A 57,671-nucleotide genomic window follows, 5' to 3' on the forward strand; every position below is an offset into this window, starting at 1 on the left:
AGAGTGATACTCGTGACTAAATAATAACCTGCAATTTGAAATTTTAACGTCTTTACAATAGGCACCTTATTTTTCATGCGCTTTTATCCTCTGCTTATACTGTTTTGGTGATAATCCAAATTTATTTTTAAACCGCACACCAAAATAGTTTACATCATCTATGCCGATGGCCTCAGCGATTTCATAATTCTTCATTTCTGTTGACAAAAGCAATATTTTCGCTCTTTCAAGCCTCATATTTAGAATATAATCTTGAAAGGGAATGCCAAAATTTGTTTTAAAGACACTGCTGAGATAATTGGTATTCAGGCCCACATGATCTGCAAGTTCAGATAGAGAAAATGAAGCTTTAAAAGCATTTTGGAATACGTAATCCTGTATGATCATTTTATAGGTGTCTTCTTTTTCTGTATTAGAAGTTGTTTTTAAAGCTTCACTTAAAATGGACGACAACGCATTTCGAAGTTCTCTCTGCTCCAACAGGGCTTCATAAGCTTTGATGAGCTTAAGGAGTACGTCCTGTACATCTTGCTTAGAAATGGGTTTTAGCATATAGTCTTCAACACCAATCTTTAAAGCCGTCACAGCATAATCAAAATAGTCATAGCCTGTAATAATGGCAATCTTCGTATCTGGTGCCTTTTGTTTTATGCGCTTTGCCACTTCAAGCCCGTTAAGTATCGGCATATTGATATCTAATAAAACAAGCTCTGGTATATGGGTTTCAAATAATTCGATTGCTTTTAAACCGCTGGAGGCTTCATAGACTTCGTCAATACCGAGTGATTTGAAATCCACTAGTTTTCGAATGCCTTCTCTAATCAACGATTCATCATCTGCAATTAATAATTTATACATAACACACCTCATAATGATTCTATTAGTATCAATATACCCTTTATTATTTATTTAAATCTTCAACTGTAAATTTTAGATAACCATAACCGGTTTTGTCCATTTGATCATAAGGTATAAATTTAATAGAGGCACTGTTGATACAGAATCTCAAGCCCCCAAGCGCTTCCGGCCCATCGTTGAATACATGCCCTAGATGTGTATCCCCACTTCTACTCCTCACTTCAATTCTCACCATATTGTATTTATGATCTTCCTTGTAGGTAACCACTTCCTCTGAAATCGGTTTAGAGAAGCTTGGCCATCCACATCCTGAATCAAATTTATCTCTAGAGGAGAATAACGGTTCACCCGTTACAACATCCACATAGATGCCTGAATCAAAAGTTTCCCAATACTCATTTGAGAACGCATATTCCGTTTCATTTTCTTGTGTCACTTTATATTGAATTTCCGTTAAAGTCTTTTTCAAAACAGCATCACTTGGTTTTGGATATTTATCAACATCTATAAAGGGTTTGTAGGCAAGATTCAAATCGATATGGCAATAACCATTGGGATTCTTTTTCAAATAATCTTGATGATAGGGTTCCGCTAAATAATATTGTTTCAATGGTTCCACCTCCACAACGATGGCTTTATCGTATTTTTTTTGTTGAATGGCCATCACTTCTTGTATTATTTTCAATTCTTTGTCGTTGGTATAATAGACCCCCGTTCTATATTGAGTGCCTTGATCATTACCTTGTTTATTTAGACTGGTGGGATCAATTACTCTGAAATAATAGTTGAGAAGGGTTTTTAAATCCACATATCTCGAATCGTAGAGTACATGAACCGTTTCTGCATGACCTGACTGATTATAGATTAGATCCTCATATTTTGGATTTTCAGTAAGACCATTGGCATAGCCAGAAGTCACATCATAGACACCATAAAGTCTGCCCATATAGGCCTCTAACCCCCAAAAGCATCCCCCTGCGAGGTAAATTTCATCAAGTTGGTCCACGTGCCACTTTATATCTTCGTTTGGATCGATCACCACACCACGATTATCTTCACTCATCATTTTAACAATGCTCTCTTTATTCATATGACCCGGAATCGTTTTAAAAACATTGCCATCAGTGTCGATAAAAACAGAAGTTGGATAGGCTCTAATGCCATATGCTTGAGCCACTGATCCCTCTAAATCGAGTAAAGTTATCATATTTTCAAGCTCAAGCCCCTCATACCAATTCACAAAATCGGATTCACTTTGTTCTCCATTGTAGTTTGGAGATACAACTGTCAAGACTACAAAATCGTTCATTTCACCTGAAAATCGATTCATTTCATCCATTCCCGCCAAGCAAATAGAACACCATGAAGCCCAAAATTTAAGATATACTTTTTTGCCCTTAAAATCATTTAGTGTAACTGAATTGCCTTTAACATCTGTCAATGTAAACTGTTTAGGATCACTTTCCATCATCGGCTCTACCTCCATTGTGGGTTCTACCTCCATCGTGGGTTCTGAATCTATCATTTCATCTGTTTTATTTATGATTGTAATGCCCCCGATAACGACGGCCATTACAATCCCTAATATTAATACAATCTTCATCTTCATATAAAACACGCCTTTCTCTTTCCTCTAATTGAGCTTTTCAATAAATGCTGTGATTTGGTTTAGATTCTGTGTCATCAACAGTACACCCATAGCGACAACTAGCAATCCACCGATTATTTTAATGGTGTTCAGATGTGCTTCGATCCTTTCAAACTTACTCAAAATGAAATTGGTAAATACAGCGAAAATCATAAAGGGAAACGCCAGCCCCAATGTGTAAAGCAACATTAAAAACGCACCGTAGAACGCTTGTCCACCACCTGCAGAAATCACGAGCACAGCACCGAGCACCGGACCTACACAAGGCGTCCAAGCAAAACTAAATGTCAGTCCCAGCAAATAAGTACTAAAATAGGCATTTTTTGACTGTTCTTTGAATCTCAGCACCTTATATTTTTCCAGAAATTTTATTCTAAATACACCCATTTGATGTAATCCTAACAAAATTACCAGTACCCCACTGATTTTATAAAAATAGCTCTGATGGATGATACTTCCCAGTGCACCAGCTCCAAATCCTAAAATCATAAAAGTAGTGGACAATCCTGCTATGAATAAAAGTGTCTTTAAAATAGGGGCTATTGCTATTTTTTTATTGAAAAACACCCTATATTTGCCGTCTTCTATTTGATCTGTTAAAACCCCTATATAAACTGGCAAAAGCGGAAAAGTACAGGGTGCAAAAAAAGATATGAAACCTGCTATAAATACTGTACTCATATAAACGACCATAAGCTCACCTCTCTTGTATAATCTTATTATAGAAGGTCTTGATTGTAATTGATATCTATTATCATTTGTATTTTCTTTGTTTTAATCAGCCCTTTTCATATTTTTCGATTAATTCTATAATGCGCTCAATCCCCTGTGTGATCATCTTTTCATCCGCATTTGCAACAGAGATCCGAATCGCATGACTTGGGGTATTTTGGAACCAGTAAAAATAATCCCCACACGTCACGTCGATATGCGCTTCTTTTAGACATTCAACGAACCTAATACTGTCCACATTTTGTGAAAATTCAAGCCATACAAATATGCCTGCATCGGGGATTATACATTGGATACCTTTATCCATAAACAGCTTTTGATATTGTTTCAACAATTTCATTTTTGCACGTACCGATCGTCTAACTTTCTGAATATGTTTGTCGTATATTTCTGCATCAAAATACTTTTGAAGGCCCATTTGAGAAAGCGTACATGTATTCAAATCGATCGATTTCTTATAAAATGTAAGCATTTCCATGTGTGTCGTTGGCGCTATCAATGCGCCGATGCGTATCCCTGGCAGAAATGTCTTAGAAAAACTTGTCACATAAAATACGCGATTTTCAACATCCAAATAATGAAGTGTCTCCACTTTCAAATCTAAATTGAGATCCCCTAAATAATCATCCTCAATCACATAAAAATCATACTGATATGCCAGCATCAAAAGCTTGTTTTTATCCTTGCTAGATAAACTTGTGCCCAATGGATTTTGAAAATTAGAGACGGTGTATAACCATCCCACTTTATTTTGCTTCAGTTTTGCTTCTAAAGTCTTAAAATCAACCCCATTGTCTCCCCGATTAAAAGTTAAAACAGGGGCATCTGTCTTTTCAATAATTCTCTGAAAATCACCATATGTGGGCTGTTCAATCATTAAAATTTGCTTACTTTCTAAAACTAACTGTAATACTAAATAAAGTGCCTGCTGTGCACCTGTTGTCACCAGAATACGGTCTGCGCTTGTGTAGAGATGCCTCTTTTCAAAATGTTTCACTAAGCATCGTCTTAAGGACTCAAGACCCTCTGGAGGCGCATAGTTATAATGTTCACTCTGAAGCGCTTGTATCATACAGTGTTCAAAGTGTTTATGAGGTCTAAGCTTAGCTTCTAATCCCGCTGAAACAAAGTCAACGCGCTTTTGAAATACTACTTTTGTTACAAGATTTTTCATTAAATAGGTACCGCTTTGTGGAATTGTGTACGCTAGATGTCTTTCTTCAAGGACCTCATACGCTTTTATAACAGTGCCTCTGCTACAGCTCATTTCATCCGCAAGGGTCCTAATAGGTGGCAATCGATCACCATCCACATACGTCGGATCACTTAACACTTTTTTTATAATCACTTCATATTTTAACAAGACGACCTCCTCAAAACATTAAACTATAAAACTGGACTAGTACAATTCTGATTTAACAGTATTGTACCACACCGTCTTTTGTTTTAATATAACCCTTGAGGAGATGTCCTCCACTTCGTGGGGGACATCTCCCTAATTCAGGGGGAGTTCATCTCCCACTGAATGCAATCCAATAGGATTGTAAGGGTTACGAAGGTAGCAAAGCGGACTGAGTATACGCTTTTATCCCTTGAGGAGATGTCCTCCACTTCGTGGGGGACATCTCCCTAATTCAGGGGGAGTTCATGCTCCCACTGAATGCTAATCCAATAGGATTGCAAGGGTTACGAAGGTAGCAACGCGGACTGAGTATACGCTTTGATCCTTAACCCAATCCCAACTAAATGGAGGTCATATGACAGTCTTTTATCCCCACCCAACCCTAGATATTACGCTTGTTTCAGCCAAAGAGAATACCTTTACAGATGATCAAAATAGAACCTATTTGGATTTTGAATCCGGTATATGGTGTGCGAATATTGGTCACAATCCAGAACCACTTGTTCAAATTTACACAAGCCAATCTCAAAAGTTAATACATCACCATAGCTATTTTAAAAACCATGCTGTACAAAGACTATCCGCACAATTACTTGCCATTTCTAGTTTTGATGAGGGTGCTGCCCTATTTTTAAGTTCTGGAAGTGAAGCCGTTTTATTCGCAATCACAGTTGCCAAGACCTTACTCCAAAATGCAAAATGTGTTTCACTTGAAAACTCCTATTTGGGTGCTTATCCCACAATGGTTTCTGATGAATCTGATCACATTCAGATGCCCTTTACCAAATGTGATCCAAAATGCGATGAAAATAATGACATTGTTTGCGAATGTTGCCCTCATGTGCCAGATGCCTTAAAATATCTCAAAGAACCTTTTATTTTTATTTTAGAACTTGGTTCTCAAGAAGGTAAATTGATCTTTCCAACACAAAAGTTAATCCATTATATCCATCAAAAAAATTGCATCCACAAAGGACTACTTGTATGTAATGAAATTACCAGTGGCTTTGGCAGGACATCGGAATGGTTTGCTTTTAATCATTACAACCTAAAGCCTCATTTAATCGCACTCGGAAAAGGACTTGGCAATGGCTTCCCAATCAGCGCAATACTCATGGATCAACAAATTTACAAAGATCCAAAGTTGATGCATTTAAAATACGCCCAGTCACATCAGAATGATCCTCTTGGTGCAGAAATTGCGTACTCGGCAACTCAAATGATCATTCAAAATAATTTGATTGCTAAAAGCAAAGATATCAGCTATTATTTTATTGATCGCTTAACTCAATTAATACATCAATACAGTTCGCTTGTTGAACTTAGAGGTAAAGGTTTAATGCTGGGATTAGTCTGTGATCATTCTGCAACTGCAATAGCACTTCAGCAACATTTACTAGAGCATCAGATCTTTGTTGGATGCGTCTCCGTGCATGCAATTGTCCGTTTCTTTCCACCGATGACTATGAGCAAACAAGAAATTGATATACTAATTGACAAAATTCACCTTTTTTTAGCAAATAACAAATCATCTCTCTAAGGCAGGTTTTTATGAATCGATTACAAGCTGTTACACTATTAGTCCTTACAAGTATCCTCTGGAGTTTTGGAGGCGTTTTCATCAAATTGATTCCTTGGTCCCCCCTAGTTATTGCGGGACTCAGAAGCATTATCTCAGCAGGTGTTTTTTTCATTTTTCTAAAAGGAAAGGTACGAAAACCCAACCAAAAGGTGATTCTAGGTGCTATTGCCTATACCGCTACGCTCATTCTATATGTCACTGCGACTAAAACCACCACTGCAGCTAATGCCATACTGCTTCAGTACACAGCACCCATATGGCTTCTGCTAATCTCTCATTTTTTTCTAAAAGAATCCATCCGCAAATATGATGTACTTTCAATTATTGCTGTGTTTATTGGCATTTCAATCTTTTTTACAGCCAATATTGGTATTGGCCAAATGTTTGGAAACCTTCTCGCCATTTTAAGCGGTATATGCATGGCCTTGATGATTCTCTGCCTTAAACATTCTGCTGATCAAGATGAGATGCAAATCATATTTTGGGGCAATATGCTCACCTTTTTTACCTGTCTGCCTTTTATGCAGCACATAGAGGTTACCAAGCTTTCCATTGGGGCAATTTTATTTCTTGGCATTTTCCAACTGGGCATTTCCTACATTTTATATGCAAAGGCAATAAAACACGTCTCTGCAATTGATGCCGTGTTAATTCCAATCATCGAACCCCTTTTTAATCCAGTTTGGGTGATGTTATTTGTTCATGAAATACCTTCATCGCAAGCGATTATGGGTGGTATTATAGTAGTCTTTGCCATAGTAAGCCGCAATATATACCTTACGAGAGCCGCAAAAAAACAATTGGCACTTTAGTTGAAAGAAAATAAACTGGATGTGATTGTTTTGGCAACTTTTCTTGTGTTATGCACTATGAATTGTTATAACTTGACTTTTGCAGCAAAACAACAAAAAAACACCCTTGATCCCATTGCAAACAGTGGGATTCAAGGGTTTCTTTTTTTGCGTTTTTTTGTAGCGTAAATCTATCTCGTTTTGGTTTCTGAAATATTTTTTTTAATCTGTTGAAGTGTTCTTATCTTCGTTGAAAAATCAACATTTGTCACGTCTCCGATATCCTTTAAAACTTCATCGTAATAATCAAACAAGTAATAGTTTTGATCTACATTTGTACATGTACATTTGCTTAAACTGTCGATGATGCGTGTGATGGTGTGTTTGCCATCCATTTTAAACTCTAAAATCCTAGCAAGCACCAAAGCTATGAAGCATGTTAAGAAATGTGCTTTGATGTGGTCTTGTGTTGAAACATATACAGGTCTCGTTTCAAGATCACTTTTGGTAACCTTAAAGGATTCTTCTATCTTCCAAAGGCCTCTGTAGATTTCAATCACTTCACTGGCACTCTTCTTGTATTCGCTTGTGATGAGCACGTAGTAGCCATCAAGAGCCTCTTGCGCTTTTATTTTCTCCTCATCAAGGCTTAAAGCAGTTATATCAGCAATTTCGCCAGTATCTTTTACAAAACTAAGGTTCTTCACATATCCAGCAGCCCCATAGGATGTAGAGCGATTATAGTTTGAAGGTGTTTTTATAAGCTTCTTAGCTTTTTCAATGGCTTTAGCGCGTTCCATCCTAGCTTTCTTCGCATATTTTTCGCTATAGAAAACCACTTGCTTGGCATCGATGGTTTTCTTTTGCTTTTTTCCAGAAGTCATGGTAACCCAAATTTCAGTCGGGTAAATGCGTTCCTTCCACTTATAGTCATCCCCTTTAAAAACATAGCCCTCTTCATCTAAAATATAGTCTTTTAAAGCTTTGTTGGCGCCTCTAGCGGAGTAACTAAAAACAAAGCCATCGTTTGCTGAAAGTGTGTACTGAATGTTGTCACCTGTGGACATCCCTTTGTCAGCAACCACGATGACTTTTCCTAAATCAAACTCTTTTTTCATTCTAGAAAAAGTGGGTCTGTAGGTGAGACAGTCATTGGTATTGCCTGAATAAAGATCGTAGGTAATGGGGATGCCGTTGGTGTCCATGAAAAGGCCCATTTGAACAATGGGGTTTGGACGATGCTCTTTGCTGACGCCTTTGCACCTAAAAGCATCTTCACAATCCGATTCAAAATAATAATTGGTGACATCGTAGTAAACAAGGCTGGTATCTCGTCCGTAGTTTTCTTTGACTTTTTCATTCATCCATAGCTGCAACTCATTGCCTTTTTCATTGAAAAAACTCAGTGCGCGGTAGACGTCATCAAGAGAGTAATGAGCGTTTTCAAAAAAATCATTTCGCTGATCATAGGCTTTCTTTTTAGAGCCTGGGTTAAGGAGTCTTGAAAAAACAAGGAGCTTCATGATGTTATTGGTGCTCGCCTCAATCTTCGTTGAACGTTGGCGATTGATGAGAAACTTGTCAATTTCAAGTGTGTGGTAGATGGCGCTGAAAGCGGCATAGCCAAAGTTTTTACGGTTGTTGGTGCCGACTTCTAATTTGTCATTAGATTTGTACTTAACAAGAATATCTGAATTTTCAAAAGCTTTTTTTTGATTCATTTCGCAGATGATTTTTTCGTAATAAGCAATGGGATCTTTAAACTTTTTTTCTAGTTCATCTAAATAGCCTAGACTTTCAATGGTTCTTGATTTAGTTTTTTTAGTTGTTTTATCTCGATAGCTTTCAACAATAGAAAGATAGACACGTCCTGTGTGTTTTTGATTAATTTTACGTAGAAACATATTATTACTCCTAAACAAAGATATTACAATTATACCATAATAAATCACTTTAATCCATAATAAAATGAAAGAAAAATAAAATAAAAAATCCCTAGACCAGTTAAAACAACTTTAGTCTAGGGATACCTATGTATTATTTTGCTGCAAAACTCGGGATGTTATTTGTTCATGAAATACCTTCATCGCAAGCGATTATGGGTGGTATTATAGTAGTCTTTGCCATAGTAAGCCGCAATATATACCTTACGAGAGCCGCAAAAAAACAATTGGCACTTTAGTTGAAAGAAAATAAACTGGATGTGATTGTTTTGGCAACTTTTCTTGTGTTATGCACTATGAATTGTTATAATGCTACTGTGACAAATTTAGACATTTTTTTAGAATAGAGGTTCACAAAAATGATCCAAACAGAAAAAATTTGCAACCCAATAGAAACACTTAGCCTAAGTATCGAAAAATATGGAGGAAAAAAATGACTGAATTATTAGCACCAGCAGGAAATATGGAAGCTTTAAAAGCTGCAATTTCTAATGGTTGTGATGCAATATACTTAGGTATGCAAAAATTTGGTGCACGTGCATACTCCTCTAATTTTGATTTAGAATCGTTAAAAGAAGCGGTTACGTACGCGCACCTGAGGCATGTTAAAATCTATGTTACAATGAATACCATCGTTTTCGAAAATGAAGTTCTAGAAATGAAATCACAGATGCACGCTTTAAATGAAATCGGTGTGGATGGCATTATCGTCCAAGATCTGGCCGCTTTTGATTATATCGTTAAAAACTTTCTCGATATGGAAGCGCATTGTTCAACTCAAATGGGAATAGACGATTTAGACGGCACTTTACTCTTTAAAGAACTGGGTGCTAAAAGAGTTGTTCTATCCCGTGAGGTTGAGATTGAAAAAGTAAAAGAGATCAAAAGAATTGCTAAAATACCACTTGAAATTTTTGTTCACGGTGCTCTATGTGTCTCTTATTCTGGTAACTGTCTCATGTCTGGATTAATCGGCTATCGAAGCGGAAATCGAGGAAGATGTGTGGGGTCATGTCGTAAAGAATACGAACTGATTGATAAGACAACCAATACGGTTTTAGGGAAGAACTATATTCTATCGACTAAGGACCTAAACACAATTGATCATATTGATGATTTAAAAGAAATTGATTCTTTAAAAATAGAAGGTCGAATGAAAGAGCCTGCGTATGTTGCTAATGTTGTATCCAGATATCGCATGGCCTTAGATCATACCATAACAGAAGAAGATAAAGAACATCTGAACAAAACATTCAACAGGACCTATACGAAAGGCTATTTGTTTCACGAGGATGTGAAAGAGATTACAAACGTCTTAAGACCCAATAACTTTGGTTATGAGATTGGCAGAATTAGCAAAATCGTTAAAAACATGTATGAAATAACACTCAACAGACCCTTAAATCAAAACGATATCATCCGAATTAGTCATAACAATGAAGATGTTATTTTAAATGTTGTAAAACTGTATGATAAAGAGGGCAATTTAATCAATAAAGCAGATGATGTGTGCTATATCAAACTCAAAGAAAAGATGTCTAAAGGCGATTTGGTCTATATAACGAAGGATAATCTCTATTACAAGGCTTTAGAATCATCACTGGAAAAGGAATTTAAGCGTTTTAACCTAGATATTAAAGTGTATGCACATCCAGATTCAAAACTGATCATAGAGGCATCTGGCTTAGGCTTCACTTATTTATATGAAAATGACGAAATACTAGGCGAAGCAATTAATAATCCAACGACTAAAGAGCAAGTCATAAAGCAATTTTCAAGATTGAATGATACGATATTCGAACTTAAATCTGTCGATTATGAAGCCTTTGGTGCATTTATTCCCGCTAAACTGTTAAATGCAGCAAGAAGAGATATTGTACAAGGCTTATATGATTTAAAGCTTAACAGCCAAAAGAAAAGAACCAAGGCGATAAAATCAAAAGAAAAAATATGCTTTCCTCCTAAAAAACCATACTTTACGGCTTCTGTAACAACTCAGGTACAGTATGAGGCTTGCGTGAGCTGTGGCATTGAAGAAATCTATTTTGAAAACATTGTTAGAAGAAACCAAAACGATTACGAGCAAAAAGAAGGTCAACTCCTCATTGGCGGATATGGCGGAATTCATCACTACAGAGAATCAAATCCTTTTATTACGGACTATTCACTAAATGTTGTCAATGCTACGAGTTGCTATGAACTCTATAGATTAGGTGCGAAACGTGTTACTATGTCTTATGAGCTCAATAAGCACCAAATAGACGATTTAACAAATGCCTACTTTGAAGAAAATGATGGCTATCCTGCACTGGAGATGATCGTATACGGCAGAGCACCTTTGATGTTTACAAAATATTGTCCCCTTAAAAAAATGAATTTATGCGGTGTTTGCAAATCAAATCACTATGAGCTAAAAGATGAGCACGGCACTTTCCCAATCATATCTCATGACGATTGTACCGCAACGATTCTCAACGGGAAGACGCTTAACCTCTTAGATGAGCTACAAAACATAAAAGGTGTCGAGGCATTTAGATTAAACTTCACAGTTGAATCTAAAGAACAGGTTGTTAACACGATTAATAACGCCTTAAGCAAATTAAATGGTATCGCGAGTAAATCTGTCTTTAATCCAGAAACGGACACAAGAGGACATTTTAATAAAGAGATTTTGTAAGGACATCCCAGTCCAAATCTAGGATTCCAAATAAAAGACTTTAATCGCTATTTTTAAAAATTAAAGCGCTCCTTTGGGTGAATCCATCCAAAGGAGCGCTTTTCCCATATTCAGTCTACTTTTGACACTCTAGTGCTCTATACGATTTCGAGGACTTCATCGAGTTCTCTTCTTGCTCTTCTTGGATAAAGTGCTTTACTTTCGTCATAATGACCCAATCCAATAAGCATAACCACTTCTTCATTTGCTTTTAAGTTAAAGGCTTTTTTGATCCCTTCAAAATCAACTCCACTCATTGCGTGACTGTCCACGCCGAGCTCTTTTGCCGCCAACATAATGGACATCGCATAGAGCCCTGCATTGCTCTCTGCAAACTTAATTTTGCGCTCTTCTGAACTGCCATATAAAAATCCAGCTGCATCTATTGCACCTTTCGCTTGCTCATCTCCGATCATTGCCTTTAACTCTGCCCACATTGAATTATCTGGACTATACCCTTCTCGATCACCCACTATAATTAAAGTCATAGGTGCTTCTTTGATCTTAGGCTGTTTATTGGCATTTTCAAATAACATTTCTTTTTGAGCATCCGATTTTACTGCAACAACACGCCAAGGTTGTAAGTTGAAAGCAGATGGCGCAAGGCCAGCAAGTTCAATAATTTCTTTTAATGTCTCTGTTGAAACCTCTTTTTCTGGATTGAAAAAGTTGACCGATCTTCTCTGTGTGAATACTTCTCTTAATAACATAATATTGCCTCCTTGTTTGATTAAAATCATTAGTTTTCGTCCAGTTTAGAGGCAGGAGTGTTTAACCTGCTCTAAGCGGTTAGACGAGAACGGGTCAGGCGAAACGAAGTTTCGACGGACAATGATTAATGTAATGGGTGTTTTGCATGTCTATACGACATCGTTTTATTACTAATTAGTGATATCAGTTTAAAAAAAAGGGCAATCCCCCCGATTGATGCCTCGGGGGGAATCTTTCGGCTCAAATCTTGTTGTAAGGACAACATTTGATGCATCTTTCGATGCCTCAAACCGATTTTCGCTTACAATTCCCCCCGACTGATGCCTCGGGGGGAATCTTTCGGCTCAAATCTTGTTGTCTACCAATCCATTTAATTTTTTTAGTAAGTGGTGAAGTTGGTGTTTTTCTGCTTCGGTGAGTAACTTGAAAAAACGATTCAATTCCATGAGATGTAAATTGAAAACGGCTTCAATCAAGGTCTCCCCTTTCGATGTCAACTGTATCCAAAAAGCTCTACGGTCTTCCGGATTAGACTGTCTGGTCACAAGACCTTCTTTTTCAAGATTTCTAATGACCACGGTCATGTTTCCACTGGTGGATAAAGTCTTCTCAATCAACTCACAGATCTTCATATCCCCTTTGTGATATAAAGCTTCCAGAACACCAAACTGTGCTACTGTCAATTTATAAGGCGTAAGAAAATTTTGAAGGTCTCGTCCAAGTGATAATTGAGTTCTTGATAATGCAATGACCAGTTTTAAGTTAGTATCGTTTTCTTCACCATAAGTGTTTATCCTCTTCATGAAAATAATATATCACTAATTAGTGACATTGTCAATACGTTAATGCCCTTTCTTTTTTTCTTTTTTTTGCATTTGTTTTTTTTCAAATTTTATTTTTTCCTGCTGTTCTCTAAATGCCTTTGATTTAAAATGTCTCAGTTTTTTTTGGGAATCTCTTTCTGCTCTTATGGCATCTTGAGCTTTGGTTGAAATACCAACCTTGCTCACTTCTTTTGAAACCAATCGCTGTAATCGTTTTGGATTTATTCGTTTAGATGCACTCTGTATAAATTCTGCGTCCTCGTTATAAAAGCCACTGAATTTTAGTTTAAAATAATACCGAGTGATAAAGTTCAGCAGTTCTTCTCCTTTGGGCTCCGCTCCAAAAGTTACCTTGCAAATACTGATTTTCCCATCAATTGTCTCTTCAAAAACACCAATCCAAAAAGAATTTTCATAAAAAACGGTTAATTGATTCATAATGCCTCCTGTTTTTTGTGCATTTTTTGAGAAGGGACAACCCCAGGAGGGCAGGTTACTGACAGCATAGCTGCATCCGGACTACCTACCGGATCGTGTTTTTATCTCTGCAATCTTATGTTATCTAATTTTATTAACTTTGTCCATATGAGATTTCAGTCGACAAAAACAGGTAAGCGCCCTAAATACGAACGCTTATCATGTCTTCTATTTAATTCAACCTCTTATTTAATTCAACCCCTTAAGCTTTAAAAATCAATTGGTCTCCTTCATGATTTAAATCAATCAAAATATTACTATAATCCGAAACTTCCCCAGATAGCAATTTTCGACCCATTTGAGTTTCCAAATGTTTTTGTAAATAACGTTTGAGCGGTCTTGCACCAAACTCTGGTACATAGGCCTTGTCAATAATGTAATCTTTAGCGGCATCTGTAAGGGAGAGTTCAATATGGCGTTCTGTTAAAAGACCTTGTAATTGACGTATTGTCAAATCAATGATCTGTCTAACTTGAATTTTACTAAGTGGTGTAAACAATACAATTTCATCCATTCGATTGATAAATTCTGGTTTAAAGTATCTGAAGAGCATCTGATGCACTTCGTTTCGAGTCATCTCATCTAATTGACCCTGTTTAATCTTTTCAAGCAAGAGTTCACTGCCAATATTAGAAGTCATAATGATAATCGTATTTTTGAAACTGACGGTTTTACCTTGATTATCCGTTAATCTACCCTCATCCAATAACTGAAGCAATATATTAAATACATCTGGATGTGCTTTCTCTATTTCATCAAAGAGCAAAACCGAATAAGGTTTCCGTCTGACGGCTTCTGTAAGTTGCCCACCTTCGTCATAACCCACATATCCTGGAGGCGCGCCAATCAACCTTGAAACAGAGTGTTTTTCCATATATTCACTCATATCAAGCCGCACGAGATTGTGTTCATCATCAAAAAGGGATTCCGCTAGCGCTTTTGCGAGTTCCGTTTTGCCAACACCTGTTGGCCCAAGAAAAATAAATGAGCCAATTGGTTTTTCTGGATCTTTAAGGCCTGCTCTTGCCCTTATAACCGACTCGGAAACAGCATTAACGGCTTCATCTTGTCCCACCACACGTTTGTGAAGATGAAATTCTAGATTTAAAAGTTTTTCTTTTTCAGTTTCGTTGAGCTTGCTGAGCGGAATTCCCGTCCATTTAGAAATGATTTCAGCAATCTCCACTTCAGTGACCTCCTCTTTGAGCAATGTCATTTCATGCGTTTCGGATTTATTCTGAGCTTCTTCAAGTTGTTTTTCAAGTGCAGGGAGTTTCCCATATTTTAAACTGGCCAACTTTTCAAGATCATAAGCACGCTCTGCTTCTTCGATCTCTCGCTTTGTTTGTTCGATTTCTGCTTTTAAATTTTTTTCTTTTGTGAGAATTTGCTTTTCAACTTCCCACTGTGCTTTCATATCATGAGATTTTTCTTTAATGCTCAAAATCTCTGATTCCAATTGAACAAGACGTTCTTTAGCACTCTTATCAGTCTCTTTGATCAACGCCTGTCTTTCTATTTCCAGTTGCAATTGTCTTCTGTATATTTCATCTAAATCACTTGGCATGCTGTCAATCTCAGTCCGAATCATTGCTGCTGCCTCATCCATCAAATCGATAGCCTTATCTGGCAAAAATCGCTCTGTAATGTAACGACTCGAAAGGACTGCACAAGCCACCAAAGCAGAATCTGTAATTCTGACACCATGGTGAATTTCAAATCGATCTTTCAACCCCCTTAGAATTGAAATGGTATCCTCAACTGTTGGCTGCTCCACTAAAACAGTCTGAAAACGGCGTTCGAGTGCCGCATCTTTTTCAATGTACTTACGGTATTCATCTAGTGTCGTCGCACCTATGCAATGAAGCTGACCACGCGCTAATAACGGTTTGAGTAGATTTCCAGCATCCATTGCACCTTCCGTTTTACCCGCACCCACTATATTGTGAAGTTCATCTATAAAGAGCAGTATTTCGCCTTGTGACTTTTCAACTTCGCTTAGAACGGCTTTTAATCGTTCTTCAAATTCACCTCTGAATTTAGCCCCTGCAATCAAGGCCCCCATATCCAGCGCGAACACTTTTTTGTTTTTTAAACTTTCAGGCACATCACCACTTAAAATCCGCTGTGCCAAGCCCTCAACGATGGCAGTTTTACCCACGCCAGGCTCCCCAACAAGAACGGGGTTATTTTTAGTTCTTCTGGATAAAATTCTAATAACGCGTCTTATTTCTGCATCTCGTCCAATAACAGGATCCAATTTGCCGGATTTCGCAAGTGCCACGAGGTCTTGTGCATATTTTTTTAGAGCTTCATAAGTCGCCTCAGGATTGTCCGAAGTGATTCTTTGATCACTTCGGATCATTTGCAAAGCTTCAAAAAAATGGGCTAATGTAATTCCATATCGTGTCATGAGCTTTGAAGAATACGTGTTTCTCTCTTTAATGAGTGCTATGAAAACATGCTCAACACTTATAAAATCATCGTTAAATTTTTTGGCCTCTTCTTCCGCTTGGATGAGAATCTGATTGAGCCTACGCGTCCCTGAGACTTGAACATCACTGCCAAAGACTTCAGGTTGAGACTCTAAATAGCCTTCAATTTCATTTACATAGGCATCTGTATCTATATTTAAATAGGCTAAAATTTTCAATATCAGGCTGTTCTCTACTTTTAAAAGGCCATAGTGCAGATGCTCCCCATCCACCTTTGCGTGATTGAGTTTAATGGCCATTTTATGCCCTAATTCAATAGCTTCAGAAGTCTTTTGTGTCATTTTTTCTAAATTCATCTTACACCTCCAACGGTTTTGTCAGCACTCTCTATCGTCGAGTGCTAATTTAATTATAACTGCTCTTCTTTAAAACTTCAACCTCTCCTAAATAAAACGATTTGTAAATTTTTTATGTATGCGTTCCTCTGATTCAAAATAAATAAAAGTGTTGTAAATTCATTTGAGCATTCTTAAGAATCGACCCAAAATGAAAATACAACACCTTTGGTAAAATTAATCTTGAGGTACATTTTCAGGTCTTAACCAAGCCTGTTTTGCATCTAGTTTGACCGAAAATAGCCTACCATAATTTGCTTCATATTTTGATTGATGATATTTGAACATCATTTCATCATTGAATTTTCCAACAATTTCGATCTTCCCGGTTTCATGGCTCATGCAAAATTTAATTCTTTTGCTGTGACCATGCATTAACTTTTTCGCATTTTCTACGATATCGTAAGCTTCTTCAAGAGGCACTTGAAATTGGTTTTTCACACCTTTTACAGGTCTACATTGGAAAATGTAGTAAGGTATAATCCCGTATTTAACAAGGCCATTAATGAGAGTTGCAAGTGTCCTTGGTTGATCATTGACACCTTTTAAGAGAACGGTCTGATTATTCACGATGATGTTGTGATCTAATAGACATTTGACAGATCGAACGGCTTCTTCAGTCAATTCGTTTGGATGATTAAACTGGGTCACTACATAAAGACGTTTACGCTTTGAATATTTGCTTAAGATGCCCAACAACGTTTGATCAGAATAGATGCGTTCTGGAAAGACGACTGGAGTCCGCGTTCCAAATCGAATAAAATCCAGATGATCAATCGTGGTGAGTTCTTGTAAATAAGATTCAATCATTTCATTTTCGAGTAAAAATGAATCGCCACCCGTAATCAAGACATTGTTAATCTCTTTATGATTACGAATATAAGTCACAGCTTCGTTGATGAAGCCAATTGTTTCACTCGTATTTGTACCGACGAGCCTTTTTCTAAAACAATGCCTGCAATACATCGCACATTTATTTGTAGACAGTAACAGTGCGGTGGTGGCATATTTGTGTTGTAACCCTTGCATCTTCGTATTTTGTGATTCACCACTTGTATCAAAATCGCCATCCATATCAAATTCACCTATAGATGGTATTGCCATTTTTCTTATCGGATCACTGGGATCCTCTGGATCAATTAGATTTAGATAGTAAGTCGTTGATGATATGGGAAAATGTTTTGTTATTTTGGCGTAATCACTTTCCTCTTCTGGTGAAATTCGAATAAATGCTTTGAGTTTTTCAACCGTATTGACGTTGTTCTTCAAAGAATCCTTCCAGGTCATTTTTACCCCCTTCAAATTTAATTTATGTGTTAACTCATTAGCAGTGCTTAACTCATATCATTATTGTACCATAAAAACTTATCATTAAAAAGTAAATTGTTACCATTTCATCATGATTTTAAGCCCTTTTTAGAGACTTACTTTTCAAGCTCAAGTAATCAAAGCGTATGCTCAGTCCGCTTCACTACCTTAACAACCCCTGCGCATTACTATCGAATTGTATGTTTCTGAACTAGAAATATGAACTATCGTTAATATATTGTCAATAACATTGGATATTCCTATTCTCAATTTCGACCTCAAAAGTTACATTTATGAAATAATTGCGTCTGATTCGTCATATTTGTTTGCATTTTTTCCCTTTTATGCGCTGCCTACAACTCAAATTCATCATTTTGTATCTTTTTCGTAATATTTATCCTTTATTGATACAATTTCATATTATTTTTTGGGTTGAAACCAGATTGATGAAATCATTACTTTGTGATATTATTAACGCATAAACAGATAGACTTCTTTCCATTCAAATTGAGTATGCTTATTCACATTATGAACCCCACCTGCCCTAGTCGACGGAATTGTATCGATCAAGATTGTTCCTCCTTCCTGAAATTGGGAAGCCTATATTCTCATCAAATCGAAACCGATCTCATCTATGCAGTTTAATTTTATAAGACGACAGCTCAACACTGAGATCGTTGAGCCATCACTTTTAAAATCGTCACTATGGCAGGTGTTAACATTTTTAAACAGGAGGAACCAATGGAAATCAAAGTATGTATCGGGAGTGCGTGTCACTTAAAAGGCTCTTATGATGTTATTAAGAAATTTCAAGCTTGCATTACTAAGCATCAGCTTGAAGAAACAATTATCTTAAAATCCTCTTTTTGTCTAGGTAAATGTTCTGATGCTGTATCTGTCCAAATCGATTCAGGCGAAGTAATCTCTATGGAACCAGATGCCGTTGAAAACTTTATGGAAAATCTTAAAAAGAAGGTGATTTAGTTGGAATTTATCAAATTTGATCATGATCTTTGTGATGAATGTTTTAAATGTCTCCGAGTATGTCCCACTAAAGCGATTGCCTTTACAAATAATAGACGTCATATAATTGATCATCTGTGCATAAAATGCGGTCTTTGCCAGATGCATTGTTCACAAGGTGCTTTGACCATTCAGCTCGATCTTGAAAAAGTTCAAAACGCCATAAAAGCACAAAAAAAAGTATTGGTATCACTTGCGCCTTCATTTGCAGGTGTCTTTAAGATGAAAACCCCTGGTCAAATGGCAACTGCTTTAAAACAACTGGGTTTTGAAATCGTAGAAGAAACGGCGCGTGGTGCAGAAATCATATCCTTAGAATATGAAAAAAACATTGGACACGGTGGTACTGACAATATTATCACCAGTTGTTGCCCTTCCAGTAATTACTTAATTGAACACTACTATGAAAAAGCAACACAGTCGGTTATACCTGTGGTCTCTCCTATGACAGCACATGGACTCGATATGAAATCCAGATATGGGCATGATCATATGATCGTTTTTATTGGTCCTTGCCTTGCAAAAAAAGCAGAAGCTGTTGATCATCCAGAATCGATTGATGCCGTCATCACCTTTAAAGAGCTTGATCGATGGTTTTCTGAGGAGAATATTATCTTATCAGAACTCGAAACCATGTCATTTGACACACCTGTCAGCAGACGCGGTCGTGCATATCCACTTGGCGGAAGCTTATGGAAGCGCGATCTAAAAACAAGAATTAACCCCGCTTATAAGTACATTCATGTAGATGGCATCGAAGCCTGTAAAAGTTTTTTAAATTCCGTTGAAAACGGTGAAATTAAAGGATATTGTGCCGAACTCAATATATGCTCTGGCAGTTGTATCAATGGCCCAGATGTCCCTTCTGATGCACCCTCTTTATATAAAAGAATGAACCTTTTAACAGAATATGTCGAGAAAACACCACTATTACCTACTGACAAGCCCTATGTTGATGATCGACTCACCAGTGCTGAGCTGCATAATGAATTTATACCCAAACTTGTCAATGCAATTGCTATAAACGATCATCAAGTTTCTGAAATATTAGTAAAGATGGGCAAATATACGATGAAGGATCAGCTCAATTGTGGTGCCTGTGGTTACAGCTCTTGTTATGAAAAAGCCGTAGCGATCACAAAAGGCTACTCCGACATCGATATGTGTCTAGACACACTCCGTAAAAAGGCAGAAAGCTTACAAGCGATCATTTTTGACAACAGTCCAAATGCCATCTGTATACTGGATTCAGAGCGCCGTATTCAAGAAGTAAACCCTTCCTTTAATCAACTTTTTAATGCGACGAAAATCAAACTCACTTATTGGCCAATTGCAGCACTTATAGATGATACGCTCTTTGAAGAAATTGCAGCATCAAACCATCATCATATGAGCAAAAAAATTTATCTGTCCTCTGTTGACCGCACTTTTTATTCCAACGTCGTTAAGATTCAAAACGGCAAGATTTACGTAGGTATCTTTACAGACATTACTGAAGCTGAAAGCAATAGAGCAGAACTTGAAAAAGTGAAAGAAGAAACACTTGTCACTTGTCAACAAGTCATAGAAAAACAGATGAGAGTCGCACAGGAAATCGCCAGTTTATTAGGTGAAACCACTGCTGAAACTAAAATTGGGCTCAACAAACTCAAAAAATTAGTCTTAACTGAAGGTGGTGATTAAAATGTTGTCAGAATACTATATGGATGTTGCTCACCACTCACTCAACAAATATGGTGAAGAACTCTGTGGTGACAAAGTCGAAATCATCAAATCTGATAATCGCATGATTATCGTTTTAGCCGATGGTCTCGGCAGTGGTGTAAAAGCGAATATTTTAGCCACTTTAACCAGCAAAATCATGATTACTATGCTTGAACAAGGTGCTGATATAAAGGAAACGATTGATACGATCACGCACACGCTTCCCATCTGTAATGTTCGAAAAATTGGTTATTCTACTTTTACAATTTTAGAAATTGATCAAGACCTCAATGCAAGAATCATCGAATTTGATAATCCTCCTGTTTTCATTTTAAGAAATCATAAAATTTTGACCATCGACAAAATCAAACTACTATCAGCAGATAAACAAGTTTGGATCAGTGAATTCAAACTCGAAGTGGATGATGAAATTACACTTTGCTCTGACGGTGTCATCCATGCAGGTGTTGGCAGGCTCCTAAACCACGGTTGGGAGTGGCAACATGTCGCCGAATTTCTAGAACTTCAATCCACACCTTCTGCTGAAAAGCTCAATAGACGGCTGATAGAAACTTGTAAAAAATTATATGACGACAGGCCAGGTGATGATACCACAGCGGTCACCGTCAAAGTCCGAAATCCACAGTGGCTTCAAGTGCTTACAGGCCCTCCAGAATTAAAAATTAAAGATCATGAAACCGTTTCAAAGTTCATGTCACAAACTGGGAAAAAGATTGTCTGTGGGGGTACAGCCGCCAATATAGTCTCTCGCGAACTCAATAGAGAAATCATCACTGAAATTGAATATATAGATCCTCTGATCCCACCCACTGCTAAAATAAAAGGCATCGATCTCGTTACAGAAGGTGTGCTCACCTTAAAAATGGTCCTTGGGAAACTCAAACAGATCAATCTCAATGCAGATGAACCCATTTTCAACAAAAAAGACGGCGTCAGTAGACTTTTAAAACTTTTGCTCGAAGAATCCACACATATCCACTTTTGGGTAGGACGAGCAATCAATCCTGCACATCAAAATCCCGATTTTCCAAAAGAATTGAGCATCAAGACAAATATTATTAAAGACATTGTAAATGAACTCACCCACATGGGAAAGTTGGTTACACTAGAATATACAGATTGATCAACACATGTGAAAAATAGAATAATAAAGGTGACCAAATGAGAAAATATGAAAATCAAGTCCAAAAAATTAAAAGCACTGTGCTCATTGAAGTGGCACGTTTGGCCTTTGAAGGTAACTTAGAAGCTCAGCTCAGTACAATTCCATTTAAAGTCAATCCTGGACCTGAAGAACAGTACCGTTGCTGCATATTTCACGAACGTGCAATCACAGGAGACCGTGTACAAATGGCTATCGGCGGCAATCCACATATTCCAGGTATTGTTGAAGTGTTAGAATCCGCATGCGATCAATGTCCAGTCAACCGCTATGCCATTACTGAAACCTGTCGTGGTTGCATTGCACATCGTTGCCTTAACAACTGTCCTGTGGATGCTATAAAAATACAAAGTAATAAAGCGGTCATTGATTATGGCAAGTGTATTGAATGTGGCAGATGCAAAGAGAGCTGTCCTTATAACGCCATCGCTGACGTTATGAGACCTTGTCGTAGAGAGTGCCCCACAAATGCGATTAAAATCGATCACCGCAAAAAAGCGGTTATAGATTATGACTTATGTATAAACTGCGGTGCATGTGTCTACCAATGTCCTTTTGGTGCCATACAAGATAAATCTGAAATAATACCTGTAATAGAATCTCTCAAATCAAACAGTAATCACCTCTACGCCATGGTAGCACCTGCTTTTGCCACACAATTCGATTTTGTCGATTTAGGCAAGGTGATCAGTGGCATTAAAAAACTGGGATTCAGAGATGTTGTGGAAGTCGCACTCGGTGCTGACCTCGTCACAAAACACGAGGCTGATGAACTCATCAAAATGAAATATCATGGTAAAGTGCTTACCAGTTCATGTTGTCCGAGCTTTGTTGAATATATTGAAAAGAAATTTCCTGAGCTTCAAACTCACATTTCATCGACGGTATCACCAATGACTGCCACAGCACGTTTAATAAAAGCCATTGATCCTGAAGCCGTTGTGGTCTTTATCGGACCTTGCATCTCAAAGAAAAAAGAAAAACAAAAATCTACCGATACCGATTACGTGCTTACATTTGAAGAACTTGCAGCACTCATGGATGCACATGACATTGATTTGGAATCCCTTGAGACTGCCCCCCTAAACAATGCTTCTTATTTCGGCAGAAAATTTGCAGCAAGCGGCGGTGTCACCTTATCCATTTCAAATTATATGGCAGAACAAGGTGTCATGGATATTACACCTCTTGCCTGCGATGGCATTGAAGCTTGTGATAAAGCGCTGAAACTGCTCAAATTCAACAAGCTTGAAGCAGATTTCATCGAAGGCATGGCATGCAAAGGTGGCTGTATCAAAGGGCCCGTTACGATGCATCATGGTCCAAAGGATCTCAAAGCACTTGAAGCGTACTCCAAAAAAGCCATCGAAGATCGCACCTGTGATGCCCTTAGAATTTTTGAAAACATCCACATCTCCTTAGAATAAAGTATTAATAAAGTCCTAACACACGAGAAAGCACCCATGCCCTGGGTGCTTTCTCGTGTGTTAAATATTAGAATCCACTTTAAAACAGTTGCATAAGCCATTCAGCAAATCGCTTTAAAGCACCTGAATTCGCCAATGAACTGATCGGGAAAAAGGCCAGCAATACGACTTCAAAGATAAAAAGTCTTCTATCCTTTATCGATTGATTGAATTTATAGTATTGAAATAACATTTTTCTCAAATCATCAACCTTGCTTTCAAGGATAACATAACGATCATTCAGCTCAAAATATTCGATGATATGGTCATGCCACTCTTTTAGAACAATGGAAGTTGAAGGCTTCTCAAAGAGTCCAATCGATTGTGCCAATTTGTATTTGAAAGAAATCATCTCTCCAAGTACACGCTTCGTTCGTCGGTCTACTTTTACACGCCCTTTACTCATCTGAATCAAAAGCGGCTCAATTTGATCCATAAGCCCCTCTAGTGCTCTTTCCACATGAGCAAGTCCCACGGACTTTGCCATGGTTTCAGCGATCATTTCTGTAACTTGCTTATGGGGCACGGTTTGAAGCGTTTCATGTAAAGTTTCTCCAAATGCGCCAATTTCGAGTTCATAATGTTCATAATCTTTGGCAAAGCCTGTGTAGTTTAAGGTTTCAATTTGATCCAATAAGGCTAAAAAATCACGCATTTCATCTTCGTAAAAATTTATAAATGAAACGATTCCAAATTGGTAGAGAATCACCTCATGTCCTTTGATGGTCCTTTTTAATATAGATTCCACTATATGATTATCCAAAACGATATAATCACTCCATTTTAGAGAGCGTGTCCTTTTAAAATAGCCCGCAATTTTATCAAGATCAAAAGTCTCTTTCACCTTGAAACTATAAAATCGAACCGTTTGCATAGGTGTCCTCCTCTATCGGATCAAATCCAAAAACATTAAGACCACTTCAGCTACGATCAGTATAACGATCAACCACTCAATAAAAGTCCCTCTCATGGAATGAGAAATTGTCGCAAAACCATCGATTATATTGTTGAGAATATCTGTTTTCTTTTTCATAATTTCATATCGATCAGAAAGCTCAAAGAACTCCGCCATTTGATCATACAGATCACTGTTTAGATAACTTTCCCAAGTGAGGTCTGGGCGATCTAAAATCATAATATAAGCAATTGTACTATATTCATGTCTCACAACTTGAGCAATAGTCTTAGCGAGCTTTCTGTCACTGAGTCTAAATCTACCTTTTTCAAGTCTTTCTACCATACTTTCAATTCGATCCAAAATATTTTTCATATTTTCTTCAACACGCTCAAGTGCAACCGATTTGGCGATTACAGTGGCCACAATTTCTTGATAAGCCGTTTCAAATCTTGCAACCACAAGTTCTTCGTCTGTAAAGCTAAAAGGCTTATCTTCATCAAGTCCTAGATCAACCTTAAGTTCATACTCATCAAAGTACTGAGTCCATTTCTTGAGATCAATTTCTTTTTCAAACCCTTTTAAATACTGCAAAAGTCGATTATCCTCATCAAAAGTAAAATCGATCGTCACAAAAGTGCCAAAAGAAAAGACAAAGACCTTTTTATCCTTCATATTTAAGCCACTAAATATAGTGTCCAAAATGATTGGCGTTAATATCAGCGGTTCTTCCCAAGTATATTTTTTCGGAATGCCACAATCCAGTGCAATTTTATTTAAATCAATCTCATTAGCTACTGAATAAGCTTTAAATTTCATATATGACCGCCCTCCTTTCGCATAAATCTTGCTTCATTATACCATAAATCAAATCCGCTTTTTAATAAGTTCTATCATATTTAACAGCGCTGGCGTGATAAATTTGTTGTGATGATAAGTGATATTGAAAGTTCGCTTAAAAGTTATGAAATCTGCACCTATAACCTTGAGTTCGCCAGCCTTCAATTCAGCTTCAATCAATCTCTTAGAGATTGCTGCAATGCCATGGCCTTCGACAACTGCTTTTTTTATACTTTCAAAACCAGTACATTCCCAAGCAATATTGAGACCTAAGCCATGTTCCAAAAATATGCGCTCTAGAAGTTCTCTTGTACCGCTCCCTTTCTCCCTAACGATAAATGCATGGTTTTGAAGAATCCCTACATCTTGTATTGCCTGATTAAAAAGCGGATGGCTTTTGCCACACACTATTTGGAGTTCATCTTCAATCACAGGCTCATTTTTAATCCGTTTATCATGCGTTGTCCCCTCTACTAAAGCAATATCAATCTGATTGTTTAAAAGAAGCGCTTCAAGCTCAGATGTATTCTTAATCACAACGTGAGTTTCAATCTCGGGCATAAGCGCTTTAAACTTTGAAATCAGTTCTGGCATAATGGCTTCACCCACGGTTAAACTCGCGCCCATTTTCACAATTTTCTGATGCGTTAAAGAGCGCTCCATCTGCTCAAAGAGTTGGGTGATATGTCTTGCATAATCTAAGTATTGTTTGCCCGAGTCTGTGATGTAAAGTTTTTTTGAGAACCGCTCAAACAATTTGATGTCGTAATAGATTTCAATTTCCTTTATGGCCTGACTGACAGAGGGTTGCGAAATATATAGTTTTTTAGCAGCTTCTGTCATACTGCCTAAATCCGCAACCAAAGTCATAATTTTTAAGTGTCTAAAAGTCATTCTATGCCTCTTTCATTTATACATAAGCATTCGGTTATCTATATGATTATACAATAGTATTTTACATATGAAAAGAAGTGTGTGAAACTATAGGTAAAGGAGGTATTTTAAATGCAAACATTTAAACAAAATTTTAACCAAAATTTTAACCAAAATCGACTTGGACTTCTACTTACAATCGGCTTAGCTCTAATCGCTTGGCCTCTTGGAAAAAGATTTCCACTGATTGGTGCACCCGTATTTGCTATATTGATCGGCATGATCGTCAGGCCAATCATCCTGCCGCATCTTGACCTCTTTAAAAGCGGTATGACCTACAGCTCTAAAAAGATTCTGCAATACGCCATTATACTGCTTGGATTTCAAATGAACCTTTTCACAGTCTTTGAGGTGGGTAAACAATCTTTAGCCATCATGGTTTTCACGTTATCCACTGCCTTTATTGTCACTTATATCATGGGGCATCTATTGAAGACAGAGCCTATTATGACAACCCTAATTGGCGTAGGCACCTCAATCTGTGGCGGATCTGCTATAGCGGCTACTGCACCCATTCTAAATGCAAATGATGAAGAAATTGCACAGTCTATCTCTACTATATTTCTTTTTAACATCATGGCTGTGTTTCTATTTCCAGCTCTGGGTCAATTTTTAAATATGAGTGATTATGGTTTTGGCATATTTGCTGGCACAGCGATAAATGACACCTCGTCAGTGGTTGCTGCATCCACGGCTTGGAGTTCTTTAAAAGGCAACAATACAGCCCTTGCCACTGCAACGGTGGTAAAATTGACTAGAACTTTAATGATCATTCCCATCGCCTTGGTTTTATCCTTTTTACAAACCCGAAAGCACAAAGACCAAAACCTCAGTATTTCTAAAATTTTCCCATGGTTTATTTTAGGTTTTCTTTTAACCACAGTTCTGAGCACCACGCTCAATTTGCCTGAAAACATTGTCACGGCATTGATCACACTTGGAAAATTTATGATCGTAGTCGCAATGTCTGCAATAGGTTTAAACACTGCACTCCTTAAACTTTTACGAAATGGCTTCAAACCGATATTATTAGGCTCTATCTGTTGGTTTTCGGTCACAATTGTCGCTTTAATTGTACAAAAAACGATACAGCTTTGGTAATCCAAACTGTATCGTTTATAAGCTTAAACTTCGATTATCTGTGAAGCCCACTTTAATGACCACTGTTAACATGATGATAAACAGCGCCTAAAAGATTGGCGTTGTTTGAAAACTTACAGCGCTCTACTCTTGGCTGGACTCCGCTGTAATCAAATCCACTGTAAATTTCTTCAAACTTTTCTTCTAATCTCTCTAGAAAATCTGCCCTTTCGCTTATGGCCCCACCTAGAAGAATCAATTCAGGATCATAATAGAATTGAATGTTGTGAATGCCTATGGCGTTATATAAGAAAAAATCATCAATCACTTGCTTTGCATCTTCATCCCCTTGCTCTGCTCGCTCAAAGACTTCTTCTCCAGAAATTCCAGTCAAAGATTTTAACTGACTGTACTGGTCTATCATGGCTTTTGTCGACGCCACACTCGACCAATTTTTAAGATGTTTTCTATCACCCGCATCTAAAATGGAGTATCCAAATTCCCCTGCAAAGAGATGCTTTCCTGTATGAATCTTTCGATCTTTGACAATAGCACCGCCAATACCTGTACCACATACGACTAAGGCAACATCCTGACAATTCTTTGCTGCGCCTAACCACACCTCCGCTAGAGCTGCACAGTTGCCATCGTTCTCACTTGTAATTTTCATATGATATGATTTCCTAAGAATTTGATTTAAATTTTTTCTAAACAGAAAGTCCATGCTGCCTTTACCCAAAATCTCACCTGTTTCTGCATTTACAGGTGCGGGAACAGATAATGCAATGCCTTCAAATGTAATAGATTGCGCTATAAAGCTATCAATGATGGCAGATAACTGATTTACTAAATTTTCAAGACTTGTTTTATTTGTTTTCTCTCTACTGTTAAACCCCAACACACCCGAGCTTGAAACAAGACCATATTTAATATTGGTCCCCCCTATATCAATCGCGAGATAATTCATTTTAGAGTGCCTCCCCATTTGTTTCAATTACTTTATTATACCAATAAAAAGATTTTTTAGGTATCCTTTTCAAGTCAGCACTTTCAAAATCTATATAAACGAACCCATAGCGTTTTTTAAAGCCATTGAGCCAGCTCAAAAGATCTGTGAAAGACCAAGTCATGTAACCTAATAGATCAACCCCTTCATTTACAGCTTCTTTACAAGCCTCTATATGAGCACTTAGAAACTGGATACGATAATCATCACTTATTTCGCCCTCAGCATTGATCACATCAAATGCGCCCAGTCCATTTTCACTGATCAAAATGGGTAGCCCATATCTTTTTTTGAGTTCCAAAAGCCCATATCTTAAACCATCAGGATCAATTGCCCAATCCCAATCCGTATAATCGCTATTTGGATTCTTAATGGTTTTGTATAAGCCCGGTATCCCCGATTCCTTTTGAGTGCCCTTTTTACCCGATGTATTAAAACTTGAAATCCCAACGCCATCTATTGGATTATAGGCGACCATAGCCGTTTGATAGTAATTGATCCCTATAAAGTCCACCACGTCTGCTGCAGTTTTCATAATTTTAAAATCACCTTCATCAAATGGCAACTCCATGTTTTGAGCTTCATAATACGCCACTGCATTTTCTGGATAACAGCCCTTATAATAACTGTCCAGATACCACCAAGGCCCAATATCATAATAGCTTTGCAAAGCATCTTGATCTTCTTTACTTGATGTGCTTGCATAAGCAGGTGTAAAGGCTATACTTGAACCAATCTGCCCCTTAAAACCCATTTCTTTATAAGCTAGGACTGTATGTGCATGCGCTAAAACCGTATGATGATATGTTTTTAAAAACAAGGCATCATCCTGTTTGCCAGGTGGGTGAATGCCCATAATATAGCCTAAACTCGTAAAGATGTTGGGTTCATTCATAACAATCCAGTACTTGACTCTGTCACCAAATGCCATAAAGCAAGTTTTGGCATATGCCGTGAAGTCATGAACGATCTGCCTTGATTCCCACCCCAAGTACTGCGTTTGTAAAGTTTGCGGCAAGTCCCAGTGATACAAAGTCACGAGGGGTTCTATCCCATTTTCGATGAGCAAATTGATTAGGCGATTGTAAAAAGCAACGCCGTCTGAATTCAGTTCTCCTGTGCCATCAGGCAGAATTCTCGTCCATGATATTGAAAATCGATATGCTTTTAATCCAATTTTTTTCATCAAAGCAACATCTTCTATATAGCGATTATAGTGATCCGTGGCAATATCGCCATTAGTGCCTTCATGTGTTTTTCCCTCAAGATGCGCCCAAACATCCCATACAGATTGCCCCTTACCCTCTGCAGCAATAGCGCCTTCGATTTGGTAGGCAGCCGACGCAGAACCCCATAGAAAATTACGATCAAATTGTGTCATTTAAGATACCTCGCTTGTTTTTTAATGTTTTTTTAATTTCATATTCCATTAAAGAGCTGTAGACAGATCCCCATATACTAAAGCCTAAAAAAATACCCACAGCTGGTACATATAAACTCACTTGTAACAAGGCATATGCTAACCCTATTAACATTATATTACCAATAATAAAGCCGTTCGTCATTAAAAAAGCATCTTTAACTAAATTTATATGCGCGTATTCAAATTTAAAGTAGAGTTTGCAGCTCATAATAAAGGTCATGCTCACCTCATACAACAGCATTAAACTCAGTATCGAGGGTGCCAAGTATGAGGATACTAAGACACTAATGATGAGCAGTGTAAAAATACTGCCGATCCTATTTGCCTTTTTAAAAGATTTTTTATACGCACTAAAATAAGTTTTTACAGTACTATTGGGATCAACAGAACTCGCTTCAAAAAGTGCTACAAGAGCACTGCCTAAAGTAAAAATAGGTATAGAAGTCACAATAAACAGAAGATTTAACACCAACAATTGATAGACTTTATTCATCACTTTCTCCAGCATTTTAAGCCTCCTTAATTGAGATCAATCCCATCCAGTGTACAAGATAGCAAATGTGCGCCACGGGGAATAAAGGCGCACATTTGCTTTTTAACATAGACCATTTGTGTTCATTTACTTTTGTTTTGCTAACCATGCCTCTAGTTGCTTTTGTTTTTCTGCGATGATCTTATCAGAGCCCGCTTCTTTAAATGCAGCAAGTGCCTTTGGCAAATACTCTACTGGATCAACAGCACCCGTTTCTAAAGAAGGGACATACTGATCCCATGCATTATTACATGCAGCAATTTCATTTTTAACAGATGACGGATCAAATATGAAACCAAGCGTTTTAGTCCCTGTTGCACTTGCATTGAAAGCGTTAAATTGTTCCCATTTAGCTGGATCTTCATTTTCCCAAAGCAAGTTGATAAACTGATTACCAAACATCCAACCTAAACCTGGATTGTATTTTTCACTGTCAGGTCCCGGTTTGATTTGTGTCTCATTTACTTTCACATAATGTACACCTTCAATACCAAAGTTAATTAAATTGTTAAAATAAGGATCTGTATTGAAGAGTTCTAAAAGCATCAATGCTCTTTCTGGATTTTCAGAGGTTGTTGAGATCGCTTGCATTGAACCTGACGTGTCTCTGTTTGAAATAATTGCAGGCGTGATGTTGATCTGAGTCCATTCAAATCCAGTTGAAGCTGACATTTCAGCATCTTTTCCAGGCTTAAGTGATTTCACAGATGCAAATATTTTACCTGCTGATAAATCTGCATTAAAATCGGTTACAGTAGCTGCATCTTGTCTGATATATCCCTTTTGATAATAATCACGCATTGTATTGAAATAGGCAATAGACTCAGGTGCTTCAAATTCATTGAAAACTTTCATATCCGCTGAATCATTCCAAACAACACCAGGATACTTATCATCACCAACTCTATCAAAATCTAGCAATTTAAATGGTGATTCGCCATTTAAAGCTTCAAGCGCGTACATTGTCGGTTCGTTTTCTTTAATGATTTTAAGGAATGGTTCCATATCTTCAAGTGTTTTAACACCTGACAAATCCATGTTGTACTTGTCGACCATATCTTTTCTCACGATAAAGCCCCATTGATGCGCTTTTTCTTTGTTCGCTGGAATCGCGTAGTTGATACCATCAATTTGAGAGCCCTTTAAGAAATCATCGCCTAACATGGCTTTTGTTTGAGGCGCATATTGTTCAAACAAATCATTTAAAGCCACATAAGCGCCTTTAACGGCTTGCTGTTGATAATTGTTTGTCCAAGATGATGTAAAACAGATATCAAATTTTTCACGTGCAGCAATTGTAGTTCTCATTTTTTGGTCATAACTGCCCCAATCATAACATTGTATCTTTAAGGTCACGTTAAGTTTCTTTTCTTTTAAGTACGCGTTTACTTTTTCTTCAATCTTCGCCGTATCTTCTGGCTGACCATTGCCGATAACATACCAAATCATATCGACTTGTGGCAATGAATCCCCAGCAACCACCGCACCAGCTGCGACTTTGTCACCACAACCTGCAAGCAAAGACATCATTAATACCACCACTAACATCAAACTCATTACTCTTCTCATTATTTTCCCTCCAAATTTCATATTGTGAATTACCCTTTGATCCCACCAATTGTAAGCCCAGCAATAAAGTATTTTTGGAAATATTGATAGGCAAATATAATCGGACCAATTGCAATAATTGCCATTGCCATTCTCGCTGTTTGTGAAGGAATGTTGGATAAGAGTTGTGAAACATTCCCTAGCGAATTGGACTGTGAAACTAAATAAGTGATACTGCGATCAACACGGTACATCAAATATTGTAAATTGAATAGTTTCTCGTCTGTAATAAAAAGCAAAGGTGAATACCAATCGTTCCAATAAAACAGCACATTAAACAGTCCAATTGTTGCAAGTGCTGGTTTTGAAAGAGGTAGTACAATTTGCCAAAAGATTCTAAACTCACTGGCACCATCTATCTTAGCGGCTTCTATAAGGCCCGGATGCACAGCTTGACTAAAGAATGTGCGCATCACCAAGACGTATAACGGCGTGAAAAGGCCTGGTAAAATCATGGCAAAAATTGTATTCTTAATGTGAAGCACATTAACATATACCATATACCAAGGGACTAACCCCCCGTTAAAGAGCATTGTGAAAAAAACTAAAAAAGTAAATAACCGTCTATGTTTAAAATCTCTTCTTGACAAAGGATATGCATACAGTGCTATGACTAGTAATGATGAAAGACTTCCTACTACTGTGATAAATAGAGTTACACCATAGGCTCTGAGAATATCACTGGCATCTTTCAATACATAACTGTAAGCATCAAGGCTTAATTTAGACGGAATCAGACGATAGCCCATCGAACTGATCACTTTTTCATCTGTCAGCGAAACTGCTAGTACAAGTAAAAGCGGAAATATACAGGCAAAGGCTAATAAAATCATAATGATATGAATTACGATATCTGCTCTTTTGCTAATTTTAGTGGCATCCGCCAAGGATTCGTTTCGTTTTATATAGCGCTCTTGGGATTTTGTTAACCCTTCTATTCTACTTATATTCTGACTCATCTTTCCTCCTACATAAGTGCTTGTTCTGGGTCAATCATCTTCACAATTTTATTAGCAGTCAATATGAGCACTAACCCCACAACAGCTTGGTACAAACCGCTTGCAGCTGCCATCCCAATATCACCTGATTGTGTCAACGCCCTGTAGACATAGGTGTCAATGACATTTGTTACGTTGTATAAAATCCCCATGTTTTTAGGAATATTCCAAAACAAACCGAAATCACCATAAAAAATTCTACCTACTTTCAAGAGTGTTAATATAGTGATAACAGGCATTATGCTGGGAATCGTAATGTGTTTGATTTGTTGCCATCTCGTTGCACCATCCACAGCTGCCGCCTCATAATAAGTTTTATCAATCCCTATAATTGCCGCCAAATAAATGATGCTATCATAACCGGTCCACTTCCAAGTATTCACAGTTACTAGAATCCAAGGCCAAAATTTAGGTTCCGTGTACCAATTAATCGGTGCCATTCCAAAGGATTTTAAAACATTATTGATCATCCCCATATCAACACTCAGCAAAGAAAACACCAGATAACTCACAACAACCCATGATAAAAAATAGGGTAAGAAAAATATAGACTGATAAATCTTCGCAATTTTTTGGTTTCTGATTTCACCAAGTGCGATTGCAAGCCCCAGTGCAATGGTTACAGAAACCGTTATAAATACAAGGTTATAAAGCAATGTATTTCTGGTGATAATCATCGCTTGATCACTGTTAAACAAATACTTGAAGTTCTCCATACCAACCCATTTACTGCCCCAAAATCCCTTTGTATAATTGTAATCTTTGAAAGCTAATAAAATACCTCCCATCGGTAGATAGTTATTCGCAAGTAACGCGATCACTCCTGGGAGCATCATCACATAAAGTGCTGCATTGTTTTTGTAATACAATTTGTTTTTCCTTTTCTTCGTCTTCTTAACTTTTTCCATAAATGCATCCCCTCGCTTCATCTTCTAGTGACATTATATGCCCCGATAATTAAAAAGAGAATGCACAGTCTTGTGCATTCTCTTACATATTATTGTTCAATTTATTTCAATTTGGACAACAAATTTTTCCACCTTCACTAGGACATATTTGCCTTTTCTCGATACTGTGACGGGGTAATTCCAATTTGCTTTTTGAATAACCTTGAGAAGTAATGTGGATCTGGAATGCCAACGCGTTCCCCCACTTCATAAAGTTTTAAATCCGTTTCACATAGAAGGCCTTTCGCGGCTTGAAGTCTAATATCGTTTAAGTACTCGGATATATTAGAGCCCGTCTCTTTTTTAAACATGCGGCTCAGATAATAAGTGGACACATTGACTTCTGTGGCTAAATCATTCAAGGTTAATGCTTCTCTATAATGTCCCTTGATGAATTTTATAGTGTCTTTGATAATATTGTTGATGTTGGTTTGCTTTAAGATATGAATATGCTCGGATACTTTGATTGCGATCTCTCTTAATATACTGATGAGTTCTGAATAGTGTGCCGATGCCTGTATCTGGTTATGAAGCGATACCGGTTCCAAGTTAAAGTCAATTGGATTTAATTGCGGTTCAACGAGTACAAAATTATAAATATCATAAATGCATCTCACTATAAAACTGGTCAAATCCACTTGATGAAAAGTTTGATTGCTTTTTGTTATTTGCTCAATTTCTAAAATAGACTGTAAAGTTTCAACTTCATTTCCTATTTTAATGCTTCTCATCATCTGGAGTGCCATGGGTTCAATCACGCTTATTTCAGTATACTCTTGTAGTTTCAAATCTTCGTATAAGATGACACTCCCTCTCCCCAAGTAGAAACTGTAGTCAATAGCGGTTAAAACCTCATACGCTTTTTTGGATAACAACTCGGGTTCATAACAGGCCGCACTCATAGCTATAGTCACCGTGAGATCAAAACATTTTTTGCAAACATCAATTAATTCTTCTAACTTCGAGATCATAATCCCCTTGTCAATTGTATTCACTATGAAAGCAACTCTTGAATTTCCTATATCCACACGTTCAAACTCAAATTGTTCTGAAAAAAGTTCTTCAAATGTATTGATCACACCGAATTTAATGATGTTTCTATTGTATAAGTCCTCAATTTGAGAAATTTCAAGCAGCACCACCACAAAATGGTCTAACTTTATTTTAAAAGTATTGAGTTCTGCCTTAACCGATTCGTCCACAGGAACAGCACTGATCATGATATCTCTCAATAATATTTCTTTTAATATTGGCAATGCTTTATTAAATCTCACTTCCCACTCTTTTTTTATAGATTCATGCTGTAAATCATATTTGAGCTCCAGCGCTGCTTTTTTAATAACTTTAACGATTTCATCCAGTTTTGATGGCTTTAAAAGATAGTCAAAAGCACCCAGTTGCATCGCCTCATGAATGTAATCAAAATCTCTATAGCCCGTTAAAATAATAATTTTTGAATGTGCCACTAACGCCTTGACATTACGTATCATGGTGAGACCATCTACTTCTGGCATCTGAATATCAGTTAATATGATATCAGGTCTCAGTGTTTCAATTAGAGCCATCCCATCCACACCATTTGAAGCTTCAGCAACAACATGACAACCTAATTGTTCCCAATTGATAACAGTCACAAGTCCTTTTCGTACTAGGGGTTCATCATCTATAATAATGACTTTAAACATGATCTCACATCCGTTCGTTTGGTAGTTTTAGAGTTAATTTTGTATAATATCCAAGTCTGCTGTTCACATGAATCCCGTAGATTTCACCAAAATGCAATTTAATCCTTTGGTTGACATTATCGAGCCCAATACTCTGCCTCGATTCCTCTTGAATCATCGTAACACGATTAAGACTCATGTCAAATCTCTGATTCAGTCTCGTTACTTCAGATGCTACAAGTCCCTTGCCATTATCAACGACCTCTACGATGATCAGATTTTCATTAGTAAATACTCTAACTAAAATGACGCCTTTATGTTGAATTTCTGAAACACCGTGTTTGATGGCGTTTTCAATGATCGGTTGCAATAAAAGCTGTGGAATCTTCAAACTCAGTGCATTATGCTCAAGTTCCCATTTGATTTCTAAACGGTCTTCATAGCGCCTCATCATAATCACCAGATAATTTTTTACATATCCCAGTTCTTCTTTTAGCGTGATCAGTTTTATATCTCTGCTGATATTGGCTTCCAACATGCCTGAGAGTGCTGTAACCATTTCACTGATCTCAGGTGCATTGATCAGTTGTGCTCTCCAATTGATCGTTTCAAGTGTATTGAATAGAAAATGGGGATTGATTTGAGCTTGCAATGCCTTGATTTGAACTTCACGCCTTAAAATCTGCTCATTAATAACCGTACTCATCAAATGATTGGTCTCGTAGATCATTAAATCCAGTTGATCTGCAAGGTAACCCAACTCATCCTTGCGTTTTAAATTGAGTTTAGGTTCAACTTCACCTGATCGAAAAGCTTTGATATGCCCCACCAATTGATGTATTGGATTGACAATATCCATCGCTAGAAAAATCGTTAGTGCTGATAATATGAGGACTATAGGGATAAAAACTTTAATGACCCAGTTCGAAACATCATTAAACTCTTTAAGCAATGCATCTTTTGAAAAACTCGTAATAATATACCAATCCACGGTATCCATTTTGATATAAGAAATTATACGGTCATTCCCCTTCCCTCTAATATAGCCCATCTTTTCAGCAAACAAAAGATTTTCAGCATTCATCCAAGACATATCTACTTTTTCAGAAAATACGATGTTATTATTCGGTGTTAAAATAGCCAGTTCTTTTAAAATATCCGATGACATTTGATCATAAGTCTTACTGAGCTCTTTTTCATCTATCAAGATAGCCATCAATCCTATTTCTTTGTATGTATATAGGTCATTGATAATGCGAGCCAAAAAAACATTGCGCTTATCACCGTCTTCATCTACAAACCAAACTGCCCCTCCTTTGGCTTCACGTGCAAGTGGCAATAGTGATGCATAAGGAATAATGGCCTCTATGTTCGCACGACCACTATTAGAATCATAAGAAAAAAACTGATTTTTTTTAGTAACGATGGTTATAGATTGTATCGAATCAAAAGCCAATGCACGTTTCCTCAATATATTTTTAAGACTGTTGACATGATTGTAGTACTGAAATTTATCAGACTGGCCACTATTGAGAACATCGTATATTTCTTGATCATAAAGCATATCTTGAGAGACTACTTTTACATTTTTCATAAAATCCTCTGTACGCATTCTAATGATCTTAAGTGTGTCCATCGTAAGACTAATAGCATGCGCCTCCATAACCGTATTGATTTTCACATAAAAAAATAACCCAATTAAAAGCATTGGCAATACAACTTGAATGTAAAAAACCAAAAGCAATTTAGACCGTATAGAAAGTTTTTGATAGTAGGTTTTAAACGGCAATTGACTCCACCTCGCCTCTTTATTTTAGCGCACTATTCTAGTGTTTCAGCTCATTTAAAAGTGCTTCAACAGTTATTTGACCCTCTAACATCATTGGAAATTGAAAGATGATATGACGTTCCCATTTTGAACGATCCACAAGATGATCCACAGGTTTTACATGTTCGGCTACATCACTAAAATATGCGGTGACAAATTGATTTGTTTTTGGAGAATCCATTTCTAAACTGCTGATAAAACCTGGAAGCGCATCGAATTTCAGAACACTTTCTTTTGATACCAAATACTTCAAAAAAAGGATTGCAGCATCCTTCCGTGATTCATCTTCATAGCAATTAGAACTTATATGAAAGTTGCCATTTCCAAGGCCATATGTAAGCCTTTTATTGGATTCATCATAAGGAAATGGGATGAATACAATCTCGTTATTTTTGCCAAGGTCCTCATTGATAAACCATGAGCCTTGGACGATCATCGCAGCCTTTCCATCCCTAAACAATTGATCTCGGCTGTAATCGTCGAGCATAAAAGCATCTTCTGGAAAAGCCTTTAAATCATATAAATATTTTATTTTATCAGCACCTATCTTCATGGCTTCAAACAACTCGAGCTCATCTGATTCAATTTCAACCCCTCCAATAGACGCCACTATATTTTGGTAGATATAACTCCCTTCTGGTGTGTTGTTATAAGCGATTGGCAAAACATTGAAACTTCTTAACCGCTTAACCGCATTCGCCAAATCCTCAAAGTTTTCAGGAACAGCAATGCGATAACGGTCTAAAATAGTCTTATTAATAAATAAGCCTTCATATATGAGCTCAAACGGAATGCTATAAACATGCTCCTTCGATAAGTATTCGCTATAAATGTCATCATCAAAAACTTGACCCCAACTCTGATCAGATTCAATTATTGGCTTTAAATCCGCGACCATCCCAAGCTCAATCAATTTTTCAAGGTCGGAACCAGGCCAAAGCCCAAATACATCTGGCGGATGATTTGAAGCAAAATCAGTTTTAAGATTATACAAGAAATCTTCTCCAGACATGGATTCATTAATCACAAGAATGTCTGGATGTTTTGAATTAAATTCATTTAAAACTTGATCCAAAATTCCTGATTTATTATCTTCACCCCCCCAAGAACTTACAAATCTAATCTCAATGGGTTCATTCTTGATCTCAAAGATTTCATTTAAAGTCTGCTTATTATGGGGATTAAAAAAAGCATCATATATTAAAAATATCATCAAAAGAACAATTAGAATCATATTGAATTTTTTAAACATGTTCACCTCGATTGCAGACATCATTCTCTACTCATTATTATAACGTATATATGCAAAAAGTCCTTGGATAATATTGCGCACAAAATTATCCAAGGACGAAAAATTAACTTTTAAAACACGATACTCTATAACTAAAATGCATTTTCTAAGAAATTATAGATCAGTCTCAAGCCGTAAAATACAATGATGATCCCGCAAACACGATTTATGACAATTAAGATTTTGGTGCTCATTTGATGTTTAAAAGTTGAAATGATATTGGATAGACTGACAAACCAAGTCATTGAGGCGATACAAACGCCTGCTATAAATAGAAGCGCACTATTAGAATCCAGTGAAGCTCTATACGCTCCAAGTAATAAAGAGCCGTCAATAAGTGCTTGAGGGTTAAACCAAGTCACCAAACAAGCTGACGCAATAACCTTCGCAATCGGCAGGGCCTCAGTTACCGCTGCCTGTTCCTTAATTTCTGAATTCAAAAGGCCATGACCTATCTTGACGACTGCAATCCCCCCAACAAGGTATACGCCCATCTTCAGTAAAAAGAACTTTTCTAATAACCCGCCAATCCCCCAAAAACATGCAACCGCCAATGTTATGTCAAAAAATATGACAATCAGAGCCGTCAAAAGCGACCTCATGCGTTTGTCGCTAATCGCTGAATTTATAACAAATAAATTTTGGACACCAATAGGCGCCACATAAGCAAAACCCAATAAAAGTCCGTCCATAAAATACTTCATCCCAATATGCCCCCCTCGTCAACTGTCTTCTCATTCTTATATTACCCGAGAACAATAAGGGATGCATTAACCACTTATGAACGTACATAATAATTCAAAAAAATACTACGGATGCCTTAAAAAGTACGCAGTTCCGATGTGACAAAGTCATGAAAAAAGGGTATAATGTACTTAAATCAAAACATAAGGAGTACGTAAAATGTATGAAACCCTGATGAAAGAAGAAATGAAACCATGGCGTGATTTACTGCTCGTCCATAAGTTTGCCGTCGATGAAATTCAGACAAAGCTTTCTATTTTAGATGAAGAATTTAGAAATATTCATGATTACAATCCCATTGAACATATAAGATATCGCGTTAAAAAACCCAATAGCATCACTGAAAAACTAGAAAGGCTGGGATTAGAACCGACCGTTGAAAATGCTAAGAACCATATTTTTGATATTGCAGGGATACGTATTATCTGCACATTTATCGCTGATATTTACAGCGTTGTAGAATTATTATCCAAACAGCACGACCTAAAAATCGTGGCAATAAAAGACTATATTAAAAACCCAAAAGCAAATGGCTATAAAAGTCTTCACTTGCACGTTGAGTATCCCGTCTTTTTAAGCAGCGGCACCGTTCCCACAAGAGTTGAAATACAAATCAGAACCATAGCAATGGATTTTTGGGCCAGTATTGAACATAAAATATACTATAAATATCGTGAAAAGGCACCTACTAGTATCCAAAAACAATTAAAAGAATGTGCGGAACTCATCTCAGATCTCGATGATCGGATGTACGAACTCAAGCAATCTATAAATGATTTGGATCTGAATTAATAGATTTTATTTTCTAGTTGGATTTTTGAAACTTCCTTTTGACTTAGTATTTGATATTGAGAATAAGTAAAGAATCCAAGACCTATCCAAATAAAAGCAAAGGCTATTAATGATTTTAAATCAAACGGTTCTTTAAAAACAAATACACCAAGAATTAAGCCGATCGTTGGGGCAATATACTGTAAAAATCCGACAACACTTAAAGGCAAACGCTTCGCACCCTCGGCATAGAGCAATAAAGGCACCGCTGTCACAATGCCGCTAAGCGCAATTAAGCCCCAGTAATAAACCGGCAGATTTCCAGAAATACCACCCCCAGAAGCTTCAATGAAGACCAAAAAGAAGATTGATGGAATCCCCACTACAAGCGTTTCAAAGGCAAGTCCATTTAGAGAATCTAGTTTGGATTGCTTCTTAAGCAGTCCGTATATCGCAAATGAAAACGCCAAAATCAAAGCAATTATGGGCACTCTACCATACATTAAAGTCTTCGCTAAAACACCAACACCTGCGAAGCCAATTCCTATCGTCTGAAGTTTAGTAAGACGCTCTTTAAAAAAAATCCCTCCAAATAAAGTTAAGACCAAAGGATTAATATAATATCCTAAGCTTGTCTCAATCACATAATTATTATTTATTGCCCCTATATAAACCAGCCAATTGATAGAAATGAAAAGTGCAGGCCCCAAAATTTTAAGCCAGTTTTGTGGATTTTTCAATATCTCACCGAATACACGGATCTGCTTTTTCATAACAAGGATTATAACGACAAAAACAAATGACCATACAACCCTTTGAACAAATATTTCATAAGGGCTCATGACACGCATTAATTTCCAATAAAGTGGCAGCAATCCCCACAATGTAAATGCTGCACCACCCATCGCTAGACCTTCAGCATATTTTTTTTGATCCATGGCAACCTCTTCAATTTTTATTTCGGTACACTAATCATAACATGTTTTTTTTAAATATCAACTTTAATTAGAGGTCCGAAATAGGCTCACGCCATTTTGGATTTAACATAGTCTATGGCATCCTCTATGTAGCCCCCAAGTGCTTTTGGGACGACACCTGCAACAGTTATATTACATTTGTGAATGGGAATTAATATCTTAGCAGCCTCTGCAGATGAAATTGCCTCGGCCATTTTTGGGGTGAGCTCTCCCAATAAAGCATTTGCGCTGATAATGCCAATCGGGCCCATGATTATATCCATTTTGGGGGCATTGATGAGGATTGCATTCTCTCCTGTTGCCCCATAATTTGCACCTGATCTGAGCATCAGCGAGGTTGCAAGTGCGTTAGTGCCCAGGGCATATAACTCTATAGCCTCTTGACCAAAAAAACCATTTGAATGTGCACTTCTTACGGCATCAACAAGCGCCTTGCCTATACCACCGCCTTGTCCGTCGATTACTGCTATTTTCATTTATGATCTCCTCTTATAATCGTATTAAGTAAGTTATTTTAAAGTGTATTTTTTCTAAAGCGATAACCTGCGCCCCAAAGAGTCTCAATATATTGTGGATCAGAAGGATTAATTTCGATTTTTTCCCTAATTTTTCTGATATGCACAGTGACAGTTGCCACATCCCCTATACATTCCATGCCCCATATTTTTTCAAACAAATAATCTTTGTTGAAAACAATCTCAGGATTAGAGGCTAAAAATAAAAGCAAATCGAATTCTTTCGTTGTCATGGTGATCTCTTCATCTTTTAAAAACACACGCCTCGTTTCAGGTTCTATCCTAAGTGTATTGTAATGAATTTCCTTTTGATGGGTCACGTTATTGGATTTTAAGCGTTCATATCTGGATAAATGCGATTTGATTCTCGCAACCAGCTCCTGAGGCGAAAAGGGTTTCGTAATATAATCATCGGCACCGATTCCAAGCCCTCTAATTTTATCAATTTCATCCTTTTTAGCGGATACGATAATAATGGGTATATCGAGTACTGGCCGCAATGTTCTACAAATTTTATAACCATCTACCTCTGGCAACATAATGTCTAAGATAATAAGATCGTATTGATTTTGAGTGGCCATTTTTAGACCTGCAGCACCGTTTGATATAATATCCACACCAAATCCATTGATCTCTAAATAATCCCTCTCTAGTTCTGCTATATCCAGTTCATCTTCGATTATTAAAATACGTTTCATATAGTGCTCCTATTCTGCCATTGGAATTGTTATAATCATTTCAGTCCACTTGCCAAATTCACTCTTTGCAATTACTGTGCCTTGATGTTTTTCTATAATTTTCTCGACGATGGATAGACCAATGCCACTGCCGCCATATCCTGAACTTCTGGAATCATCGACTCTATAAAACCGTTTGAAAATGGCCTTGATTTCTGATTCGGGTATCCCCTTGCCGTTGTCTCTGACTTTAATAATGGCATTGCCTGCATCCGATGAAAGTGTGAGATATATACGCTTTTCTTCTTTATCTAAGTGATGAAGACTATTTTGAATCAGGTTGATCATGGCTCTCTTTAAGGTTTGACGATCCCCTTCTATATTCATTTGTACATCAGATAGATTATCATACTTGATTTCGATCTGATGCGACGATAGATCAAAATAAAAGTCCTCATAACAATCCGTCAAAAACTCATCTAAGTTAAATCTTTCAAAATTAAAGACCATTTGATCTACATCCAGTTTTGACATTAAAAACAGATCATTTATAAGTGCATCCATATCCACAGAATGCTTGTATATCGTCTTGGCATATTTTTGAATCTTCTCCGGTGTATCTGCAACACCATCTATAATGCCTTCAACATACCCCTTAATTGATGTTATAGGCGTTTTTAAATCATGTGTGATGTTGGATAAGAGTTCATTTCGGTTTGTTTCGTACTGCAACCTAACTTCTGAAGCTTCTTTAAGTTCATTTCGCATTTCCTCTATTGCATCAAAGACGTCACCGATTTCATCCTTTTTAGTATATTCAATCTTGAAATTCAAATTGCCATTTTTGATTTCACGTGCGGCCAACTTCACATCTTCAAGTGGTTTTAAAATTCGGTTGATAAAAAGCATAAAAATCATTATGATCACAACTAAATAACCCACAAAGGCAAAAGTAGCAAACTGATCTATTCTCCTAAAAGGCACTGGTAACCCTTTGGGAGCGCCTTTAGTTTCACTACTTGGCACTGGCCTTTGTTGAATCAAAGTCATACTCTTTCCTTCAATGTCAGTTGTGAAAATTTCCACAGTCTCTTTCAGTTGAGCTTCGTTTTCAGTGTATTCAACGTAAAAAGTCTTACCATAAATAACAACGTCATCATATACAATCGTCATTTTCATCTTGTCTTCAAGGGTTGAATATAAAGTCAAAATATCTGAACTCACTAGCTTACTAGGGTCCTTTTCAACATAAAATCGAATAATTTTAGAAAATTCACCACTGATAAAATCGTTTGAAAACTCTCTGTTCTCAATAAAGTTTGAAGTGACATAGTCTATATAAACCCGTGATGCCAATGTAATTAAAATGATAAATACAATACTGCTCACGAGAAATGTCATCATTGCTTTTTTTCGAAGTGAATGTGATTTCATGCTTTTTCCTTTCAAACCTCGTTCCGAATCCTATAAACACAAATTATTCATATCTCAGTGCATCAATTGGGTCAAGTTTAGCCGCTTTGCTCGCTGGATACACCCCAAATACAATGCCAATGCTCGCTGAGAATAAAGTTGCCAGAATTACGGTATTGATATCTATTGAGGTTTCCATCGTCATCACATTGCCTGCAACTTTAGATAAAATAATACCCAGCGCTGTTCCTATTATACCACCTAAACCTGAAACAACAACAGACTCAATTAAAAACTGCATTAAAATACTGTTGTACTTTGCACCTAATGCTTTTCTAATACCAATCTCTCTCGTCCTCTCAGTTACAGATACCAGCATAATATTCATAACACCAATTCCACCTACAATAAGTGATATAGCCGCAATCGCACTGACTAATAGCGTTAAAGAGCTCATCACTGATGAAATCATTTCAATTTGTTCTTCTAAGCTATAAGTTGTGTATTTGTTATCCTCAGCATTGCCTTTTTTTGCGCCAATATAATTCACCACTTGATCACCAAAATCGGACGGATCAACACCACTTGCTAGGGCAATTTTGATACTGCTAAACGTGACTCCAGCGTTATAGTTCTTTTGTAGAGTTGTATAGGGTACGTACCCTTTTGCAGTATTAAAGCCTGTGTTAGACTCTTCCTTTTCATAGACACCAATAATTTTATAACTGTACTGAGAATTCAAAAAAAGCTGTTGCCCTAAAGCCGAACTTGAATCACCATAAATTTCTTCTGCTAATGCGCTGTCGATTATAATATTATTTTTCATAGCTTCTATGTCTTCAAACGTAAATTCTCTACCATAAAGCATCATCACAGATTCAACATCTGAAAGTTGATCCCCTGATGAAGTCAAAGTCAAACTGGTATCCTCAACATCTTCCAATATAGCGACACTAATATTAATTTGTGGCACAATGCCAAGAATTTCATCTTGATATTTTATATTTAGGGCTTCCACATCAGAAATATTTAACTTTTCTGTTGTGGTCAAGCGAACCCCTCTACTCGACTGCAAGGTGATTACATTTGTTCCTAAATCATCAAGCTTAGACTTAATCGAATTTTGAGAACCATTTCCAATTGCCACGATGGTTACAACTGAAGAGATGCCTATAATTAAACCCAGCATGGTTAGAAAAGATCTAAATTTATTACTTCTAATGGATGCTATAGCGATTTTAAAAGATTCTATTAAATTCATACCGCAGCCTCCAATTTGATAATCTTTCTGTCCTCTACGATTTTACCATCTCTGATGACGATGTTGCGATCGGTCTGATCCGCAACTTCACTTTCATGTGTCACTATAATGATTGTTTTCCCCTGTTTATGCAACGCTCTAAACAAAGCTAAAATTTCCTCTGTGGAATGTGAATCTAAGTTGCCTGTTGGTTCATCCGCCAGTATTACCGCTGGATTCATCACCAGTGCTCTCGCTATTGCAACTCTCTGCTTCTGTCCACCAGATAATTCGTTTGGATTGTGCATCATACGGTCACCAAGGCCTACTGTTTCAAGTGCTGCCACACTGCGTTTTCTGCGTTCATCTGAAGATACATTTGCATAGATTAAAGGCAATTCAACATTATGAAGCGCCGACATTCTAGGGATCAAATTAAAGGACTGAAAAACGAATCCAATTTTTCGATTTCTGATTTCAGCTAGACCATCTGACTTATAGGATTCTATAGCGATATCATCTAATTTATAGGAGCCCGATGTAGCACGGTCGAGGCAGCCGATGATATTCATGAGAGAGGACTTTCCCGAACCAGACGGTCCTGTTATTGCCAAGTATTCGTTTTCTTCGACGACAAAATCAATTGCATCAATTGCCTTTACCGAAAGCGTCTTCTGTCCATAAATTTTTGTTAATGATTTCATTTCTATAATTGCCATAGGGGCACCTCCTAATCGTTGTTCCCAGCTGGTCTACCTCCACCACTTGGCGGTTCAGCTGGCGGGGTTCCACCACCCATTGGCATGATGCTCATCGTATCACTCGTAGAAGATTCAACAGACGTACTGTAGACAATCGTATCACCCGAACTGATCTCGTCTGAAATGACTTCCATATAAAGTTCATTTGTAATACCTGTGGTCACTAAAACAGGCTCATTTACATCCCCCGATTTTTTAAGAACGATGCGCTCACCTTTTTTATTTTTAGAAACTGCTTCAAAAGGGACCACGAGTGCATGTTCTGAAGAGGCTGTGAGTATTTCTATTGTAACCGTAAAATTAGGCAGTAACATTTCAACATCATTTGTGGCATCCAAAGTCAATGTAATCGGTAAAGTAACTTCAGAACTTGAAACCTCTCCCAAATAACCAAGTGCTGTTACAGATGCGGTATAGGCTTTAGTCTTATCCGAAAGCGTTGACACGGTTGCAGGCATCCCTATAGTAAACTTTTGAAGATCATATTCACTAATACTTGCTTCTACATCTAAAAGTGCCATATTAGTAACTCTACAGATCTGGTCCTTCTCCACAAGGGCATCGCCATCATCCTTATAAATTGCAGTTATGATCCCATCAAAAGGCGCGATAATTTTAGTATCTTCTAAATCTGCTTTCAAATCTTGAAGTGTAAGTTCTAATAATGCCAGTTTTTTCTTGGATAACGTAATGTCATTTTCAGCATAGTAAGCGGCTAATGTTTTTTTGGATTCCAAATATCTATTGTTGGCATTGTTATAAGCCGTTTCGTAACCATCTACTTCCGATTGTGACACTGCACCAGTATCCAACAGTTTTAAAGCATCCTCCCAATCACGTTTAGCTGTACCAAGCGTTTTTTCTGCCTCAGCGACAGCATTCTCTTTTGCAGTACTGCCCACAATAGAACTGCTGTTGATGCTGCTGCTCAACACTGCAATATCATATTCCATTGATCTGATTTTGTCTTGAACTTCAGTTGCATCTAATTCATAAAGCACCTCTCCTGCCTTAACACTTTGGCCGAGTTCAACATATTTTTTATCGATTCTCGATTCAAATGGTGCTGCTAAAATATCATCTTCTTGTGGTGTAATCGTACCCGTTGTGGTATAAGTCTCTGTCAGTGCCATTTCAGTAACGGTAAATTCATTTAGCGCTGATGCGGACACCTTTGAACTTGATTCTTGACCGCCATTATTGCCATAGACGACATACGCTACAATAGCAATTGTCACCAAAACCATTGCTATGATCCATTTTTTTTTAGATTTCATAAGTGCCTCCCTATTTTCTTTTCAGTTTCACGAACTTTTTCTTTAGCATAATCTCTATTTGTAAAGCGGCGTTAAATTGATTCTTAAAATTTTCTAAACAATCCTATCGGATTGCGTTCAGTGGGGGACATCTCCTCAAGGGTTATAACAAAAAAAGCTCAACTTAAAATGATTGTTAAATCACTTTAAGTTGAACTCCTTTTATTTAAATTAATCCCTATATTTATACTTAAATTAATCCCTATTTCAGAATGACACGATTAGAAAAGATTTACGAAAAACGTAATCACGCCTGCATTTACGAAATCGATGAACAAACTGCCCACCAAAGGCAAAATAAAGAATGCTTTGTAGCTAAAGCCATATTTTGCTGATATAACTTCCATATTGGCAATTGCATTTGGTGTTGCTCCCATGCCAAAACCACAATGACCAGCTGCCAAAACTGCCGCATCATAATTTCTGCCCATAATATTAAAAGTGATAAAATAAGCAAAGAATGCCATGAAAAGAACTTGCGCCATTAACATAACCACTAGCGGTAATGCTAAATCCGCCAATTGCCATAGTTTTAAGCCCATTAAAGCCATTGACAAAAATAAGGATAAAGAGACATTGCCAATAATATCAATTTCAAATGTCTTTAGCGTCATTTTTTCACTTGCATCCACGATGTTTCTGATAATAGCTGCTGCAAACATTGCGCCGATATAAGGCGGAAAAGTCATTCCGGTCTTTTCTAATAGCATCGACAATATCGTACCAAGACCCATGGCAATTAAAATGGCAGAAGCGCCCGATAGAAATGTAGCCGAGGATACTTCAGGGGTTTCAGATATCGAGACATTACTGGATTCATTGTGATTTGGATGCTCACGATGTAATGCATAACGATTAATCAAGCTGTTTGCTATAGGGCCACCAATCGTACTACCTGCAATTAAACCAAATGTAGCAGAAGCCATCGCCACAGTCGTTGCCCCGATTGCACCGAGTTCTTCAAACTTAGGTGCGAAAGAACCTGAAGTGCCATGACCGCCAGTCATTGGAACAGAGCCTGTTGAAAGTCCAATTAAGGGATTGAGATTAAAAATTTTAGCGAGTCCAACCCCAATTAAATCTTGAAAAATCACCAATACAACCGCCAGCATTAAAAATAAAAGAACATCTTTCCCACCATTTTTAAGCATTTTAAGAGATGCTGTAAATCCAACGGTCGTAAAAAAAGTAATCATAAAAAAGCTCTGTAAAGTTGTATCCATTTCAAATTCCAGTATACCAGAAACTTTTAAGATCAAAGTCAGTAGTGCAAATACTACGCCCCCAACGACGGGTGATGGAATACAGTATTTCTCTAAAATATGACATTTTTTCTTGAGAAATTGTCCTACAAATAGAACTACAACAGATAATGCCGCCATTTGAATCATTGTTAATTTTACAATCATTTTTTTCCCCCATAAAATTTTTTTGAATGCTTACACATTCCTTTTATATTGTATGGAGGTGCTACAAATTGTAACAAGTCGTTACAACTTTTGATGCTGATTCCCTTCTAATTTATCTGAATTATTGAATTTTATTCATAATTGCAAGGACACCCTCGATAAATCTCTTAATATTGACTTTTCCTTTGGGTTTATTTTGATCATCAATTCTGCGAATTTCCATCTTAATTTGTTTTAAATCAAATAAAAGACTCGCATATTCTTGAAAGACAGGGTGGTAGAGATCGTCATAACCCATTTCCACAAGATACATAAACGCTTTGCTTATCACTCTTCTGATACGTTGTTCAACCGTTCTTGCATTTTGACCTCTGGCAATATGCTCATAGCTCTGTTGAAGTTGATAAGTGCCCTCAGCGCTCATACTTTTTTGCTTCAAAACATCAAGCAAAACGGATTTTAAATCCTCAATACCAGATTCCGAAGAAATCCCGAGTTCAACCAGTATTGAATTCATTCTAGCATAAATATCGACCTTTTTATCGACAGTATTCTCTTTCGCAAGTGGCATTAGTGCACCTTGTATTATGGCCACGGATTGTTCTAAATCAATGACTCTTGATACTTCTCTCAAAAGACTCGCGACTTCATCTGCATTAATCGGTTTAGAAATATAGAAAAGTGTCCCCTCTTTGTAAGCCTTAGATATCATCTGCTCATCTTCAACTTGTGAGATCATAATAAATTTGCCTGAATATTGTTTTGCTTTTAAACTCTGTATAATCTTTATGCCATCCTTTACAGGTAACAATAGATCAATCAATAAAATATCGGGTTTGTAGAACAAGACTTCATCCACAGCGTACTCACCACTTCCAAGCGTTGCCGAAATTTTCCCAAGTGCATTGTCTTCAATAATCATAGAGAGCATCTTTACAATAGAAGGATCATCATCAATTATCATTATAGTCTTCATTTATTGGACTCCTTATCAGCTGATTTTTTGGAATTTGGATTAAAAATTCAGTGCGTTCATGTGGCACAGAGCTAAACTCAAGAACGCCTTGTAAACTATCAAGCGTGCTCCTCACATGAGATAAACCCATTCCAGTAGAGGCCTTACCCGTTTCTAGATCAAACTTAGTCGTAAACCCAGGATTAAAAAGATAGGGCATTAAATCTGGTTCTATCCCCTTGCCATTATCCGTCACACTAAAATAAATCCAATTGAGATCACTGTATGCTTTGACACTTATTTGCACTGGTGCCGTGGTGGCTTCAATACTATTTATAATCAGATTATTGATAATCGTGAAAAGTGCGTAATAATTTTTTAAACTAAAATCTGCTTGACTTGATATAATTAAGTCTATCCAGTGCTCTTTTTTGAGCTCTCGTACTAATTTTTCCGTATTCGCCTTGATGATCATCAAAGCATCTTTTAACCTCATGGAGTCTTCTTTTTCAAATCCTGTTATAAAACTGTTAAATCCCGCTAAGACTCTTGAATAATCCTTTTTAACCTCATGCACATTTCTAGAAATTTCCAGCGCTCGATCTGCATATTCAGGTTGATTGGCAAGAGATTGGTACAAACTAAAGCTCTCGCTCATGATCGTTTCAATATCCTTTTGAGATTTATTCAGATAAAACAATTCTGTCTGAATATTGGAAACCAAAACATTGAGCTGCGCATATCGCTTTTGATGTTCTGAACTTCTGATATAGAGTTCATTGGCTTTAATCACCAAATAAAGACCATAGGCGATGACTATTCGAATCACACTGACCAAAAATATCAGTTGGATCATGCGATACGAGTTCGCCCCTCGGAGGGTCATTTCGGCAATATTGGCAAGTCCATCTATCCCTGCAAAAATCAATAACTGCATTAAAATATGAAATTTATCATGTGCCGTCTTTCTCCATTCATGAAAAACGCCAAAGACCACATAAAAAATCAGCGAGGGCATATGACTTAAAAATGCAACTTGAACTGTACTGCCAGTAACGATTAATGCCCACGCTATCCTCAATAGAATGATGGCACTGCCAGATAAAAGCGCAAGTTTTATACATGAAAATTGATTGTAAAGCAGATAAATTAAATTGAGTACAATAATCCCAGCTGAAAACCTAAAATGGCCACCAAATGGATAGAAGTACATTTCACTTAGCAAAATAGTCACAAGTGCTGCCTTAAAAAACTGCATTTTATCCGACTGCTTTAATCGCATCACATTTCTCCTTTACCTCAAATGACACGTATTATTATAACGCGATATTTAAAGTTTAGCCACCTTGAATTAAAAAAATGCCTTATCAGACACAAAAGCGCCATTTTAAAATAATAAATTCATTATTTTAAAATGGCGCTTATCCTTTTACTCAGTAATCAAATTCAATTTCATTATGATTTGCATCAACGTAAAAAGTTTCATATGCGCCTTCAAACCGATCCTCAATTAAATGCTCTAGCGCTTTAACAGTCCCTTGAATTTTATGAAGGTGCTCACCTTTAAACCCCACTAACTGAAAAAACACCGCTTTAGTCTCCAGAGTCATCTTCCCCAGTTCACTTTGACGCCAGAGCCATTGTCTCGTTTGAATCTTACTGCCACTTGTGAAAACCACTTCACCAGGAGGTACTTGCTCAAACAACTCACTTCCAAAGGGCAGAAATTCATCTCCCTCTATTGTCTTTCTAACCATAAGGTCATCCTCTATATCAGCGAGATCATGCCCCCCTAAGGAGATGACATTTTCTAATGATAATTTATTGCACAGGTCAACAAGCGCATTTATTCTTGGCAACCGATCGCCTTTGATCACCCTTTTGCCCATCGCTTCCACTGAGTTCATAAATTTGTTAGGATTAATCCCTACGTTAGTCAACGCTTCACGATACACTAAAAAATCTGGATGTGTTTTGATGACATCCATTGAAACACGTTCTCTGAGCAAATGCTCTGCAGCTTCTAACTTTAAGGTATCGGATTCACTCGTTTCAGAATTCTTCAATCCCTTGCCAATGACAATTGCAAAAATTATATTGGGATTACATTCGAAAATCCACGGATCAACAGTATATTTCATCTTTCGCCTCCTTTTGTATTAGGACCATCATAAACCTTACAGTAGGTGTAAAGTCAAGCGCGTTATGTTACAATAAGGCTAACTACGAGGAGGTCCGTAATGAAATTACAACTGTCTGTCAAAGAACTTTCCGAAATCGTCGGTGTGTCCACTCGAAATATCCGCTATTATGATCAAATCGGTCTCTTTAAGCCCTCTGGTCAATTAGAAAACGGTTATCGTTATTATACGATCGAAAAAATAGAAGAACTTAGGTTGATCCGCTATTTAAGGCACTTAGACATTTCCATTAACGAAATAAAATTACACCTTGAAAATCGTACTTTGGAGAATTATCTCAATGTGCTTGAAAACCAACTCGATCAAACAAGACTTAAAATGAAGCATCTCGAATTTTTAGAAAAAAGGTTGGAAAAAAGAATGCAATCTTTAGCTTATATTCATCAGTTAGATGACATTGATAAAATCACTGTTAAAACACTCCCGAGGCGATCCATTCTCAGACTCGACGAAGCCATTCATGAACCACTTGACTGGGAGATTGCCATGCTCAAATTTGAAAGGGCAGACGATATGCCACCCAGTCTTTTTATTGGAGATATTGGGTTTTTTGTAGCGCTTTCAAGACTGGATCAAAGACACCCCACTGAATTCACCGGATTATACCTTGATCTTTCAGAAGGTTATGACCCTAACTCTAAGTTAATTTCGGAACTGCCTAGCGGTCGTTGGCTTACGCTCTATTTCAAAGGAGATCACTTTGATGCGCCACAAAATTATAAAAAACTCATTCAATTTGCTGAACACAACCATTTAGAGCTTGATTCATATGCACTTGAACGCGTCCTCATTGACCATTTTATTTCAAGTGATCCGAATCTTTATATCACGGAAATTCAAGTTAAAATCATTGACTAAGCTTTATTCTTTATGAAAGATCATCCGATTGTATTTATGCTTAAATCCTAATTTTTCATAAAGCTTTTTTGCCCCTTTGTTGTCTAAATCCACATGGAGGGATAAGTTTTCCGAAGTTAAATCCAAAGCTCTTTGGATCAGTTCTGTACCGACTCCTCGACCTTTACTACCCTTTTGTGTGCCAATATAAGCCAAATGATATGTTGGAATAAAATCTTTGAATCCCAAGTTTACCACGATACAAATGCCTTCATACTCGCCATTTCTCGATGCCAACAATATAAAACCTCTTTCACTGGCGTTTTGAATCGCATCTTCAGTTTCTAAAGAAGAATCTGAATACTGTGCGAGCCACTGCCGTGTGTACTCAACCAGTTCTTTCTTAGACACTTCTTCAAAATCATTGATGTTTTCAATCTTAACATCACTTCTACCCTCGTTGAGTATGATGACATGTCGTCCCTTTTGAACCTCACCAAGCTTGGCTTGTCTATAAAAAGCCGCAAAGGCATATGCTTCATTGGTCGTCACTTTTAAATGCTCAAGTCTTCGTAGAAGTTTAACGCTTTCATTGAGTTCATCCACTTCTATGGCGATAAGTTTACCATTGGTTTCCCATACAGATTTTTTTAAATCTGCCAGTAGCTTTTCATCCACAGGATCCCACTTTGAAAGTTCTTTCGAATTGGCTTCATCCTCAATGTAGGCTTCACCGATTTTAGGCGTCCCACAAACAATATTTGGAATTTGAACAAATTTACCATCAATCCAGTGTTTTAGCAAGACACTGTAGATACTTGTGAAGGTGTAACCATAGTTGAGCTGCGTGTAAATCGTCGTTACATTATGCTCAAGGCGGTTCACAATTTCTTCTGAAATTTCTTCAAGTGCCGTCTTGCTCAGCTGTGTTTTCATATGTCCTTCTACAGCCAGATAATAATGAGATTCCAGTGCAATTTCTTTCAAAATGACAAGTTGATCTTTTCTCATATGATTCTTCAACGCCATAAGCATTTCAAGCTTAAAATGTTTTACTTTCCACATCTCATTTTTAAATTGCGGCACAAGTATTTTCACTTCACTCAACGTTGCAAAGTAAAGCAAAGACTTGATATAATTAACAGAACCATTTACTAAAACACAATCATACCCCCTTGCGATTGCATCTCTAATTACGATTTCACCCACTCGATCATATTTATGTCCTGTTGGATTTGAACCCTCTAATTTAATGTATATTTCACCTACATCCAATACTTTTTCTATTTGTCGTGCTCTCAACAATGGTGTTCTACCACTCTTTTTCATAAATGTGCTCCTTTTTTTCCTTAATGATTTTAAAAAGTATACCTTCTTCATATTTTACCAGTAAAATGGATATACGTCAAATTCACCTTGACTAAGTCTTCATATATGATATGCTTATCAAGTTAAAAAACAAATACAGAAACTGAGGTCACTATGAGCAATTTTGAAACACTTGGTTTAGACCCCTCATGGTCTAGTAAACTCAAAAAAATAGGGATTACAACGCCTACACCTATACAGACTATCGCCATTCCAGAAATATTAAAACAGAGCGATGTCATCGCCGAAGCACAAACGGGTTCTGGAAAGACCTTCGCTTTTTTATTACCTATTCTACAAAATATTGATATCCTTTCACCCGTTATTCAAGCACTTGTTCTCGTCCCAACGAGAGAACTTGCGATTCAGATCACCGAAGAAGCTAAAAAGCTAACCGATGATCTTGGCATCAATGTGCTCTCCATCTATGGCGGACAAGATCTTCAAAGTCAGTTTAAAAAATTAAATCATACCGTTCACATGATCATTGCAACACCTGGAAGGTTGATGGATCACTTAGACCGTGAAACGATTGACCTTTCCAAAGTAACGACTTTCGTCCTTGATGAGGCAGATCAAATGCTCGTAATGGGTTTTAGAAATGACATCGATAAAATCATATATATCGGTAAATTTAAAGCACAGATTCTCTGCTTTTCAGCTACAATTGATGCTAAAGTCAAAAAACTTGCCTACAAGTATATGAAAAACCCCGTGATTCTAAGTGCGCATTCAGACACCAAGCCTTTAGATGTCATTGAGCAACAAGTGGTCATGGTTTCAGATCGTTGGAAAATGGAAGCTTTATTAAAAGCACTGGATGAGACCAATCCTTTTCTAGGCATTATCTTCTGCAGGACAAAGGTCAGAGCCGACAAACTCGAATCTGAAATGAAACGCTTAAAATACACCTGCGAAAAACTACACAGTGATATCACTCAAAACAAAAGACAGCGCATCATGCGTCAATTCAAAGATGCCAAGTTTCAATATCTCATAACGACTGACGTTGCTTCAAGAGGAATTGATGTCACTGGTATTACGCACATCTACAACTACGATATGCCTGAAAGCGTCGAAATCTATGTACATCGTGTGGGCAGAACAGGTAGAATGGGCGAAGATGGTATGGCGATTACTTTTGTAACGCCTAAAGATGAAGATATGCTCAAAGATATTGAAGGTAGACTGGGTGTCAGTGTTTCCAAATCTACCCATGAACATCAGAAATAAAGAACATCAGAAATAAAGAATCTCGAGGCTTGTGTCTGCCTCGAGTTTTTTATTTCATAAAGGTTGAACATCAATCGAATTACCAAAAGGCATTAAAAAAAGCCCTGTGCATTCACACAGGGCTTTATCATATAACTATCTTACGATAGCGATGTTCTCAGCTTGAGGACCTTTAGGGCCTTGAGCAACTTCGAAAGTTACTGCTTGTCCTTCTTCTAATGTTCTAAAACCATCAGAGTTAATTTGTGAGTAATGTGCGAACACATCTCTACCATCTTCTCCTGTAATAAAACCAAAACCTTTATCTGAGTTAAACCATTTTACTGTACCGTTCATCATAACGTGTACCTCCTAATTTTTTTTTCCTTAAATCTTTGCAACAAATAACTTTAATTAGGATCATACTATACAATAAAATACCCAGTTAAATTCTTTACTACTAATTTAAGCAACAACTAATGATATCATGCATAGAAAGGCTTGTCAAACTTTTTTGATGTTTTTATAAAATTTATTCTTTTAATGTTCCCATTATCTGATATAATGATCTGATGTATCTACAATCGTGACTTTAATAAAAAACGCTATATAAAAGAAAGAGGTCTCAAGTGTCATTTTATAAACTCGGTGTTAAGGGTGATCTGGTCTATGCCCTATCAACTCAAAACATCATCGATCCAACGCCTATACAAGCGCTAAGCATCCCGTTAATTCTAAAAGGACATGATCTTATCGCTGAGGCTCAAACGGGAACTGGAAAGACCTTAGCCTTCCTAATCCCTATTTTTCAACAAATCCATCTAGAAGAAGATCATATACAGGCTTTGGTCATCGCGCCTACGCGTGAGCTCGCCATTCAAATACGTACTGTGGCAGATTTGCTTTCAGAAATCATCCCAGTGACTGCTCTTGCTGCATACGGTGGTCAAGATGTCCTTGCGCAGCTTCATAAGCTAAAAAGTAGAATTCATCTTGTAATCGGTACACCTGGGAGAGTCTTAGATCATTTAAGACGTGGGAGTATTGATTTTTCAAGATTAAAAACCGTTATTGTGGATGAAGCCGATCAACTCTTTCATATCGGCTTTAAGCAAGATTTAGATGAGATCTTTTCTTATATACCCGATGCACATCAGACACTTTGCTTTTCTGCAACGATAGGCGATACGGTAGATCAGTTCTCAGCGCGTTATTTGAAATCGCCTAAAACTGTGGTGGCTCCAAAAGCCACGATCACACTGGATGCCATCGAGCAATTTATCTTAGAAACTTCTGGTAGACGTAAAATAGATGATTTTGTGACTTTACTCAAACAAACCTATCCTCAAAAGGCGATCATTTTCTGTAGAAGTCGTCGCGGCACACAATCCCTTTATGAAGCCCTTAAAGAAAAAGGCTATAGCATCGAACCGCTTCACGGCGATTTAACGCAGGCTAAAAGAGAAGTGGTTATGAATGCCTTTCGTAACGATGAGATTCAATATCTCGTGGCAACTGATGTTGCCGCACGTGGCCTTGATGTGGAAGGTGTCTCACATGTGTTTAACTACAATCTACCCGATGATGCCGAAAACTATGTGCACCGGATCGGTAGAACAGGCAGAGCAGGCAATATGGGCGTGGCCTACACGATCCTCACAGAGAAAGATGCTAAGCGTATGGAGGCTGTTGAAGCCTTTATTCAGATGAAAATCAATCGGTTTAGTTTTCAGAAATAAGTTTATTCAAAATCATATTTGCTATTTATAATACAAAAACTTAAAGGGAACAACTTGAAACATAATTCAAGTTCTATAATCTGGGTATACTCCTAAATGACGTACTTTAAGAAAACGTTTATTTATAGGTGGCTCTTATGAATGTCAATTATAAAATTCAATCGCATAAATCTTTTGAAGATACGATTGAAGATCTAGTGGAAAGCTTAAAAGAACAGCAATTCGGTGTTTTATGGACATTTGACTTAAAAGGCAAGCTCGTTGAAAAGGGTTTGGATTATGATAGACAGTATACGATTCTTGAGGTCTGTAATCCAAAGCAAGCACTGGATGTTTTAAACACCAACCATGAAGCTGGGTTTTTCTTACCTTGTAAGATCATTGTCTATGAAGACCATGGGGATATTTATGTGGGGATGCCTAGACCGACTTCACTGATCGGCTTACTGGGTGATTCTGCTTTGATCTCTGCAGCAGAAACGGTCGAGAGTAGTTTGAAAACGGCTATTTTGAAATCTTGCGAGGTTTTTAACGAGAAGGATTTGAAGCATCAATAGTGAGTGATAGATGATTAGAAAAGGAAAATAAGAAGCATCACGATGGGGGTTTTGGTCATCGTGATGCTTTTTGGGTTTTAATTATACGCTGACGCTATTGTGGGGAAAAAATTATTATCAGGATTGTTACTACTAGATTCATTAAAATTTTCCCACGAAACGTAACCGTCCATTGGAAATCCAGACATTTCCTCTATCAGTTGATTGATTTGTGTATTTAAAATTACATTTGAATTCGAATCAAAAATTCTTTCAATTTGATGCGATGCGTCATTAAACCATGCATTTACTCTAATATGGTCATCATCAGGACCATATTTTATGGTTAAGTCGCTACCTTCTCTTTTAAAATAAATATTTTTAGAGTCATCTGAAATTTTGATGTCATCTCTATTTTCAAGTAATGAATCATCTTCATAAATCGTATCGTGCCCATCATTTATCTCAAACTCATACACATCATTACCAGTTCCTCCATTTAATGTGTCATTACCTTTTCCTCCAGATAATGAATCATTACCTGCATTTCCATTAAGTATGTCATTTCCGCCATAACCTTTTAGTTCTTCATCTCCATCATAACCATCAAGGGTTTCATCTGAATCAGTACCATTGATATGTTTAAGTGCTTCCTCTATATCAGCTTCTTTCCATATGATTTCATGTAAACCTTCATCATCATATACCTTGAAATGAATTTCTTCAATTTTATGATTGATGTACTGAACTTCGTTTT

At 37.2% G+C, this 57,671-nt stretch carries 52 protein-coding genes (2 of these 52 only partly in view); 14 read left to right on the forward strand and 38 right to left on the reverse strand.

Annotation, left to right across the window (positions count from 1 at the left end):
- From F3D3_RS09140 to F3D3_RS09160, 5 genes are all read right to left on the reverse strand, one after another.
- A protein-coding gene (locus F3D3_RS09140) for a sensor histidine kinase (protein ID WP_069873223.1) crosses the window boundary here: on the reverse strand, nt 1-77 show its start. 1,621 nt of this gene lie to the left of the window's left edge; 77 of the gene's 1,698 nt are visible here — the first part of the coding sequence; it begins with the start codon at nt 75-77; its stop codon lies off the left edge, out of view.
- On the reverse strand, nt 67-858 hold the full coding sequence (locus F3D3_RS09145) for a response regulator (protein WP_069873225.1): 792 nt from the start codon (nt 856-858) through the stop codon (nt 67-69). The genes F3D3_RS09140 and F3D3_RS09145 overlap by 11 nt, the downstream gene beginning before the upstream one ends.
- Nucleotides 859-901: 43 nt before the next feature.
- A complete protein-coding gene (gene msrAB, locus F3D3_RS09150; protein WP_207645362.1) occupies nt 902-2,461 on the reverse strand; it encodes a bifunctional peptide-methionine (S)-S-oxide reductase MsrA/peptide-methionine (R)-S-oxide reductase MsrB in 1,560 nt (519 codons plus the stop codon).
- A 30-nt stretch (nt 2,462-2,491) separates the two neighbouring features.
- Nucleotides 2,492-3,199 (reverse strand): cytochrome c biogenesis CcdA family protein, encoded by a 708-nt coding sequence (locus F3D3_RS09155; RefSeq protein WP_069873227.1) that lies wholly within the window; start codon nt 3,197-3,199, stop codon nt 2,492-2,494.
- An 85-nt stretch (nt 3,200-3,284) separates the two neighbouring features.
- Nucleotides 3,285-4,601: a PLP-dependent aminotransferase family protein gene (locus F3D3_RS09160; protein WP_069873229.1), complete on the reverse strand. Its 1,317-nt coding sequence runs from the start codon at nt 4,599-4,601 to the stop codon at nt 3,285-3,287.
- Between the two features lie 394 nt (nt 4,602-4,995).
- On the opposite strand from F3D3_RS09160, the gene F3D3_RS09165 reads away from it, so the two are divergent.
- Together F3D3_RS09165 and F3D3_RS09170 are read left to right on the forward strand one after the other, a co-directional pair.
- Nucleotides 4,996-6,180, forward strand: coding sequence for an aminotransferase class III-fold pyridoxal phosphate-dependent enzyme (locus F3D3_RS09165; protein ID WP_069873231.1), 1,185 nt, complete (start codon nt 4,996-4,998; stop codon nt 6,178-6,180).
- Between the two features lie 11 nt (nt 6,181-6,191).
- Complete coding sequence (locus F3D3_RS09170; RefSeq protein WP_069873233.1) at nt 6,192-7,034, forward strand: DMT family transporter; 843 nt, start codon at nt 6,192-6,194, stop codon at nt 7,032-7,034.
- Between the two features lie 170 nt (nt 7,035-7,204).
- Here the strand turns inward: F3D3_RS09170 and F3D3_RS09175 are convergent, their stop codons facing one another.
- The gene (locus tag F3D3_RS09175; RefSeq protein ID WP_069870979.1) at nt 7,205-8,917 is read right to left on the reverse strand and encodes an IS1634 family transposase; all 1,713 of its coding nucleotides are present in this window, start codon (nt 8,915-8,917) and stop codon (nt 7,205-7,207) included.
- Between the two features lie 128 nt (nt 8,918-9,045).
- Between F3D3_RS09175 and F3D3_RS24085 the strand changes: the two genes are divergently transcribed.
- Together F3D3_RS24085 and F3D3_RS09180 are read left to right on the forward strand one after the other, a co-directional pair.
- Nucleotides 9,046-9,195, forward strand: coding sequence for a hypothetical protein (locus tag F3D3_RS24085; protein ID WP_175438334.1), 150 nt, complete (start codon nt 9,046-9,048; stop codon nt 9,193-9,195).
- 194 nt (nt 9,196-9,389) lie between these two features.
- A complete protein-coding gene (locus F3D3_RS09180) occupies nt 9,390-11,633 on the forward strand; it encodes a U32 family peptidase (RefSeq protein ID WP_069873236.1) in 2,244 nt (747 codons plus the stop codon).
- A gap of 137 nt (nt 11,634-11,770) precedes the next feature.
- Here F3D3_RS09180 and F3D3_RS09185 read toward each other — a convergent pair whose 3' ends face one another.
- The 5 genes from F3D3_RS09185 to F3D3_RS09205 form a co-directional block, all read right to left on the reverse strand.
- The gene (locus tag F3D3_RS09185; protein ID WP_069873238.1) at nt 11,771-12,382 is read right to left on the reverse strand and encodes a nitroreductase family protein; all 612 of its coding nucleotides are present in this window, start codon (nt 12,380-12,382) and stop codon (nt 11,771-11,773) included.
- Nucleotides 12,383-12,727: 345 nt separating this feature from the next.
- Entirely contained in the window at nt 12,728-13,186 is a 459-nt protein-coding gene (locus F3D3_RS09190; protein WP_069873240.1) for a MarR family winged helix-turn-helix transcriptional regulator, read from the reverse strand.
- A 39-nt stretch (nt 13,187-13,225) separates the two neighbouring features.
- A complete protein-coding gene (locus tag F3D3_RS09195) occupies nt 13,226-13,645 on the reverse strand; it encodes a YjdF family protein (protein WP_069873242.1) in 420 nt (139 codons plus the stop codon).
- Nucleotides 13,646-13,886: 241 nt separating this feature from the next.
- On the reverse strand, nt 13,887-16,475 hold the full coding sequence (gene clpB / locus F3D3_RS09200) for an ATP-dependent chaperone ClpB (RefSeq protein WP_069873244.1): 2,589 nt from the start codon (nt 16,473-16,475) through the stop codon (nt 13,887-13,889).
- A 216-nt stretch (nt 16,476-16,691) separates the two neighbouring features.
- Nucleotides 16,692-17,801 (reverse strand): KamA family radical SAM protein, encoded by a 1,110-nt coding sequence (locus tag F3D3_RS09205; RefSeq protein WP_069873246.1) that lies wholly within the window; start codon nt 17,799-17,801, stop codon nt 16,692-16,694.
- Between the two features lie 762 nt (nt 17,802-18,563).
- Between F3D3_RS09205 and F3D3_RS09210 the strand changes: the two genes are divergently transcribed.
- The 4 genes from F3D3_RS09210 to F3D3_RS09225 are packed head-to-tail and all read left to right on the forward strand — an operon-like array spanning nt 18,564 to nt 23,159.
- Nucleotides 18,564-18,806 (forward strand): (2Fe-2S) ferredoxin domain-containing protein, encoded by a 243-nt coding sequence (locus tag F3D3_RS09210; RefSeq protein ID WP_069873248.1) that lies wholly within the window; start codon nt 18,564-18,566, stop codon nt 18,804-18,806.
- The gene (locus F3D3_RS09215; protein WP_069873250.1) at nt 18,807-20,528 is read left to right on the forward strand and encodes a [Fe-Fe] hydrogenase large subunit C-terminal domain-containing protein; all 1,722 of its coding nucleotides are present in this window, start codon (nt 18,807-18,809) and stop codon (nt 20,526-20,528) included.
- Between the two features lies 1 nt (nt 20,529).
- Nucleotides 20,530-21,693, forward strand: a complete 1,164-nt coding sequence (locus tag F3D3_RS09220; RefSeq protein WP_069873251.1) for a PP2C family protein-serine/threonine phosphatase — start codon at nt 20,530-20,532, stop codon at nt 21,691-21,693.
- 38 nt (nt 21,694-21,731) lie between these two features.
- A complete protein-coding gene (locus F3D3_RS09225) occupies nt 21,732-23,159 on the forward strand; it encodes a 4Fe-4S dicluster domain-containing protein (RefSeq protein WP_069873254.1) in 1,428 nt (475 codons plus the stop codon).
- Nucleotides 23,160-23,238: 79 nt separating this feature from the next.
- On the opposite strand, the gene F3D3_RS09230 is transcribed toward F3D3_RS09225, so the two are convergent.
- Genes F3D3_RS09230 through F3D3_RS09240 form a run of 3 tightly spaced genes read right to left on the reverse strand, consistent with a single transcriptional unit; the run spans nt 23,239 to nt 25,827 of the window.
- Entirely contained in the window at nt 23,239-24,072 is an 834-nt protein-coding gene (locus tag F3D3_RS09230; protein ID WP_069873255.1) for an RMD1 family protein, read from the reverse strand.
- A gap of 12 nt (nt 24,073-24,084) precedes the next feature.
- Complete coding sequence (locus F3D3_RS09235; protein WP_069873257.1) at nt 24,085-24,912, reverse strand: RMD1 family protein; 828 nt, start codon at nt 24,910-24,912, stop codon at nt 24,085-24,087.
- Nucleotides 24,913-24,960: 48 nt separating this feature from the next.
- The gene (locus F3D3_RS09240; protein ID WP_069873259.1) at nt 24,961-25,827 is read right to left on the reverse strand and encodes a LysR family transcriptional regulator; all 867 of its coding nucleotides are present in this window, start codon (nt 25,825-25,827) and stop codon (nt 24,961-24,963) included.
- A 111-nt stretch (nt 25,828-25,938) separates the two neighbouring features.
- Between F3D3_RS09240 and F3D3_RS09245 the strand changes: the two genes are divergently transcribed.
- On the forward strand, nt 25,939-26,967 hold the full coding sequence (locus F3D3_RS09245; protein WP_069873261.1) for a YeiH family protein: 1,029 nt from the start codon (nt 25,939-25,941) through the stop codon (nt 26,965-26,967).
- A gap of 52 nt (nt 26,968-27,019) precedes the next feature.
- Here F3D3_RS09245 and F3D3_RS09250 read toward each other — a convergent pair whose 3' ends face one another.
- The 10 genes from F3D3_RS09250 to F3D3_RS09295 all read right to left on the reverse strand — a co-directional run bounded on the left by F3D3_RS09250 (nt 27,020) and on the right by F3D3_RS09295 (nt 38,947).
- The gene (locus F3D3_RS09250) at nt 27,020-27,913 is read right to left on the reverse strand and encodes an ROK family protein (protein WP_069873263.1); all 894 of its coding nucleotides are present in this window, start codon (nt 27,911-27,913) and stop codon (nt 27,020-27,022) included.
- A gap of 1 nt (nt 27,914) precedes the next feature.
- On the reverse strand, nt 27,915-29,333 hold the full coding sequence (locus F3D3_RS09255; RefSeq protein WP_069873265.1) for a glycoside hydrolase family 1 protein: 1,419 nt from the start codon (nt 29,331-29,333) through the stop codon (nt 27,915-27,917).
- A complete protein-coding gene (locus F3D3_RS09260) occupies nt 29,320-29,883 on the reverse strand; it encodes a DUF624 domain-containing protein (protein WP_069873266.1) in 564 nt (187 codons plus the stop codon). The genes F3D3_RS09255 and F3D3_RS09260 overlap by 14 nt, the downstream gene beginning before the upstream one ends.
- Nucleotides 29,884-29,994: 111 nt before the next feature.
- On the reverse strand, nt 29,995-31,476 hold the full coding sequence (locus F3D3_RS09265) for an ABC transporter substrate-binding protein (protein WP_069873268.1): 1,482 nt from the start codon (nt 31,474-31,476) through the stop codon (nt 29,995-29,997).
- 29 nt (nt 31,477-31,505) lie between these two features.
- The gene (locus F3D3_RS09270; protein ID WP_084388923.1) at nt 31,506-32,474 is read right to left on the reverse strand and encodes a carbohydrate ABC transporter permease; all 969 of its coding nucleotides are present in this window, start codon (nt 32,472-32,474) and stop codon (nt 31,506-31,508) included.
- Nucleotides 32,475-32,482: 8 nt separating this feature from the next.
- The gene (locus F3D3_RS09275) at nt 32,483-33,421 is read right to left on the reverse strand and encodes a sugar ABC transporter permease (RefSeq protein ID WP_069873270.1); all 939 of its coding nucleotides are present in this window, start codon (nt 33,419-33,421) and stop codon (nt 32,483-32,485) included.
- 137 nt (nt 33,422-33,558) lie between these two features.
- Complete coding sequence (locus tag F3D3_RS09280; protein ID WP_069873272.1) at nt 33,559-35,145, reverse strand: response regulator; 1,587 nt, start codon at nt 35,143-35,145, stop codon at nt 33,559-33,561.
- A gap of 4 nt (nt 35,146-35,149) precedes the next feature.
- Complete coding sequence (locus F3D3_RS09285) at nt 35,150-36,913, reverse strand: sensor histidine kinase (RefSeq protein WP_069873273.1); 1,764 nt, start codon at nt 36,911-36,913, stop codon at nt 35,150-35,152.
- A gap of 37 nt (nt 36,914-36,950) precedes the next feature.
- Nucleotides 36,951-38,204 (reverse strand): ABC transporter substrate-binding protein, encoded by a 1,254-nt coding sequence (locus F3D3_RS09290; protein WP_175438336.1) that lies wholly within the window; start codon nt 38,202-38,204, stop codon nt 36,951-36,953.
- A gap of 131 nt (nt 38,205-38,335) precedes the next feature.
- On the reverse strand, nt 38,336-38,947 hold the full coding sequence (locus F3D3_RS09295) for a LysE/ArgO family amino acid transporter (protein WP_069873277.1): 612 nt from the start codon (nt 38,945-38,947) through the stop codon (nt 38,336-38,338).
- A gap of 199 nt (nt 38,948-39,146) precedes the next feature.
- Between F3D3_RS09295 and F3D3_RS09300 the strand changes: the two genes are divergently transcribed.
- Nucleotides 39,147-39,779 carry a GTP pyrophosphokinase family protein gene (locus tag F3D3_RS09300; RefSeq protein ID WP_175438337.1) on the forward strand — a complete coding sequence of 211 codons (633 nt, stop codon included), beginning with the start codon at nt 39,147-39,149 and terminating at the stop codon, nt 39,777-39,779.
- Here the strand turns inward: F3D3_RS09300 and rarD are convergent.
- From rarD to F3D3_RS09355, 11 genes are all read right to left on the reverse strand, one after another.
- On the reverse strand, nt 39,776-40,696 hold the full coding sequence (rarD, locus tag F3D3_RS09305; RefSeq protein WP_069873279.1) for an EamA family transporter RarD: 921 nt from the start codon (nt 40,694-40,696) through the stop codon (nt 39,776-39,778). The genes F3D3_RS09300 and rarD overlap by 4 nt on opposite strands.
- Nucleotides 40,697-40,782: 86 nt before the next feature.
- A complete protein-coding gene (locus tag F3D3_RS09310; protein ID WP_069873280.1) occupies nt 40,783-41,211 on the reverse strand; it encodes a DUF3842 family protein in 429 nt (142 codons plus the stop codon).
- A 38-nt stretch (nt 41,212-41,249) separates the two neighbouring features.
- Nucleotides 41,250-41,948, reverse strand: coding sequence for a response regulator transcription factor (locus tag F3D3_RS09315; RefSeq protein ID WP_069873281.1), 699 nt, complete (start codon nt 41,946-41,948; stop codon nt 41,250-41,252).
- A gap of 9 nt (nt 41,949-41,957) precedes the next feature.
- A complete protein-coding gene (locus tag F3D3_RS09320) occupies nt 41,958-43,361 on the reverse strand; it encodes a HAMP domain-containing sensor histidine kinase (protein WP_069873282.1) in 1,404 nt (467 codons plus the stop codon).
- Nucleotides 43,362-43,404: 43 nt separating this feature from the next.
- Nucleotides 43,405-44,601: an ABC transporter permease gene (locus F3D3_RS09325; RefSeq protein ID WP_069873283.1), complete on the reverse strand. Its 1,197-nt coding sequence runs from the start codon at nt 44,599-44,601 to the stop codon at nt 43,405-43,407.
- Nucleotides 44,598-45,299 carry an ABC transporter ATP-binding protein gene (locus tag F3D3_RS09330; RefSeq protein ID WP_069873284.1) on the reverse strand — a complete coding sequence of 234 codons (702 nt, stop codon included), beginning with the start codon at nt 45,297-45,299 and terminating at the stop codon, nt 44,598-44,600. Before F3D3_RS09330 ends, F3D3_RS09325 begins: the two co-directional genes overlap by 4 nt.
- Before the next feature lie 11 nt (nt 45,300-45,310).
- Nucleotides 45,311-46,618 carry an efflux RND transporter periplasmic adaptor subunit gene (locus F3D3_RS09335; protein ID WP_069873286.1) on the reverse strand — a complete coding sequence of 436 codons (1,308 nt, stop codon included), beginning with the start codon at nt 46,616-46,618 and terminating at the stop codon, nt 45,311-45,313.
- A 260-nt stretch (nt 46,619-46,878) separates the two neighbouring features.
- Nucleotides 46,879-48,066 (reverse strand): sodium/glutamate symporter, encoded by a 1,188-nt coding sequence (gene gltS, locus F3D3_RS09340; RefSeq protein ID WP_069873288.1) that lies wholly within the window; start codon nt 48,064-48,066, stop codon nt 46,879-46,881.
- A 121-nt stretch (nt 48,067-48,187) separates the two neighbouring features.
- The gene (locus tag F3D3_RS09345; RefSeq protein ID WP_069873290.1) at nt 48,188-49,042 is read right to left on the reverse strand and encodes a DNA-binding domain-containing protein; all 855 of its coding nucleotides are present in this window, start codon (nt 49,040-49,042) and stop codon (nt 48,188-48,190) included.
- Nucleotides 49,020-50,303 (reverse strand): ATP-binding protein, encoded by a 1,284-nt coding sequence (locus tag F3D3_RS09350; RefSeq protein ID WP_069873291.1) that lies wholly within the window; start codon nt 50,301-50,303, stop codon nt 49,020-49,022. Before F3D3_RS09350 ends, F3D3_RS09345 begins: the two co-directional genes overlap by 23 nt.
- 151 nt (nt 50,304-50,454) lie before the next feature.
- On the reverse strand, nt 50,455-51,162 hold the full coding sequence (locus F3D3_RS09355) for a B3/4 domain-containing protein (RefSeq protein WP_069873293.1): 708 nt from the start codon (nt 51,160-51,162) through the stop codon (nt 50,455-50,457).
- A 99-nt stretch (nt 51,163-51,261) separates the two neighbouring features.
- Between F3D3_RS09355 and F3D3_RS09360 the strand changes: the two genes are divergently transcribed.
- Nucleotides 51,262-52,080 (forward strand): MerR family transcriptional regulator, encoded by an 819-nt coding sequence (locus F3D3_RS09360; protein ID WP_069873296.1) that lies wholly within the window; start codon nt 51,262-51,264, stop codon nt 52,078-52,080.
- Nucleotides 52,081-52,083: 3 nt separating this feature from the next.
- Here F3D3_RS09360 and F3D3_RS09365 read toward each other — a convergent pair whose 3' ends face one another.
- Nucleotides 52,084-53,388, reverse strand: a complete 1,305-nt coding sequence (locus F3D3_RS09365; RefSeq protein WP_069873298.1) for a pyridoxal-phosphate dependent enzyme — start codon at nt 53,386-53,388, stop codon at nt 52,084-52,086.
- Nucleotides 53,389-53,541: 153 nt separating this feature from the next.
- Here F3D3_RS09365 and F3D3_RS09370 point away from each other — a divergent pair, with 153 nt between their 5' ends.
- The gene (locus F3D3_RS09370; RefSeq protein ID WP_069873300.1) at nt 53,542-54,660 is read left to right on the forward strand and encodes a DEAD/DEAH box helicase; all 1,119 of its coding nucleotides are present in this window, start codon (nt 53,542-53,544) and stop codon (nt 54,658-54,660) included.
- 135 nt (nt 54,661-54,795) lie between these two features.
- Here F3D3_RS09370 and F3D3_RS09375 read toward each other — a convergent pair whose 3' ends face one another.
- Nucleotides 54,796-54,996 (reverse strand): cold-shock protein, encoded by a 201-nt coding sequence (locus tag F3D3_RS09375; RefSeq protein WP_069873347.1) that lies wholly within the window; start codon nt 54,994-54,996, stop codon nt 54,796-54,798.
- 272 nt (nt 54,997-55,268) lie between these two features.
- Between F3D3_RS09375 and F3D3_RS09380 the strand changes: the two genes are divergently transcribed.
- Complete coding sequence (locus tag F3D3_RS09380) at nt 55,269-56,378, forward strand: DEAD/DEAH box helicase (protein ID WP_069873302.1); 1,110 nt, start codon at nt 55,269-55,271, stop codon at nt 56,376-56,378.
- A 137-nt stretch (nt 56,379-56,515) separates the two neighbouring features.
- Nucleotides 56,516-56,935 carry a DUF302 domain-containing protein gene (locus F3D3_RS09385; protein WP_069873304.1) on the forward strand — a complete coding sequence of 140 codons (420 nt, stop codon included), beginning with the start codon at nt 56,516-56,518 and terminating at the stop codon, nt 56,933-56,935.
- 77 nt (nt 56,936-57,012) lie between these two features.
- On the opposite strand, the gene F3D3_RS09390 is transcribed toward F3D3_RS09385, so the two are convergent.
- Nucleotides 57,013-57,671, reverse strand: partial view of a stalk domain-containing protein gene (locus F3D3_RS09390; RefSeq protein ID WP_084388926.1) — the end only. 3,748 nt of this gene lie beyond the right edge of the window; the window shows 659 of its 4,407 coding nt (coding positions 3,749-4,407); the start codon falls outside the window, past its right edge — the gene reads right to left on this strand; its stop codon occupies nt 57,013-57,015.

The sequence above is a fragment of the Fusibacter sp. 3D3 genome, from assembly GCF_001748365.1.
Taxonomy (GTDB): Bacteria; Bacillota; Clostridia; order Peptostreptococcales; family Acidaminobacteraceae; genus Fusibacter_A.

What these genes read in the sequence shown, in the direction of transcription:
- F3D3_RS09145 (WP_069873225.1), bottom strand. Translation starts at nt 858, where the DNA reads ATGTATAAATTATTAATTGCAGATGATGAATCGTTGATTAGAGAAGGC.
- msrAB (WP_207645362.1), bottom strand. Translation starts at nt 2,461, where the DNA reads ATGAAGATTGTATTAATATTAGGGATTGTAATGGCCGTCGTTATCGGG.
- F3D3_RS09155 (WP_069873227.1), bottom strand. Translation starts at nt 3,199, where the DNA reads ATGGTCGTTTATATGAGTACAGTATTTATAGCAGGTTTCATATCTTTT.
- F3D3_RS09165 (WP_069873231.1), top strand. Translation starts at nt 4,996, where the DNA reads ATGACAGTCTTTTATCCCCACCCAACCCTAGATATTACGCTTGTTTCA.
- F3D3_RS09170 (WP_069873233.1), top strand. Translation starts at nt 6,192, where the DNA reads ATGAATCGATTACAAGCTGTTACACTATTAGTCCTTACAAGTATCCTC.
- F3D3_RS09175 (WP_069870979.1), bottom strand. Translation starts at nt 8,917, where the DNA reads ATGTTTCTACGTAAAATTAATCAAAAACACACAGGACGTGTCTATCTT.
- F3D3_RS24085 (WP_175438334.1), top strand. Translation starts at nt 9,046, where the DNA reads ATGTATTATTTTGCTGCAAAACTCGGGATGTTATTTGTTCATGAAATA.
- F3D3_RS09180 (WP_069873236.1), top strand. Translation starts at nt 9,390, where the DNA reads ATGACTGAATTATTAGCACCAGCAGGAAATATGGAAGCTTTAAAAGCT.
- F3D3_RS09185 (WP_069873238.1), bottom strand. Translation starts at nt 12,382, where the DNA reads ATGTTATTAAGAGAAGTATTCACACAGAGAAGATCGGTCAACTTTTTC.
- F3D3_RS09190 (WP_069873240.1), bottom strand. Translation starts at nt 13,186, where the DNA reads ATGAAGAGGATAAACACTTATGGTGAAGAAAACGATACTAACTTAAAA.
- F3D3_RS09195 (WP_069873242.1), bottom strand. Translation starts at nt 13,645, where the DNA reads ATGAATCAATTAACCGTTTTTTATGAAAATTCTTTTTGGATTGGTGTT.
- clpB (WP_069873244.1), bottom strand. Translation starts at nt 16,475, where the DNA reads ATGAATTTAGAAAAAATGACACAAAAGACTTCTGAAGCTATTGAATTA.
- F3D3_RS09205 (WP_069873246.1), bottom strand. Translation starts at nt 17,801, where the DNA reads ATGACCTGGAAGGATTCTTTGAAGAACAACGTCAATACGGTTGAAAAA.
- F3D3_RS09210 (WP_069873248.1), top strand. Translation starts at nt 18,564, where the DNA reads ATGGAAATCAAAGTATGTATCGGGAGTGCGTGTCACTTAAAAGGCTCT.
- F3D3_RS09220 (WP_069873251.1), top strand. Translation starts at nt 20,530, where the DNA reads ATGTTGTCAGAATACTATATGGATGTTGCTCACCACTCACTCAACAAA.
- F3D3_RS09225 (WP_069873254.1), top strand. Translation starts at nt 21,732, where the DNA reads ATGAGAAAATATGAAAATCAAGTCCAAAAAATTAAAAGCACTGTGCTC.
- F3D3_RS09230 (WP_069873255.1), bottom strand. Translation starts at nt 24,072, where the DNA reads ATGCAAACGGTTCGATTTTATAGTTTCAAGGTGAAAGAGACTTTTGAT.
- F3D3_RS09235 (WP_069873257.1), bottom strand. Translation starts at nt 24,912, where the DNA reads ATGAAATTTAAAGCTTATTCAGTAGCTAATGAGATTGATTTAAATAAA.
- F3D3_RS09240 (WP_069873259.1), bottom strand. Translation starts at nt 25,827, where the DNA reads ATGACTTTTAGACACTTAAAAATTATGACTTTGGTTGCGGATTTAGGC.
- F3D3_RS09245 (WP_069873261.1), top strand. Translation starts at nt 25,939, where the DNA reads ATGCAAACATTTAAACAAAATTTTAACCAAAATTTTAACCAAAATCGA.
- F3D3_RS09250 (WP_069873263.1), bottom strand. Translation starts at nt 27,913, where the DNA reads ATGAATTATCTCGCGATTGATATAGGGGGGACCAATATTAAATATGGT.
- F3D3_RS09255 (WP_069873265.1), bottom strand. Translation starts at nt 29,333, where the DNA reads ATGACACAATTTGATCGTAATTTTCTATGGGGTTCTGCGTCGGCTGCC.
- F3D3_RS09260 (WP_069873266.1), bottom strand. Translation starts at nt 29,883, where the DNA reads ATGCTGGAGAAAGTGATGAATAAAGTCTATCAATTGTTGGTGTTAAAT.
- F3D3_RS09265 (WP_069873268.1), bottom strand. Translation starts at nt 31,476, where the DNA reads ATGAGAAGAGTAATGAGTTTGATGTTAGTGGTGGTATTAATGATGTCT.
- F3D3_RS09270 (WP_084388923.1), bottom strand. Translation starts at nt 32,474, where the DNA reads ATGAGTCAGAATATAAGTAGAATAGAAGGGTTAACAAAATCCCAAGAG.
- F3D3_RS09275 (WP_069873270.1), bottom strand. Translation starts at nt 33,421, where the DNA reads ATGGAAAAAGTTAAGAAGACGAAGAAAAGGAAAAACAAATTGTATTAC.
- F3D3_RS09280 (WP_069873272.1), bottom strand. Translation starts at nt 35,145, where the DNA reads ATGTTTAAAGTCATTATTATAGATGATGAACCCCTAGTACGAAAAGGA.
- F3D3_RS09290 (WP_175438336.1), bottom strand. Translation starts at nt 38,204, where the DNA reads ATGTTTAAAAAATTCAATATGATTCTAATTGTTCTTTTGATGATATTT.
- F3D3_RS09295 (WP_069873277.1), bottom strand. Translation starts at nt 38,947, where the DNA reads ATGAAGTATTTTATGGACGGACTTTTATTGGGTTTTGCTTATGTGGCG.
- F3D3_RS09300 (WP_175438337.1), top strand. Translation starts at nt 39,147, where the DNA reads ATGTATGAAACCCTGATGAAAGAAGAAATGAAACCATGGCGTGATTTA.
- rarD (WP_069873279.1), bottom strand. Translation starts at nt 40,696, where the DNA reads ATGGATCAAAAAAAATATGCTGAAGGTCTAGCGATGGGTGGTGCAGCA.
- F3D3_RS09310 (WP_069873280.1), bottom strand. Translation starts at nt 41,211, where the DNA reads ATGAAAATAGCAGTAATCGACGGACAAGGCGGTGGTATAGGCAAGGCG.
- F3D3_RS09315 (WP_069873281.1), bottom strand. Translation starts at nt 41,948, where the DNA reads ATGAAACGTATTTTAATAATCGAAGATGAACTGGATATAGCAGAACTA.
- F3D3_RS09320 (WP_069873282.1), bottom strand. Translation starts at nt 43,361, where the DNA reads ATGAAATCACATTCACTTCGAAAAAAAGCAATGATGACATTTCTCGTG.
- F3D3_RS09325 (WP_069873283.1), bottom strand. Translation starts at nt 44,601, where the DNA reads ATGAATTTAATAGAATCTTTTAAAATCGCTATAGCATCCATTAGAAGT.
- F3D3_RS09330 (WP_069873284.1), bottom strand. Translation starts at nt 45,299, where the DNA reads ATGGCAATTATAGAAATGAAATCATTAACAAAAATTTATGGACAGAAG.
- F3D3_RS09335 (WP_069873286.1), bottom strand. Translation starts at nt 46,618, where the DNA reads ATGAAATCTAAAAAAAAATGGATCATAGCAATGGTTTTGGTGACAATT.
- gltS (WP_069873288.1), bottom strand. Translation starts at nt 48,066, where the DNA reads ATGATTGTAAAATTAACAATGATTCAAATGGCGGCATTATCTGTTGTA.
- F3D3_RS09345 (WP_069873290.1), bottom strand. Translation starts at nt 49,042, where the DNA reads ATGAAGACTATAATGATAATTGATGATGATCCTTCTATTGTAAAGATG.
- F3D3_RS09350 (WP_069873291.1), bottom strand. Translation starts at nt 50,303, where the DNA reads ATGCGATTAAAGCAGTCGGATAAAATGCAGTTTTTTAAGGCAGCACTT.
- F3D3_RS09355 (WP_069873293.1), bottom strand. Translation starts at nt 51,162, where the DNA reads ATGAAATATACTGTTGATCCGTGGATTTTCGAATGTAATCCCAATATA.
- F3D3_RS09360 (WP_069873296.1), top strand. Translation starts at nt 51,262, where the DNA reads ATGAAATTACAACTGTCTGTCAAAGAACTTTCCGAAATCGTCGGTGTG.
- F3D3_RS09365 (WP_069873298.1), bottom strand. Translation starts at nt 53,388, where the DNA reads ATGAAAAAGAGTGGTAGAACACCATTGTTGAGAGCACGACAAATAGAA.
- F3D3_RS09370 (WP_069873300.1), top strand. Translation starts at nt 53,542, where the DNA reads ATGAGCAATTTTGAAACACTTGGTTTAGACCCCTCATGGTCTAGTAAA.
- F3D3_RS09375 (WP_069873347.1), bottom strand. Translation starts at nt 54,996, where the DNA reads ATGAACGGTACAGTAAAATGGTTTAACTCAGATAAAGGTTTTGGTTTT.
- F3D3_RS09385 (WP_069873304.1), top strand. Translation starts at nt 56,516, where the DNA reads ATGAATGTCAATTATAAAATTCAATCGCATAAATCTTTTGAAGATACG.